Source organism: Haloferax sp. AB510, assembly GCF_024136985.1.
In the GTDB taxonomy this organism is placed as follows: Archaea; Halobacteriota; Halobacteria; order Halobacteriales; family Haloferacaceae; genus Haloferax.
In genome coordinates this window covers 1-41,144 of record NZ_JAMYJY010000024.1, presented here as the reverse complement: position 1 = coordinate 41,144, position 41,144 = coordinate 1, and the positions used below count along the sequence as shown (strand labels likewise).

Below are 41,144 nucleotides of genomic sequence, written 5' to 3'. Positions count from 1 at the left end.
ATACTCATACCTGATATGACCACTGGTGGCTAGTATATACTGTGCATTCAGATTGAGAAAACCACCATGGTTTGGTTAATCTGGCAGGTAGGTCTAACTGATTTTATCATTCCCAGAACGGTGCGGAACTACCAGACTGATTATGATGATTACCAGAAACAACCTGACAAAAACCGCTCAGATTGACTCTCATCGCCGTGGAAATTCGGACGAATACTGGGCAGCTAGTTTCGTCTTAAACCCCCGCAGATAGTGAAGGCAGTATGAACAGGAACTCATCTACTATCGGTGACCAAAAAGAGTCCAACCTACCGCTACCGAAGGTTGAAGTCTTGAACTATCGTGAGGAAGAATCATGAGCGATCATTCGGGGATGATGCATTTTGAGTCTGCAGTAGCAGTTCAGGAATTCGTGAATGAGCACCTAGCTGACTATCGTGTTGTCGCTGAAAAGTACGACACCTATGAAGCCGCGACTGCCCTCCAGAGTGACTTCAATCTGTGTCCATGGAGTATCGCTAATCAGTTCGAATCGCCTGTTCCATTTGACGAATTGGCTGGCCCCGATCCAGTTGATATGGTCAATCATCTGTCCGTTCTGTGTCTTGAAGAGATCATTGATGAATTATTGGCTCAAGATGGTTGATTGTCCAAGGTTGAACTAGTTTGGCTCACTTCGCGTAGACATTTTTTCTCGCCTCCAAGGGTGGAGGCGCACTAGTGATCAACCAGAAGACGATACGTTGCAGTAAGCGAACAGCACTACCTGAACAACCAGACTCACGTACGAGGGCGGTGAAATGACTCCTTCAAGCGGTACTCTGGATGCCGTTTCTGTGTTTTCCCTTCTCGGGAATCAACGACGTCTACTCGTTATCCGCTATCTATCATTGTTCGATTGTGAAACGACAGTTACTGTTCGGCATGTTGCACGAGTTGTCCGTGGTGTTGAAATTGGTACACCACCTAATCATGTAACGACTAGTGAGTACGAATCGGCATACAATAGCTTGATTCAGAACCATCTTCCAAAGATGGACGAGTACGGACTGATCAACTATAACGAGCAGAGAAAGTCGATTGTGGTATCTCCAGTACTCAGCCAATACGCGTGTCTTGCGTCTGCGACCGAAGTCATCACCTGGTACACTCAGTAGCTTTGCTCATCGGTATTTTCGTGAGATAGGCCGTTCTATCCCTTAATGGGATTCGTTCCATCTCAAATGGGCTTATTCATATCGTTTGACAAGCAGGAGAAAGGAAAGAGACATACTAAGATGAGATGGATGTATAGGTAACAAGGTGATTTGATCTGTGCGATTCTACGTTCCAGAATGGGACGATGCCGTCGATGCTCATTATGATTTCGAGCACGACGAACTCTCTTCAGTTAACCGCTCTGAGCGTGAGCTAAGCTATATTTGGGATATCTTTGAGTACGACACGACACCTATTGACGGCGTTCTAATCTCGCGCGAACAGGTTGAGACAACGACCCGAAAATCTGACCGGTTGCGCCGGCACGGAGTCTACGATGACCCTATCCTCGCAATCCCTGATTGGCTCCCGACGATCAGCGACTGTGGTGCGTGGGGCTACAAATCGCTCCCGTTTCCTCCCTACGATAACACGGAGATGTTGGATTTCTATGAAACCCTTGACGTCTCTGTTGGTGTCACGATTGACCATCTCGTGTTAGGTTCTGGGAAGGATAAAGGCCGCCTCTATCTCGACGAGCGTGCGTTCACCGATGGGTTCTCGAAGTCTGATATCCCGGACTGGATAACTGATGTTGTCGATTTGATGGTTGATGAATGGCCAACCGAATGGCCAAGTTATGTCGATGAGTACGAACCGAGTATTCGGACACGTGAATCTATCAGTCCCTTCACCCGAGCTGACTTCGAAGGCGAGGTTGATACTGTGCTCTCTACATTAGCTTCGGACTCGCGTGCGGTATACCGGAGTGACGATGCCTCATTCCGATACGATTTGACTCTTGATAACGCCGAAGAGATGTATGAGCAGTACCAAGCTGGCGACTATTCGTTCCGACTGATGGTTGCCATCCAGGGGTGGGACCCCTCTTCGTATGTTGAGGCGCTCGAATCTGTCCTTTCGATTGGATACGACTACGTCGGCATCGGTGGTGTTGCTGGGAGTCCGATCCACGACGTCAGAAAAATTGTGAAGAGCGTCGGAAAGTCGGTCAAAGACTTCGAGCGCGAACACACCTGTCGGATCGATACTCACGTGTTCGGGTTTGCGAAGACCGAAGGGTTCGATGCAGTTGGGCGTTCAGGAATGACGAGTTTCGACAGCGCCAGCATGCTTCGTTCGGCATGGACTGGTGGCGACAACTATCGACTAACCAACGACGAACGGTATGACGCGATTCGTGTCCGGTATCCATCGAGCCGAGATTCACTACACGAGTCAGTCGAAAAGTCACTCCGTGGACGAGAACTGTTAGTTGCGCTGCGAGCGTACGACGCCAGGAGATCGATCTCTGCTGCCGTTGACACGTGGTGCGAAACGGCAGCGACGATTATCCCCGAGACGCGGGAGTACCTTCGAGAACACCGCCATGAAGACCAGTATGACCAGTCGCTGCTGCAAGATATCGAAGAGGCGTTCCGTGACGACTTCGAGTACGCCCGCGAGTTGCAGGCGAGTTTCAGCGACGCTCTCCGTGGAAAGCTTGTGAAACTGCTGCGCAAAGACAGCCCAGAAGACCCAGTTCCCTTCGCTGAGTATGACGAGCTATTAAATACTGCAGCGACTGCATTCTCAGACTTCCCGCGAATACCTGCGCTGATCGAGGATACCGAGCCGACACCGCTCGAGAGAATCTGGACTGCAGTTGAGGACTACGCTACGTGGATCGGTGATGATGACCTCCTCGAAGACTACCGTCGCACGCTTACGAACCGACCATGGGAGTCTTGTGAGTGCCCAATCTGTAGCGAACACGGTATTGAAGTCTGTATCTTCCGCGGGAACGACCGGAACCGACGGCGTGGATTCCACAACACACGCCGGTTCTACGACGAGTTTACTGACGCAATCCCGAAGATTCTCGTAGCAGTTCAAGGATCTGCAGGACTCAGTCGGTATGATACTATTGAAGACTATCTCCGAAATGAAGAGCCAGAGTTCTGGGAGGCGGTCCATGATCTGCCGGTCGCTGAGATCGGTGTGTTCGATGCAGCAGGTGTCCGCGAGTGGTGGACCGAAACGGGTCAAACCGTTTCCTTTGCACCAACACGGATGCGAGAGAACCTTCAAAAGCAGGCGAACCGCTATCAACATCTGTTCCTTGTTACACCAGACGGTGACGTCGATGATGAGATCGGTCAAGCAGTTGCAGCGAGTAATTGCGAGCTACAAACATTCTCCAACTCAACGGACCTCAGACGCGAGGTTCTGGAGGCGTGTGGTGAAGATTACGTTGTTGGTGATGATTTCGTCCCGCACGTTCCCCAAGTGGACCCTACTGATGGCCTGAACATTCTCGTCGTCGACCAATGCTCTGGGAGCAAGGAGTTCCCGGACGGTGCACCGGTATTCGATGCGGAGGAGACGCTTGAATATTCACGGGAGGAACTCCTTGAAAGAGATAACGTTCCCGAGATTGCCGCACGCGACCTGTATACCGGACGTCAACAAAAGTACGTTCGAGAGGCTGTTCGGACACTTCGCGATGACGGGCACGACGTTAGTCGGTATTTCATTAGTGCTGGCTTTGGACTCGTCTCGGAAACTGAATTGCTCCCACCATACGAAGTCACGTTCAGTTCGATGAACGTCGGCGAGATTCGTCATCGCTCGTCCGAGTTGAATATTCGCCCTGACTTGGAGGCCGTCCTCAAGCAGGGTGATTACGATGTAGTCTTCTTCACACTCGGAAGTGACTACTACACGAGCATTGATATTGACTCGCTCGTTCGCGATGTTCCTGCGGATCAGATCGGTGTTGTGTTTAATCGCGATCTAGTCAACGATCAATATGACAACATTGTGTCGGTTGGTGCGCGGACCGAAGACGCGAAAAATCACGGCACAATCGTTGTTGGTCTGAAGGGAGTATACCTCAAAAACTTCGCCCGCCGCGTTGGGACTGTTGACTCACTTGATCCAGATCTCGTTGAAACACTTTGCCGCGAAGTCGTAGACGGGCCAACACAAGCGGCACTTGAGCAGTATTAAATAGAATCTCGATCTTACCTTCCAACCTTCTGTCTATTAGACTATTATCTAAGTAGACTAACAGCCTATCCGAGCGGGAGGCATGTTATACAGACGACGAACACTCAGACTCTCACACGGAGAACTAGAGACTCCAGTTCTCTTTCCCGTTCGCAATGTTGGGAAGCGGTCAAGTGATAACACTCCACCGTATGTCGGGTCAATTCCGGACTTACCAGTGGCAATGATCAATACACGAGCGATCCGGAACCGGGAACCGATGTGGAAGCGGTTAACAAATGGAGTTTCACTTCGGGAAGAGATGGGTGTTCCGGACGAGACAATTGTATTTGCAGACAGTGGTGGTTTCGATTTTAGTTCAGAAGAAGTCGACACTACCCCAGCAAAAACCCTTGAAGCACAGCAACAATTGGGTGCAGATATTTACGGAACTGTCGATATTCCACTCTCCCGTGAGAATCGAGCAGCAGAGAACCAGCGCCGAGTGAACCAGAGTGTCGAATATGCACTAGAGGCGAGTGACGAACATTCTGGAGACGCAGTACTTCTCGCAAGTGTACATGGATATGACCCCGAGACTGTTCGGAACTCCATCGCACACCTCGAAAAATACGGTAACTTTGATGGCTACGCTCTCGGGAGTATGGTTCCAATCCGAACAGATTACAAAAAAGTAACTAAATTGATATTAGCAGCGCGAACTGCGACAAATAAACATCTCCACGTCTACGGGCTTGGCGGGCTTGTATACCAACCACTACTATTGTATCTGGGTGTTGATAGCTTTGATTCGTCAGCGTTCATTCGAAGTGCCGGGAATCGGAACTATCTGATCCCCGGGTTTGGTGGCGAAGAATTGCGGAACATCGAAGCGTTAGAGCGGTTGCCGTGTCCGTGTCCAGTCTGTGGTCCACGGACACTCGCGGAGATCCGTGAGGACCGGTCTGCGCTCGTGCAACACAATCTGTGGGCGTTAGCGACCGAGTTGCGTCGGTTCCAGTACGTTGCTGAATCTGGACGAGACATCGAAGAGTATCTCGATCTCAGATTCAACGGAAACGAGGTCACAAAGCGTGCATATGAGACTGCAAAGCAACAAGTCCGGAGGCTCACATGAGCGACGAACGGGCGACGATACGTCCGGTCACGTTGAGTCGTCTTGTAGAACTCACCGATAGTTGCGAAGATGGCTACAAGTCGACGGACGAACTTGCAGCAATCCTCGATGTGACCCGTCGCCGAGCCCGCGAAACGATTCTCGAAGCGATGCGGATCTCACTATTATCTGGAGAGGAAGATATTGATGGCACGATTTATACGACAACGAGTGTTGGTGAATCGTTCTTAACTGCAATTAAAGCTGAAGATTGGGAAAAGGTGAGCTCAATCCTTGCCGTCCGAAGTCCTCATTACGGTGCATTTCTCGAAGCACTCGCCACAGTTGAGAACGTTGGTCTCGATGGCCTCTTAGAGTTCCTTGAAGAGACTCATGAATACTCACCATACTCGTTCAATCAAACTGGAATAGAAATTGTCGGGGATTGGGCTGAACGCCTCGGAAGCGTACAGAGAAATGCGTTTACTGGGAACTACTACCTCTCGAATAACCCTAGAGTCCCGGACAACTTCCATTTTATTTTGCTAGATGTGTATGACGAGCTTGAACAGACTACTGGGATCAATCTACGACAGCGGTACCTGTCAATTCCACGTCTCAGAGAGGAAACCTGTGAGCGGATTGGTTGTCGGCGGCACGATTTCGACGACGCAGTCCTTGCGCTATGTCAGCAGAACGTCGGACTACTCGAACTTTCTGGAGCACCGATGGATACTGCCGCCAAAGATGCAGCACTTGGCATCAAACAGCTTGAACTCGCAGATGAGGGGTCACTAATTACTACATCACAATCAACGCAGCAGGTTATGTCGGGCCTCGAATTGCACGGAAAGAAATACTACTACTTTGCGGTTCATAACCGCAACATCACGTTTGAGCAGGAGACACACTAATGTCCAACAACTTCACCATCACCGATCAACAGCGAGACTACTCACAGTACGACCTTCGGGGAAACCCGTTCCCCTACAGTCCAGTTCCCGCTGAGAATCCCGAGATATTTTGTGGCCAAGACCACGTCTCAGAGAAAATCAGTTCGACTGTGTCTTCGGTCCTGTCGACTGGCAAGTCGAAGCATCTCGTCGTAACTGGAAAATACGGAAACGGAAAATCGCACACCCTAAAGTATACACGCTCACTTCTTCGTGACCGCGACGACGTCGTTGTCGGTTACGTTGCACAACCAGGTGAAGGATTCCTCGACATCTACCACGAGTTTGTCTATGATCTCGGGTTTACTCATCTCCAGAACTTGGCCTACGAATATCTCGCGTCAATCACTCGGCGTTGTTCAGAACTGTCTCCCAGTGGTGCAGCAGAGATGAAGTCGCTGATTGACGAGGGTGATGTCTTGCTTTCCGAGATTGTTCCTGAAGCAATCAAACAATTGAGTGACACAACGAAATTTGCTGACTTCGCTCGTGCGATCGTCCATATGATCTATGAAGATACCAATCTCTACGCTTGGCAATGGTTGACTGCTGAAGGGATTCGGTACGAACAGCGCAAAGAGATGGAGATTCACAGCGCGCTTGACGATGATACGATGGGCGTTCGAGCGTTTACAGCACTCAAGAATATGCTACTGGACCTCGGGTATACCGCTGTTTTCGTCTTTGTGGACGAGTTCGAAAGTATTGCTCGACTATCGCCAAAGAACGAACAAGCGACACTCAATAGCGTTCGTCATCTCATGGATCAGAACAGTTCTGGGCTGTGTTTGCTTTTTGGTTGTGCACCTGAGGTTTGGCAAGACGTTATGAGTGAATACCATGCGTTTAGTGAGCGTATCGGCCAAGAAGTGACTCTCAAACCACTAACTAGAGAGCATCTATATGATCTCATTGAAGACTACCTTTCTCTCGAACGTACGACAGAGCATGGGTACGTTGGGTTACAACCGTTCACCAAAGACAGTCTAAATCATATTCTTCAGCGGTCGCAGGGGAACGTCCGGCAAATCCTCGCGTTGTGTAGCCAACTTCTCGACGATGCTGTGGATGCTAACTATGACGCTATTTCTGCGGATGTACTGAGGAGGCCTTCCGACAGTAAATCGATGAAGAAATAGAATCTAGCTGTCAATAATCGACAAATCTCTTTCTATCTACTACCTATAGTCAGACAATGTTGGCCCTGAATACGGTTGGATAGTATTCCATTCATCAAGACAATCTGATTTAATCTGCTCAAATACACCCCTCCCAGCGACAGTCAACAGATATCGGTTTGATCGAATTTTCGCGAGACGAAGATGTGTCAGCCACTTATAATGAACTTTAGCACGTGGTATCCACGAGCTGTCGCTCTCAACGCTAGGATACAGATGACCAACTCGCTCAGCAAAGCTCTGTACTGCAGGCGAGTTCTGTGTTACTGGTACATACTCCGTTGACAGTTGTTGCAGTACCGCTGTCATTGGTAACTGGTGATTGTGGTAAATAACTAGCCAAAAGAGCAACCGTTCAGTACCTGATAGAGACGATTTCACGCCAATTCCTAATTGTGAGTTAACATGGCTTTGCTGAGCAGGTGATTGGTAAGATTTTGCGAGCCATCGTCCACCATCAGTTACCCCATCCTCATCCAGGAGTTCAAGCAGTTTCAACAGACGGATTGTGTGTTGAACTTTTCTCGACCCGACATCTCCCCTACGCAGAGCCAATGTCTGCAAATCACTATTTGGCTCACGATACTGTAGTGTGAGTAGCTCACATGCTAATGGCAAGTCATCCCAATCAGGTTGGATTGTGGTCAAATGCTTGGTTGACGACGTTGCCATTGTTCTCACATTCACTTAGGAACTGACAGATATGTATACTTCATTATTAATACAAATTTTTTCAATTCGGAATGAATTGGAGTAGTACTTAGTCGATTGAAATACGATAGATTTCGGCTGATTCGACAGGTAGCTCATCGCTGTTACTGCAGTCATTTTGTCTGCCCCCTTCGGGTGCGGGGCGACAACTCGCCCTACTGATTCAAATGTCACAGCCAGACACAGCCACGCAGACAGCGACGTTCAGCGACGCACCCACCCGAGCCGACGAGATGCACGACGCGCTCGACGACTGGAGTACAGACCTCCTCGCTGAGACGACCACCGCACGCGCAAGCGATGCGTTCCAGCGGTGGCTCGACATCCAAAGTCGGTTCCACGACTACTCGGCGCGGAACGCCCTCCTGATTTCGTTGCAATGTCCGGGCGCGACACACGTCGCGGGCTACCGGACGTGGCAAACCGAGTTCGACAGACAGGTGTCGGAAGGTGAGTCGGCGATTTGGATCTGGGCTCCGATCATGGCCAAAGTGTGTCCGGCCTGTGGCGAACCGAAGTCCAGCCACGACGACGACTGTGAGAGCGACGGTGTGCCGTACTCCGAGTGGTCGAGTCAACTGCGTTCGTTCAAGCCGGTCCCCGTGTTCGACGTATCGCAGACGACGGGCGAGCCGCTGCCGTCGTTGGAGACCGCCACGTACGGTGACGCGAGCGACCTCGTCCCCAGGCTCTGTGCCGCGGCGGAGTCGCTCGGCGTGGACGTTGCGCTCGTGTCTCCGAGTGAGTGGTCCCACGGCGCGGCGCGCGGTGTGTGTGAATTCCCGCAGGGCCAGCGCCCGAGCGTCGCAGTCAGGCAGCGGCCGAACGAGGCGGACATGGCGACGACGCTCGTTCACGAGTTCGCTCATGGGCTGTTGCATGCGGACCGGACGAGCCTGCCAGAGCGCTCGCTGCGCGAAGTCGAAGCGGAAGCGGTCGCGTATCTCGTCGGTCGGCAGTTCGGGTTGGATGTCAGTAACTCAGCGTTCTATCTCGCTGCGTGGGCGGGCGAGGAGGTAGAGTCGGTGCTTGAACGGCTCAACCGGATTCGGTCGGTGACGGCGTCGATACTCGGGGCGGTTGACGATACAGTCGGGGGCAGCCAACGAGTACGGTAGTGTGGAGACGCGGGTACGCTCCCGAAGAACCACACAGGTTCCAGTTTCACTCTGTACCAGACGCCTATACGCACGCCCACCAACCACAGCGACATGATTCGGGACGCTGAGGTGTTGGACGAAGGCTTTGTGCCGAACGACCTCCAGCACCGTGATGCCGAACTCACGCACCTCGAGTCCGTCCTGCGACCGTTTGCGGACGGTGCACCTGGCCAGTCGGTCATCATCACCGGGCCGACCGGTGCTGGAAAGACGGTGACGGCCAAATACGTCATCGAACAGCTCACAGACGCCGCGCCAGCAGTACAGTCGATTCACCTGAACTGCTGGCGGAGTCACACGCAGTTCCGCGCGTTCTATCGGATTCTCGACGAACTCGGGTTGGCGACGGACATTCACCGCGGGTCGACGCCACACGACGAACTCATCTCACGACTCGAAGCGTACGACGGCAATCCAGTCGTCGTCGTCCTCGACGAGGCAGATCAACTCGATTCGACGGACATCTTCTATGACCTCCACTCGCTGCCGAAATTCGCCCAACTTATCGTCGCGAACGACCGCGACCAACTCTTCGGTCGGCTGAATTCGCGACTCCAGAGTCGCCTGCAGAGTGGCGAACACGTCACGATGTCCCGGTATCCGCCCGACGAACTCGTGTCGATTCTATCGGTCCGTGTCCGATGGGGTCTGGAAACCGGTGCGGTCTCACAAGATATCCTCGAACGGATTGCGGATGCCGCTGCCGGTGACGCTCGCGTCGCGCTTGGGATGTTGCGTCGGGCGGCCAACTACGCCGTCCGTGAGCACCGAGACGAGATCACGTTCGAGGTACTCGAAGCAGCGATGCCAGATGCACGGGCACAGATCCGCCAGCGAAACGTCGATGCGCTCAACGACCACCAACGAGCCGTCTTGGATACCGTCCGTGCCTATGGCCCGTTGAGCCCGCAGGAGATTTACGACCACTACGAACAGCAGATGGACGACCCAAACCAGCTTCGCACGGTGAAATCGTATCTCTCAAAACTGACCGAATACCGACTCATCGACGCTGAGGGGTCGACCAGAGACCGGGTGTATCGGCCGGTGCAGTCGACCTAGTTGAGCTGTTGGATATACTCGAAGGCGTGGAGTGGTGTGCGAGAGACATCAGTTGTAATTGGAGATAGTGAACTAGATTTGTGGTTCCCTCGTCACCGAGGTCACTAAGCAACGGACCCTGGTTTGAGAATTATAGGACATTCTAGTTGACTAGTGATTAATTTCTTTACCTTCAATTTCACAATACTGTATTGTATACTAACATGAAGCGGAGAGAGTACATCACGGCGTTCGGCACAACGATGATTGGACTCACAACGGCTTCGGGGCCTGTTGCGGCAGACACAGCAAATGGTTCGCTCGAACTCGTCAGTTCGCCGAATCAAGACGAGTATTCAGATGGCGAAGAAGTAAGTGTCACAGTTGAGGTCACGAACGACGGTGGAAGCTCAAACACGATGTACGTCGGCTATTCCGTTGTTGATCCGAGCGGGGCAATGCTCGATAACGGTAAAACAACCGACAAAGACACAGACTACCTCTCCCCAGGGGAAACTCAGGAAGTAGAGGTCACGTGGGAAGTCACAAGTGAGGCGTCGCCCGGTAACTACGGGTATCTCGTCAAACTCTGGGACGACAGACAAAACAATGGCGCACCTGACGAAGGGTTGTACAACGAATTAGACGCGATTGACCACTCCAACGACAACGTCTTCGAAGTAGTGTGAATCATCACTCGTAGGGCTCTTCTCCCCGATTTTTGTCAGTTTGGTTAACCTACTGGCGACAAAATTTCACGAAATCATATCTCTGGCTACTGACGAGGTCGTTGTGGTCCACGCCGCCGATTGAGTACATTCCCAACTGATTCGTGCAGGTCACGAATTGCACGAAACACGGGTCACCGCAGTCGTGCGATTTCGACGGTGACTATCGGGGTTTCGTGAACTCGTGTACCGACCCGAGTTCGCTTATCGGACTCCTGAGCGAACAGGTGTGTATGCGACCAGAGTTCCAACAGCGTCGTCGCACGTCGGCGACTGAGACGGCGCAGGCAACCCGCGACGCATCCCCACCCGAACTACCGACACTCGATGGCGGCTGCCACCGACTCGTCGTCGAAGACGAGCCGCGACCCGTGCAGATTCTACAGGCGCTCGTCTTGGACCACGCTCTCACCACCGGAGGCGACGTACTGTGGCTCGACGCCGCCACCCACGCGAACGCCGCGTCGCTGACGCGACTCTCGCCGAGTCGCCGACTGCTCGACCGAATCCACGTCGCCCGGGCGTTCACGCCGTACCAACACGCGGAATTGGCGACGACGCTCCAGTCGACGGTTGCCGAGGAAGACATCAACCCATCACTCGTCGTCTGTCCCGGACTCGATGCGCTCTACGATACGGACGAGGTTTCCAATTCGGTCGGGAAACAGCTCCTGTCGCGATCGCTCGCGGCGATTAAGCGAGTCGCGCGGGAGGTAGACGCGAGTCTGCTCGCGACGTACCTCGGCCGGCCTGAAACGAATCCGTACGCAGAAATCGTTGCCAGGGCCGTGCCATCGACGCTCTACTGCGAGCAGACGCAGTTCGGCCCGCGGTTCCGTGGGACCGACTTCGAGACGCTCGTGTATCCCGATGCGACGGGCATGCAGACGACGCTCGCGTTCTGGCGGACCGTCTTGGCGCACCGAGCAACCGCATCGGACATGGCCGTCGAACCAGCGACGCCGAGTGGGGTGATGGTCGATGGGACGCAGTAGTCCGACCTATCGCGACCTGCTGCGGCGACTCGAACACGACTGGGACGACTTCGAGCGCGCGCTTCGACGCCAGGATACGGGTCCGTACAGTCGATTGTGGGGGAATGCAACCCGATACGCGGACGCGGCGGGCTATCAGAATCCGCAGGAGCCGATGGACGCGGTGTTTCTGTCGATGCTCTTGGCGCACCAGCGGGCGCTCGAAGACCTCTACGACGAACTGGATGTGGCTGACCAGGCGGCGTGGTCGCCCCCCACCGACCGGAAGTGACGATGTGCTACACCTTCGACTTCATCGACGGCGACGTGTATCGCTGGACACCCGCAGGTGACGACGGAACCGCGACGTACGACATCGATTCGACGTATCGCCCGCGGTTCTACGTTCGTGGGGCACGCGAGACGCGAGCGGCGTACGAACGCGCACTCGAATCGCATCCATCGGTCGCCGCCGTGAAGACGGTCGAACGGCGGCCGGGATTTGGCGAGCCACCCGAGCCGGTGACGATGGTCGAAGCCACCGCAGTCGATGCGGTGCCGATGCTCGCCCACCAAACCAATCAGGTCGCACTCCCGGGCGAGCTCCGGTGCTACAACGTCGATTTCTCCCCGGAGTTCCGGTACTGCCTCGAAACCGACACCGACCCGACACCGAACACGCGACTCACGACGGTCGAGATTCACCTGCCGAGAGCGCGCGCGACCGACGACGAACTGTCGAAGGTGACTGTCGACGGCGAGACGGTCCGCGGGTCGCAGGCGGCGGTGGTCGACGCGGTGGCGACCCGGGTCGCCGAGCGCGACCCGGACGTACTGTTCGTCAATTCGGCCGCGGTGGTTCCGCGACTGTTCGCGGCGGCACGTGCGGAAGGGCGTACGCTCGAACTCGGCCGTGGCCCGCACGCAGCGACGTATCAGACACTCGCTGGCGAGTCGACGTATCACTCCTACGGACAGGTCGGCCACTCGCCAGCGCGCTACAACGTCCCAGGTCGCGTCGTCATCAATCGATCGGCCTCCTTTTTCCTGCGAGAGACGAATCTGGCTGGCTGTCTCGACCTCGTCGAGCGGTCGCGGAAACCGCTCCAAGAACAGGCGTGGGCCTCTATCGGAAACGTCCTGACTGCGATCCAGATTCGCGAAGCACAGCGTCGGGACGTGCTCGTCCAATGGCGGGCGTGGCGACCCGAATCGTGGAAGACGATGGGGTCGTTGTACACCGCCGACCGGGGTGGATTCACCTTCACCCCGGACGTTGGCGTCCACACGGACGTTCACGAAGTCGACTTTTCGAGTCTATACCCGAACATCATCATCACTCGGAACATCAGCCCGGAGACGATTCGATGTGACTGCTGTTCGACGCGCGACGTGCCCGAGCTTGGGTATTCGATCTGTGACCGTGCCGGTTATCTGCCTGACGTACTCGACCCACTTGTCTCGGACCGCGATGCGATCAAAGACCAACTCGAAGGAACAACCAACCCAACAGAGCGTGCGCGCCTCGAGGGGCAGTCGGCCGCGCTCAAATGGATTCTCGTCTCGTGTTTTGGGTATCAGGGCTTTTCGAACGCGAAGTTCGGGCGTATCGAGTGCCACGAGGCGATCAACGCGTTCGCGCGGTCGATTCTGCTCGACGCCAAAGACCAGTTAGAGCAGACCGGCTGGGATGTCGTCCACGGCCTCGTTGATAGCCTCTGGGTGACGCCTTCTCCCGAGTGCGACCAGCGGCCGCTTACGGCGGTCTGCCAGGACATCACCGATGACGTCGGCATTCGCCTAGAATACGAAGGAGCGTTCGACTGGGTCGCGTTCGTCCCGAAGCGCGACTCCGCGGAGGGCGCGCTGACGAAGTACTTCGGCAAATACGCGGACCCGACAGCCGATGGGTCAACGTACAAATACCGCGGTATCGAGTGTCGCCAGCGGAGCACACCAGCCTTCGTCGCGTCCGTCCAGAAGGAGCTCATTCGGACGTTCGACCAGTACCGCGACCCCGGCCCAGTCATCGACAACCTGGCGGCGCATCTCGAGGCGCTGCACGCGGGTCGCGTCGACCCCGCGGACCTCGCGATTAGACAGCGAACGTCGAAACCACTCACCGAGTACGACCAAGAGACACAGACGGTTGCGGCGCTGCAGCGAGCCGACGGACTATATGACGACGACCCGCCTGCTGGCGGGACGGTCGCGTACGTCGTCGTCGACGACGACAAGCGCGGCCGTGAGCGCGTTGCGCTCCGCGAAGAAGCGCCGTCGACGTACGATGCGGGGTTCTACGAGACGGCGTTGATTCGGGCGGCGACAAGCGTGCTGGCTCCGTGTGGCTGGACCCAGGCACGAATCGAACGAGCGCTCGCGGAGACGACCGAGACGTCGCTTGGCCGGTGGGCATAAGCGACCGCCGAGCAATTTTATCGCCCCCACACAGGGTGCGGGGGCTCATCACGAGCGCTCGCCGTGCCAATGACTACGACCCGATCACCTACCAGACAAGTCGCAGCGTCAACCACCCACCGCAGCCACGACCTCGTCCGTGTGACCGAGTGGCTGCCAGGAAGCAAGCCAACTGACTACGATATCGAACTGTCCGACGGCGACGGCTACCGAACGCGGTTTTGGCGCTGTCGGAACTGCGGTCACGAGCGAAATCGGCGCGACGAGTTCCGCGAGTCGTGTCGGGCGACACCCGGCCGCCCGCTCGTGAGCGACGGCGGCTACGCAGTCGAAGACTCGCGGACGTGGAAAGCACTCACCGAAGCGATGACCGTCCGATTCGGGACCGTCGGCCCGCGGTACGACGTCGAGTCGTCGAGCGGGAACACCTACGAGGTCGACCTCGCGGCGGGCACGTGTTCCTGCCCGGACCACCAGCAACGCGGTGTCGAATGCAAGCACCTCAGACGAGTGTTGTTCGAACTTCGGGCGCGCATCCTGCCCCAGCCGGACGGACGCTTCGCGCGGTGTGCGGCGGAGTCGCGTCGAGAGACGAAGGCGGTCCGTCAATCGCGGTGAATTGTATCTCCCCCAGAGGGGTGCGGGGGAACTTCCCTCGTACTTCCAATGGCAACGAATCATACCAAACACGACAGCGGCATCGCTGAGCGAACACCGACCGGACACGAGATTCTCGTCGTCACCGAGTGGGACGACGACGGAGCACCGTCGCTCGAAACACTCGCGCAGTTCGACCAGGGGCGGCGGCGCGTCTGGCGCTGTGTGAACTGCGGCGAAGAACAGCACGCGCCGTCGGGGTTCGAACAGGACTGCCCGAACCAGCCGGTGTAGGGCGCGATCGGCGCGACGACACGCGACGACCCGGGACGCACCGCCTGCCAATTTTGTTCCCCCCTGAGGGGTGCGGGGTGGCGAATCAGGCCACCTCACGACCGACAACCATGTCTCTGAGAGAAATCTACGACCGAACCTTCGACGAATCGTGCGGGAAATCCATCGACGCCAGCGAATGTCCCGAATGTGACGGCCGACTCACAACAGACGGCGGTGAAACGGCCTGCGAGGGGTGTGGGCTCATCGTCGACCAGTACTATTTCGACCACACGTATGGCCCGCGTGTGTTCGACGAGGACCCCCACTCAGTTCCGCGAACGGGTGGGCAGCTCACTCCGGCACGGCACGACAGAGGCGTCTCCGCGGAAATCGGCTACAACCGAGATGCGAACGGGCGGACGGTCTCGAGTAAGAAGCGACGCCAACTCTCCCGGCTTCGGCGCGAGCATCGGCGGGCACGCTTCGAGTCGAAAGCGGAGCGGAACCTCGCGACGGCGCTCGGTGAAATCAGCCGGATGGGGAGTGCCCTCGATCTCCCGTGGAATCTCATCGAAGAGGCGAGTCAGCTCTACCGGCGTGCCCAGGATGCAGACCTCATTCGGGGGCGGTCAGTCGAGATGATCGCCGCGGGGAGCCTGTATGCGACGTGTCGTCGGCGTGGTCTGCCACGCCCACGTGATGAAATCGCGAGCGTCGCACGCTGTTCGTGTGCTCAGGTGCAGACGGGCTATCGAGCACTCAACAGCGAGTTAGGAATCGATGCGCAGGTCGTCACCGCACGGACGTACGTCACTCGGCTCGGGTCGGACAGCGGCCTCTCCTCGCAGGTGCAGTCGCGGGCGTACGAACTCGCAACGAATGCCGACGAGGGCGGGATTACAAACGGGCGGAATCCGGCTGGCGTCGCCGCAGCGTGTCTCTATCTCGCGGGAACGGAACTCGATGTCGCCCCGACACAAACCGACCTCGCCGCACTCGCGGACGTGTCGGTCCCAACGCTCAGAGCGCGGTATGTCGAACTCACCGAACTGGCGTGAGAACCGGCGGCGACAGTCGGCTCCGGTCTGCTCAGGTGTCGTCGTCCGAATCGGAAGCGGCCGGCGGGCGGCGCGAGAGTCGGTCGAAGCGTGACTGAGCGGCCTCGGTTCGCGCCTCGGTCTCGTCGGGTTCGTACTGGCCACCGTCGTATGCGCCGTCAGCGACGGTAATCGTCAAGACCGCGTTTTGGGTTCTCGCTCGCCACGGCAGTTCGTCGCGGTCGACGACGAGTTGGTCGATATCCCGACCGTCGGCTTCGACGAGCAACACCGCGTGGTCGTCCTCGAATCGGTCGACTGTCGCCGTGTATGTCCCGTCTGGAATCATGCGTACGTCTCTTCGAGTACGACCGCACCGGTATTATCGGTCACGGTGATGGTGTCACCGCCGTTGTTCCAGATGGCCGAGCCGGAGCCCCAGTAGTAGTCTGTGGACGTATCGGTCCCCGTTCCGGTGTGGAGGGTGAGGGTCTCGCCTGCGGCGAGTGTCGTGTCCGACGGGAAGGTGTAGGTCCGGCCTGCGGCATCGGCAACTGTCCAGCCGGAGATATCGAGGGCGTCACTCCCGGTGTTCTCGAAGACGATGTACTCGTCGTTCAGGTTGTCCGTGTCGTCTCCCGCGGCGTCGGCGTGGACGTCCGCGACTGCGAGCGATGCGGCCGGGGTCTCGGTTTCGGTCCCGCCGTCAGTTGCGACCGGCGTGAGCGTCGCGACCGTTCCGTTGGTCGTGATGGTCGTCCGGGCGGTCACCTCCCCGGTCGTCCCCGGTTCAATCGCCGTCCCCTCGCGGAGTTGTGTCGGGTCAGTCGGTGCATCTCGTTGGGTGCCCACGGTGACGTGCTGGCCATCGCTTTCGAAGACAATCGTGCCGTGGGTTGCCGTCCAGTACGTCGGCACGGACTGCGCTGCCAACCGGGACAGCGTCTCTTCGTTCGGGTGGCCGTATTGGGAGTCGTACGCGCTCGAGACGACGGCGACCTTCGGCTGGACCGCTTCGAGGAACGGGGCCGTCGTACTGCCGGCCGAGCCGTGGTGGCCCGTTTTGAGCACCGTCGCGTGCAGCTGTGAGCCGTACGTCTCGACGAGATACTCTTCGGCTTCGTGTTCTGCGTCCCCGGTAAACAGGAAGCGACTCGACCCGAACTGGGTCATGAGGACGATACTGTTCTCGTTGCGGTCTTCGTTGGCGAGGTAGCCCTCGGGTGGCGACAGGACTTGGGAGGTCACCGTTCCCAGCTGGATTTCGTCGCCGGCCTGCGTGCGGTAGAGCGGCACGTCGTGTTGTTCGATGGCGTCGAGATACGCCTCGTACGTCTGGGAGGTGGAGGTGATGCCGGGGTCGTACACCGCACCGATACCGTCTGCCTGCGTTTCGAAGTAGTCAATAACGGCCGCGTTCCCACCGATGTGGTCCGCATCGGAATGTGAGGTCACGAGATAGTCGATGCGGTCGATATCGTGTGCTTGGAGGTACGAAAGCACGTGTTCGCCATCGTCTCGGAAATCACCGGTGTCGATGAGCATCGTCTCTCCGTTCGGTGCGACGAGGAGCGTGCTGACCGACTGGCCGACGTTGATGAAATGAACCTCAAGTGTTCCGTTGACCGACGTGACAGTCTGGGATGATTGTGTCGTCGCCGTTGGCGTCGACGTGGTCGTTGCTGTCGGCGACGCAGTTGTTCCTGTGTCGGGTGCGGGGCCACCGGCACCAGTACAGCCGGCGATGAAGACGAGGAGGACGACCGCAATCGTCCGAACCTGGAGAGCCATACGACGTCATCGCCGGCAGGTGGTTTATGTTTTCGTGGCCCTGCGAAATCCGTGGCAGTTGCTACATACACGGAGTGCTGAATACAGCGCTGTCTGTGTAGGGTATGTATTTCGGTCCATAGGCTTATTCCTATGGAGGTAATAACATAGGGCGACGGATGGCGTCCTACATCACGATTGCAGATTGGAAGGCTGTCAAAGACGAATACGTCGTCAATGTAACCATCCGCCAAACGGAGGATAATAAGTATCCTAGTGGGTGGGACTACAGTCTCCATCTCGGCAGCCTCGGTGGGGACACCATCCTCCGGTACGACAACGCCCACGAACGGACGAAGGGTCACGAGCGACACACCGGGTCTGAAGTCGAGATAATCGACTTCCCTGGGATGCTGACGCTCTATGACCGATTCAAAGAAGAGGCCGAGGAGATGTCATCCGTCTCTTGGGACTGGGAAACGTGAGAAATCGCGACAGGTGATCACGACATGACGAAGCTCAAAGTAACGGTTGGAGAGGGGAACGACCTCGACGAAAGCACGAGACAGCGACTCAAGGCGGCACAGGCAGGCGAGGAACTCGAAGACGTTCAGCCGGTTCTGAACTTCGACTCGTTCGCAGAACTCAGTCGGCTGCTCAGTCCGAAGAACCTCGAACTGTTAGAGGCGATCTCTGAGGATGAGCCGGACAGCATCCGCGAAGCCGCAGAATTGGTTGACCGTGATTACAAGCAGGTTCACCGGAATCTGACTGAACTGGCTGACATCGGTGTGATCGACTTCGAAGGCGGTGGCCCCGGACTCCCGAAGAAACCCGTACTAGCCTACGACGGTCTCGAAATTGACCTACCGTTCAACAACTCGAACAACAACGTTGGTGCCGCCGCGCCGTAGCCTGCGAGGACCACGGCTCGACGAGCCGATACCGGGTCCCTCGCGTCGCGCCTTCTTGTTCGATAAGTCGTAGATTAGTCGTCAGCGAGGGGACGGTCCGAACGGCCGTGTGCGCCGGGGTCGTAATCGATGACCTCGGTCTCGTCGGGCATCGCCCGCACCTCAATCCCGCGCCACTCGCCATCGAGGCCGACGAGCGCCTGTGAGTACCCCAGTCGGTCAGACCCGGGGACGGCGTCTTGGACGAATCGCATCTGTGCGTAGTTGAGCCCGAACTCGTTCGCCCACGTCTCGTCCATCCCGTCGAGATGGTGGAATTGCTTGATAGCACATTGGTCGAGAATCGCTTCCGACTCCGGATGTTGGAAGAATTCGTCGACGGTCTGGGTGACGAGGCGAATCGAGAGGTCGTGGTGACGATGGTGGCGGAACACCGTCTCGAGGAACGACAGGCTCTCTGTGTCCTGCATGATGTAGCGGGCTTCATCGATGACGAAGACGACCTCGTTGTCGGTCTCTTTGGCCCGCTCGTAGACGGCGGCGATGAGCAACTGCATGAGCAGGCTCGTACTGCCGCCGACGGTGCCTTCCTGTTGGCCGAGGTCGAGATAGATGAGCTTCTCGTCGCGAATCTCGAACTCGGTCTCCCGGCCGAGATTCTCGTATCGCCCGCCGGCCGCGAAGGGCCGCAGCTGGTCGATGAGCCACGCCGCGTCGGCTTCGAGCTTCGCCGTCTCGACAGAGCTGCGAATGACGAAGTCGTCGGGCGTCTCGGACATCGTCGTCAGCACGTCGAGAACGTCACGCATCGTCGGGCTCTCGTTGTCGTGGGTCGCCACGTCGTCTGTGATGCCCTGTTCGTGATACGCTTCGGTGATGGCCAGTTCGAGCGTCGTGCGGTGGTCACCGAGGTGGATGCCACGGAGCGAAAAGAAGTTGGTCAGGAAGCTCAGCACGCTATCGATTTTCTCGTTGAACGGACTGGCGTCGTCGCCGAGTGTTCGCTGGACGCGCGGCGGAGTCGGCTTGATTTCGAGTGGGTTGAGTCCCATCTTCCCACCAACCGTAATCCGGTGGGCGTTGAGGGCTTCGGCAACGCCGGCCCAGTTGTTGAGCGGTTCGAGAATGATGCCGATGCGGTCTTTCGAGTTCGCAATCGAGCGGATGAAGTTCTGCTTTGCGCCGAACGACTTTCCGGAGCCGGGGTCGCCGACGGTGAACATCGCATACCCGTTTTCGCGGGCGAACGCATCGATAACGACCGGGCTGTCGTTGTGTCGGTGAATCCCGACTTCGACGCCGTCGGGTTCGAGAATCGTCGGGTTGTGTGGTGACGCAAGCAACGCTCCCACGGCCCCGCCGAGGGCAACCACGTCTTCGTCGAACGGATTCGGACCGAGGGGGGCGGCTGCTTGGAGCCCGCGGTCCTGTGCACACGTCGCCGTCTTCGGCGTGAGATTTGCGGGGTGGTCGCGAAGGCGTCGCTTGACGGTTCGAACCGCCTCGCGGAGTTCGCTGCGGGTGTCACCACGAACGGTCAGAAACATCGCCTGCGAGAAGACGTGTTGGCCCTCTTCGACGGCGGTGTAGGTCGCCGTTGCTTCGTCAGCCCGCGTCTGGAGATACGAGCCACGGACGGTCTGTTCGAGCTTCGCGTCGACTTGGAGGTTATCGGCGAGCGTCTGCAGTTGGTCGCGAGCACGAGCTTGGTTTTTCGGCTGTAAGCGAACCGTGCAGTCGAACTCGATATCGGTGAGATTGAACAGCTCGTTCAGATAGCCGTCTTTGGGATAGTCCGGGTAGGACGCCAGATACAGCGTCGTCGTCCATTGGTCGCCGACACGTGCGGCGCGGGTGTCCCACTCGATTGCAGCGGGCGCGGCCATCGATGCGTGTGCAGTATCGATTGCCTCCAGAATCGAGCGGTCGGCGGCCGCCTGCTCCAACACCGACTCATCGAAGACGGCAGTCGGGTCGAACGCCTCGGTCGTGTGGGTCAGGCGTCGCCAGCCGACGGTGAGCGCGACGCCAGCGAGAAACGCGAGCCCACTCCCAAGGACGGCCCACAGAACTGGTTCCGGTGGTGACGCGAGCGCCGATTGGAGCAGCAGTTGCTCAACCATCGGCATCCTCCCGTTGGCTGTGTCCGAGCGCTGGTGCCGTTCGGAGACTCGCCTCCGGGTCGCCGTACTCGTGGACGGCTCCGTTCCAGAATTCAACCGAAAGCAGGAACTGCTCGGTCGTCGAGAGCCGGCGGGCTGCCCAGCCGCGTTGTTTCCCGATGAGTTCCGTTTCGAGCGTCCGACAGCGTGTGTCGACGGCGTCGAACAGGCGAGCGCGGACCTCCGCCTCGGTGAGTTTCTCACGCCGCGTCACGAACGGCGTCAACAACACCCCCACGAGCGGCAGCGCGGTCAGTCGCTGCAGCGGTGTCTCCTCTTCGTTGAGATCGCTGTAGACCTCGAACGGGTCGACTTCGACGCCGAGGTAGTAGCAGATTTCCTGTGTCCCAGCCATCTCTTCGGGCCGCGTGTCGCGATACTCGGAGAGGAGTCGCTCGAACGCCGGGCTTTCGGCCACGTCTTCGTCGGTGAGTCGGTCATCGATGCGGTCGATGAGTCGGTCGACGGGGAACGGTCGCGTCGTCGCGTGGAGGACGAGCGGAAAGTCGAGTTCGTTGTTCGCGAACGTCTCGGCGACGTGCTGTCGTTGGGCCCAGTCACCGGACATCGCGAAATCCATGTTCGACGGGTTGAGTTCGACCATCCCGACCATCGTCCCATCACTCCGTTCGAGTGCGCCTGCACCAGGCCACGCCGCGGCGATGTTGGTGAGGTCTTGTGTCTCCTCGGCGGGGACGAAGGGGTTGTAATCGCCAAGCGTCTGTGCGTCACGCCCGGTCGCGTCGGTGTCGGCGTACGCCGTCGTGAGTGACGGCCGGCCGAGATAGTAGTGGACGAGGTCGCCGAGCCAGGCGGTCGTCGTTCGGTGTGACGGCGTCGCGTAGACGGTAAGGAGGCCGCAACACAGTCCCCCAAGGCCGAGCGGCCAGAGGAGTGAATCGATACCGGTCAGTCCAGCGATGAAGACCCCCACGATTGGGAAGCCAACGAGCGGGTAGAGGTCGCCTTCCTCGATGTTCAGAATCGGGATGCGAACCGCTTCACCGAGCGTTTTCAACAGTCGTCGTTCAGCAGGTGTCTCTTGTGACATTCAGTAGTAGCCAGGGTCGTTCTCAGTTCGGCGATACGTGGGGACGCCGCGCTGGCCGTTCGCATCGGCGGCGACGTGGTCGTGTTGCGTTGCCGTTTCTGGGGGAGCGGAGGGTTCGAGTGTGGTTTCAACCGCGTTGACCGCCGCAGACCGCGCACCGAGTTTCGCGACCGAGGCGGCACCAGCAGGCCCGCTGACGGCACCCGCAGCGACAACCGTGCCAGCGGTGGCTGTGAGTCGCCCGGTCCGCTGGACTGCCCGCGTCGTTCGTGGGATGACGTCACGAAAGAGTCGCCATGCGATGTAGACCGACACGAGCGGGAGCGAGGTCGCAAGGAGGTAGCGGGCGAACGCACTCCCTGGCACGAGGTCGAACGTAACGAGCGGCGCGAGCACGAGGTCGTATGCACCAAACAGCAGGGCAATCGGAAGTGGGACAATCAAAAGCGGGATGAACCGCCGGCACAGCGACGCCGTGAGTCGCGAGACGACAGGGAGATTGGCGTACGTGACTGCGAGCCCGAACGGCATCGCGAAGAGGTAGCCAAACAACAGCAGGTCGCGAACGACAAACAGCGCCTGGAGGCCCCACATACCGAGTGCCCCGAGCGCGCCGAGTCCGAACGCGAGAATCGGATTCGTAATCGTCACGACCAGCAGGTCGGACAGGAGCGTGCCGACACTCGTCACCGGCGGCAACAACAGAAGCGTGACCGCATCGACGAGTGTGAGCGACGCCGCGGCAATCCAATACCAGCAGACGATGAGGACACCGCCCGTCCAAGCAGACCGCGATGTCGCTCTCGCAATCAACGGGTTTCCGAGATTGAAGACGCGAATCGTGTTCCTCGCTTGGACGGCCATCACGAGCAGCAACAGCGCGAGGAAGGTGGTTTCGCCAGCGACGAGCGTCTCGTGAAGCGACTGCCACGGTTCGTTCGTCGGGACGCCGATGCCGAGGACGCTCCCCGTCTCTGGGGTTGGCGTTCCGAAGGCGGCCGCGCTCAACTGCTCGTAGCCATCGGTGATACCGCGCTGAAACCAGCCGGTGACGGCCGCGAGAATGTCGGCGAACCACTTGCTGCCGAGTTCAGATAGCGTCGAGTCAGCCATGCCGCCTCCGGGTTCGGGGTCGTGGTCGATGCAACTGTGAAACGGATCGTGTACTGCGTCGTATCATGGGTTTGGAGTACTGAGTCGGCCAAGTTGGTGTAGTGCGTACACCACGGCCCCAACGGCGAGCAGGAGTTTGAGAAGTTCCCAGAACGCGTCGGTCAGGCCGTGGGTCGTCGTGAGCGGGTGCCAGGTGGCAGTCGCTTCGGTCGCGACGTAGGCAGGCTGTCCCGGTCGCCACGTCGCCGGCCGGTACGTCGCCCGGTAGCTGCCGGGTTCAGAAACGACGACCGTCGCTTGGCCGGTTTCGTTGAGTGACACCGGCGTCCCAGCGACGGTGACCACGCCACCGGTGTGGTTCGTTCCGGGTGCCCCGGTCGACAGCGGTGCGCCCGTCGTGTCGTCGGTGAGGGTGACGCGAAGCGTCGCGTCCGTCAGCGAGCGCGACACGGTCGTGAGTGTGAGCGTTGCGTTCCGAGCGCGTTGTGGCGTTGCTGGGAGCGAACGTGTCGTCGGTGGTCCGGCAACGAGCCCGTGAAGCGTCACCGACGATGCCGCCGGCTGTCGGAGGCGGAGCCTGTCGACGTGCTGGTACGCCGTCGGTGTAGTCGTGAGATTCGAGTCATCGAACTGTGGGCGTGCGTGCTGCGCACCCGTTCGTTCTTCAATCTGTAGTGGCCCCCACGGCCGGTCCGGCTCCGGACGCGGGCGCGTTGGAACGGCATGAACGACGAGCGGTCGTGCTGTCGGGTGAACCACCGCCGTTGTCGTCGCAGTCGTCTTGTCGAGCGTCTGCCACGCTGGCTCTGCGGCGGTGTAGAACCGCCAGACGTTCTGGACTGCATGGTCGGGTGTCCCCGCAAGTGAGTAGCGACTCCATGGCGTCAGATTCGAGACGATAACACGTCGGGTGCCGTCGTGGTTTGCGAGGACAGCCGTGTCTGCACTTGGTCGTGTGACGACGACAGCCTGTGTCTGGGTGACGGTGACGTTCGCCGTGACGAGTTCGGTCGTCGCCTCGCGCGTCCCGTTTGCGGTGACTGTGGCCGTCCGTTCGAATGCGGCGGTGACGGTTGCCGTGAGTCGGAACTGTGTTCGCCCGGTCGGGAGCTGCCGATAGGTGAACGTTGGTTGCTGTGTGTTCGAGTCGGTCGCGACGATTCCTCGGTCGGTGGCAAACGAGACTGCTTCGACACGATGGGACTGCAGTCGCCAGGTGACGGTTGTATTCGCTGTCGTGACCGGTGTCGTGTCGACTCGATAATCGACGTAGCCATGGACGGTCCCCGTCGGCCGGACGAATCGCGTCGTCGTCGCGTTCTCGTGGACGAGCGTCGATGGTGAGACCGTCAGCAGCGATACCCGAACGTCTCGGAGTTGGCCATCGGAGCCGACAGGGGCCGACGATGGACCGAGCGACGTGGTTTCGTCACCCGGCGTCATCGACTGCCGAAGACGGTCGTTCGCCGCCGTCACGTTGGGCGGTGTCTCGTACGTGAAGTCCGTACACGTTGCCAGCAATTCGGCTGGTTGCGGGTCGCGTCCGTACTGCTCGCGGTAGCCGTCTGCTGTGAGACAGGCGTCCGCGTCGTCCGACCAGCGCGTCGCATTTGTGTGGGGGGCCGGTTGCGACGCGTTTCCGGGTGCTGCTGCTCCAACGCCAACCAGAGCGACGAGCGCCACGGCGGCGAGTATGCAGGTCACACGGCGGAGCGAAGCTGTAGAACCGCTCGGAGTGTGAGACCTCACGCGACCACTAGATCGGGACGAGGTCGATACACGTCGCGAGCGGGAGGCCCATCGTACTTCCAGCGACGGTGTAGAGCGGGCCGAGTAAGACGAGCGTGAGCGTCGATTTGAGTGCGGTTCGCTTGTGTCGCTTGATCTTCTCTCGTTGGTCTGGGCTGAGCGTGAAAATCTCAGACAGCGAGTTCCCCTGCCAGACGACGACGAGGCCGATGAGTCCAACCGTCGTCGTGAGTTGGAAGAATCCAGAGATCATCGTCGGGATTCTGTCTGTTTGACAGATGACGCTCTCTTGGGCGAGTGCCGGGTCAACAGCAATGAGACTGAGCAAGACGAACCCAATCAGCCCGTGTCGAGCGAGATATCTAACCGTCGGTACAGCGTTCGTGTGGGTCGAAGAGCGAGCGTGTGCTGCTGCTCGTCGGACCCGAGCGAATGGGCGAGTCATACTTCTTGGGTAGACGGGCTTTCACCGCGTTCGAATGGCGAGTGCCACCAAACTGTCACCGATTGGGTAGGAGTCGGAGACTATCGCTCGTTGTTCTCGATAGCTAGCAATAAATTTGACGCAGTATTATCTGATTTGATATTAGGCTCGAACTCATTAGAGCAAGAGACGATGAATACGATGCTATTCACTCAAATTATCAGAATTGGTTCGTTTCAGTTGGCAGAATTTATAATCATGGTTATTGTATAATTGATAAGTGAAATCAATCGACAATTAGGAAATTGTCCTAGTCTCTAATCGTGATAGTGTGATGGATCCTAATTAGGGGAAATACATATCATTCTGAATGGTTATTATTGTAACACCACCAACAGACCATGTCTATTATTGCTGTAACTGGTGCATTACTCACCGCTTCGATCTCGTCCGTGTCTATACTAGTCTTGGTTTATCTCAGACATCAAGATAAAATTGACTCAATGAAAAAGGCAGGAAACTGGAAGACGGAGCCATCTGACATTCCTGAATACCAATTAGCTATAGCTCTTAAGTACGCAATATATGCCGGATTTGCGGCGTCCGTAACCTGTGTCATTTCGCTGTTTTTGGCATTAGACGTCCACTTATCAACGAATTTTGAGTTGAATATTACTCTATCCGGGATTGCTGGTATACTACTTATTGGTGAAACGATTGCTATCGTGATAGGTATTATATACTTTGATGAAAAAGATCCATGAACGATGTTATCTGGTGGTGCGGGAGTGATTAAGCAAATCGTTGGGATTACACCAGACCACTTAGAAAACCGCGACCCAACAATAACAGTAAATGAGCGCGCAGATCATCTGCAACCAAGTGCGAAAGAGTTCATTAGTAACTTAGAAGAGAACCCGGTAGATGAAGCATTAACCCATCGAGAAATTATTTTACAAAGCTTTTATACTCTGTGTGATAGTGGTGGTTTTGAAGAAAAAGAGATCCTATCTTGGTCGTTCTTTGAAGAAATCTGCGAAAATGACGAATTGCTCATTGAGGCAATGAATGACTACTCAAAATGGGGCTCAAAAAAAGACGGAGATCAGCCAATGTCAGTCTATACGATGGGCCAACTATTAGCGAAAGAGATCATCTTACTTGAAAGATCGGAAGGTGTGGATTATTTCTCAAAATATTCTGAAGAGATAGCTCGGAACTGCGATGACGAAACCGCACAGGCAGCAATCGCAATTCGGCGTATTGCCAACGGTAACTAGATATACCGAAGTCGATCCCCGAGGTAGATCTTCAGATGCTCCTGCCGTAAACGGTCTACATCTTTATTATCGTCCTTACTGAGTCGTTCATAAAATACTTCTTTCTCAGACAAAAACGACGCGACATCGTTACGGAGTTCTTCCCAAGTGAATTTGCTGCTGTCCTCTGGTGGTTCTACCGGGACTTCTTTCGCAAAACTACGGAGAACTCTTTCAATGGCCTTCTGATCGCTTGGTGGTACAACTGGTACCACTCCGAGTAGTGAACGAACTTCTTTGACTTGAAGGTCGTTTGAATAGGAAAATTGCCTCGCTAACTCGATCCCATACGTGCGAAGACTGTTTCTGTGTTTCTGGTATGGGTGCTGTGCTTCTAAAAGCTGTAATACCGAATCTACGGCCTCATTCATCTCCGGCTCCACCTTTTCTTTTTGCAGAAGGCCAAGCGCACCTTCCGATCCGTTTGTCAAGCGCTGTTGTTTCTCTTCGCGTGCAATCTTGGTCCATTTAGTCTTCTCCGGCTTTTGACCCCTGAGATAGCACTTCTCAGCTTTTGAGTCTTTAAAATGAAGAATCGCCCCGGAAGTTTCGACATACATTACTCCTGTTCCTGGCTCAATCCGTTCTCCTGTGAAATCACATATACGCGCTTCAACCATTGTAGCAGCAATCTCTCATTTCGAGATTGTCAGGCTGGTTATTTGGACTTCCCTGGGGGAAAACGAGACAATGGTGATCTCTCTCATTATACATATTAGTAACAATTACACAGAGTGTCATAAATTTATCGTGTGTCAATTGTCATAAAACTCAGACTGTAGTAAATATTGGACAGACGCTTGTGCTATCGAGTTAAATCTGAAGCTGGGTTGGTATCTGGTTGAAGATTCTGCACGTGTTCCACTACAAACGTTCACTCCTCCCGCAACGCCGGAAGCCGAAGCACCACTTCGGTCCCGCCCTCCTCGCGGGGATGGAAGGCGACGGTACCGCCGAGTTGGTCGACGCCCCACTTGACCAGCCAGAGACCGAGGCCGCTGGCGTGTCTGAGTTGCGTCTCGCCGTGGGCGTCGATGGCGGCGAGTTCGCTCGCGTTGATGCCGGGGCCGTCGTCCTCGACGCGAATCACGAGTTCGTCGGTCTCGTGGCTCGCGGTCACCGTGACGACCGGCGTCGCCGCTGGGTTGTGTTGGACGCCGTTTTCGACGAGTTCGCGGACGATGGGTTCGAGCGTGGGCGCACAGACGAAGTCGTGGGCGGGAAGCTCGTGGAGTCGGATATTCCCACAGGGGAACTCGGTGCGGACGGTGTCCGCGGCGGCCCGTATCTGAACGGCTACGGGGAGGAGACGGATGTCGTCGTCGCCCTCGCGGGTCGCGCCGAGTTTGCGCGCCTTCTGGCTGATGTTGACGAGCGTCGACGCGTGGTCGTGGAGGGTTTGGGCGTGGTCCCGCGCGTCGTCGAGTTCGCCGCCGTCGATGTCGTCCAAGACGAGGTTCGCGTAGCCTTCGAGGAGGTTCGCCTCGGTCCGGAGGTTGTGTCGAAGGACGCGGTTCATCACCTCGAGTTGCTGGAGGTTCAGCCGGCGGTCGGTCACGTCGCGGAAGACGAGCGCGTGGCCGATATCGCGGCCGTGGTGGTCAGTAAAGGCGCTCGTCCGGAGTTCGAAGTAGCGCTGTCCCGACCCGAGTCTGACCGTGAGGTGGTCCGTGTCCCGCTGGTCGGGCGAGAACGCCTCGATAACGTCGCTGACGGGGTTGCCTTTGAGCTCGGCGGCGGTGTCGCCGAGAATCCGCGCGGCCGCTTGGTTCACGTCGGTGACGCGCCACTTCGTGTCGGTGACGATGACCGCGTCGGTCATCGTCTCGACCACGCGTTCGCGGGCGACCCACCGGGGGACCGGTCGGGCTTCGAGGAGTTCGAACCGACTGACGGCGACGGTACACGCGAGGCCGGCGAACGCGAACGCCGCGGGGGTCATGTCAACCGCCGCGCCGTACAGTTCGAGGAGCGTCGTGGCGGCGTTTCCGAGCACGGGCATCAGCGCCCCGAGAACGAGCGTCGCGGCCTGAAGCCGGTAGATCGTCGGCATGTCGAACGCCGTCCGGAGGATGACGACCGTGCCGGCGAGCCACAGCAGGTAGCTGTATCCCAACAGGACCCAGTACAGCGGTCCCCACTCGGTCTGGAGGACGGTAATCGTCCGACCGATGGCGGGGACGACGGTGACCGAACTCCACATCAGGTGGTGTGCGGGGTTGGTCCAGACGGCGACGAAGCCGACCACGGGGAGAAACGAGAGGACGAGAAGCGACCCCGACGCGGTGAATCGGTCCCGACCGGCGTAGGCGAACGCGAAGAGGAACCAAGCGATGGGGGCCACGAGAACGCCGGCCCACTGGAGGTTCGCAAGGACGAGTTTGAGCGTCAGGTCCGCGACGAGGAGTTCCAACAGGTAGCCCGCCGACCACCAGCCGCTGGCGAGGCCGAACACGATGAGCCCGGTCGCGCCGGGCGTCGAGCGCCGTCGCCACGCGAACAGGGCGACGTAGCCGCTTACGACGCCGGTGATAACCATCAGGCCGACGACGACGACGATGAGTGAGACCGGCTGTATCAGCAGGCGTGCGCTGACGTCGCTTCCGAACACCAACTGTTCGAAGGGGACCCACTCGATGCTCGGGAACACTAACTGAATAGTCATTCACCAGGTGACAAAAACGTATTCGAGAATCTGAGCGGGGAGTTTCACCCCGATGCCGCCTCCGAACTCGTCTCAGCGGCGTTGTATCAGCGGTTGACGCGTCACGCGAGCGTCCCGCCGGTTCCGACAGCCGCGGCGACGACCGCGACACCGACGGCCATCAGCACGCCCTCGCCGTCGCGGAGCGTACAGAGTCGCTCGACCGACCGGGAGGACCCGGTGAGCGCGTGGGTAATCCACGTCGAATAGGCGACCGAAGGAAGGAGTGCGACCGGAGCCCACGCGGGGACGACGCCGACCCACGCCGCACCCGAGACGAGTCCGAGCGAGACGAGTTCTAACCCGTAGAGGCTCAGTTGCGTGCGGCGGACGCCGACGACCGTCGGCAGGGTCTCGACGCCGTTCCGGGCGTCGCCCGTCACGTCGCGGACGTTGTGGACTTCGACCGAGATGGCCGAACGGAGGAAGAACCAGCCCGCCGCGACGGCCGCGCCGGCGGCGTAGTCGGGTGCGGTCGCGGCGACCGCGAGCGGGATGAACGCCACGGGGACCGCCCACGCGAGCGACACCGTCGCGGTGTTGACGAGAAAGACGTCCTTGAGGCGGTCGACAGACGAGAACGGGACGAGCGGGACGGTGTAGAACGCGGCGACGACGCCCGGAAACAGCGTCAGCCCGAGGGCGTAGACGCCGCCGTACCGGACGGCGAGCCAGAGCGCGACGGCGACGACGACCACCGAGCAGGCGGCGTACAGCCGCGGGTGAGACGCCACGAAGGCGGTCCGTTCCGCGTAGTTCTCCGCGTCGGCGTCGAGGTCGGCGAGCTTGTCGAAGTTGTAGATGCCGATGGTGATGAGGAAGCCGACGACGAGGGCGGCGTTCGGCGTGATTCCGGCGAGCGCAGACGCGACGAACACCTCGGCGATGGTCGACGCGCCGAGGAACACCGAGCTGTGGACGACCGCACCGTACAGGCGAGTTGGAACGATTCGCATGGCACCTTCGTGTCGTGGCGCGAGCAGATTAGTTGTGAGCCAGGCAACAGTTTTCCCCGGGAATCCGGTTTTCGCTTGCGGTCGAACGTGTTCGGGACCTCGCTCATTCGGCTTCGGCGCGTAGTGGGACGTATGGAGACAGGGACAGCCGAGCGGAAAGCGCCGAACGCGACGGGTGCGGCGGATGCGACAGAGGACGCGACAGACGCGGCGTCGGAGACGGCGGACTCGCCAGAGACGACAGTCGAGGTCAAACTGACCGGACATGTCAGGACGGCCGCGGGCACCCATCAGATGGAGTTCACCTTCGAGGGCGAGACGCTCCGGGCGTTCCTCGACGCGTTCTTCGAAGCCTACAACGTGCGCGACCTCGTCATCGCAGAGCGCGAGGCGGACGCGACGACGCGGGGGTGGGCGCGGGTGGAGCGACCGCCGGGCACGTGGCGGAAGAACCCCGAAGGAGAGCAGACGCAGCCCTACGCTCGCGTCCTCGTCAATGGCGTGTTCAACGAGAACCTCGACGGCTTCGACACGCGACTCGAAGACGGCGACCGCGTCGCGCTGATGAAGCCGTTTCTGTACTGTGTGTGAGCGGGTTCTGCCGAAATGCAGGCGCGACTCCCGTCCTCACGGAGCGACGCAGACCGAACGCCGAGTAGCGTTACCGAGCGGGTTGCCTTCGTTCGCACGGCAAAGTCAATCGGCTCGGAGCGTGACAGATTTCGCTTCGTAGTCTTCGAGAATCGCGTTCTGTCCGCCGACGCTCACCGCACCCTCGTCGGTCTCGAGCGTTAGACTCGTCTGCAACGTGTATTCGTTCGTCGGTGGGTTGACGAGCGCTTGGCTAATGTTGCTGACCCGTCCGGAGACCGTCTCTCCGTCCTCTGTCTCGATGTCTGCCCAGATAGCTGTCCCATCCTTCTCGTGGAGTATCGCTTGGAAGACTGCTTGTCGGAACCAGTCGTACGTCTTCGGGAGTGGGTCCGGGTCGGTGATGAACACCTCAGTTCCGGCCGGCCAGTAGGCACTGAAGAACATCCCGTGAATCGAACCTGCAAGGTGTTTCTCAGAGACCGCCACACCGTCTCCAACGTCGTGTGTTCCGGATAGTAAGAGCGCGTCGCCAACTAAGGCCGACTGGTGGACCGACGGATTCGTCGACTGCGTATCCGTCGCGAACATGAACAAGATGTTCTCGCTCCAACAGCGAACGACGTCCGCAACACCGCTGAAACGCTCCCGTGCCGTCGAGGGGTCGTCAACACCTTGCACTAACAGGAATACGAGCACGTCCCGCTCTCTGGCAGCCTGTAGCTCGCGTTCGATATCCGGATAGACGCGCTCCGGAATCGCAACGATGACCTCGCGTTGAGCTTGTGAAATCGCCTCTCGAAGCCGTTTGAGAGCCGTCTCGTGGGACTTCACCATCTTGAGCTCCGGCGTCTGTGGCTTCGTGTCGTTGAACCGGGTATCCAGCACCGGTGTAATCGAGTCGATTCGACTCGATAACGCAGCCATCGACTCTTTTGGGGGAACTGCACGAATCGTCTTCGGCGAGGCGTGGTCGTTGACACGGACCAGACCACGGTCTTCGAGTCGGTCAGTAATGGTGTAGACCGCCTGTTGCGAGACGTCCGCCGCTTCCGAAATCGCACTTGTCGTCGCTTCGCCTAAGGACAACAACGCGAGGTAGACATCGATCTCTTTGTCCGAGAATCCGAAATCGCCCAGTTCCGCTCTGAGCATCGCGTCGTTTTCCTCACCGCGCTGAGACATGATAGTGGTAGGTAGGGGTCATCGATTTAATTGATTGTTCATCTGTCAAGGTCCGAAGAGATTGTCGTGGCTGTCTGTCTCGTCGATTCAGAGGAGCTGTTTCTCGTGTTCGTCGAGTTCCTGTTCGCCCCCTTCAGTCCGCATCGAACGCCACCCACGAAGCATCTGGCGAAACTTCGGAACGTACGTCCGTCGACAGTCGCGGAAGAACGCGTAGATGCCGTAGGCCCAGAAGAAAAACAGCACCGTAACCGCGCTGACGTACACGATAGTGAGTGTCTCGAGCATTGTCAGTCCTCGACGGTGGTACGCTGTTCGCTCGTCGCTGTGCTGCGGGAACTCACGAGACCGTGACAGTGGGCGTCGCCTGACTGCTGGTCGAACAGATGGAGATTCGCACGGTCGAAGCGAACTGTGACTGGTTCTTCCTCTGAGAGTTCGACGTCGGGGTCGACGCTCATCAGCAACTGGTCTCCCTTCCGTTGCGCTTCGTCCATGGTCGTGGTCCCACGGGAGCCGTGGGTGAGGTAGACGAAGATTTCGTTACCCATCGGCTCGATGACGTCAGTAACCGTGTCGACTGGTTTCGTCGGGTGCGCGATGCTACCGGCTTCGTCGGTGAGATGGACGTCTTCTGGTCGAACGCCGAGCGTTACCGGGTCACCGACGGAGACATCGAACTCAGTCGGGTCGAATTCGACGGAAATGAACTCCGACTCGAAGCCGTCGTGGCCGACTTCACCCTCGATGAAATTCATCGATGGTGACCCGATGAATCCGGCGACAAAGCGGTTCGCTGGTTCGTTGTAACAGGTTAGCGGTGGCGCGATTTGCTGCAGTTGACCGTTGTTGAGGACCGCAATACGGTCGGACATCGTCATGGCCTCCGCCTGGTCGTGTGTCACGTAGATGATGGTCGTGTCCAGTTCCTTGTGCAGGCGCTGGAGTTCGGTTCGCATGTGAACGCGAAGCTTCGCGTCGAGGTTTGCGAGCGGTTCGTCCATGAGGAACGCCTCTGGCTCGCGGACGATCGCCCGGCCGATGGCGACGCGTTGGCGCTGACCACCGGACAGTTCTGCGGGTTGCCGGTCCAACAGCTCGCCGATCTGGAGGATATCCGCTGCTCGTTCGACCCGGCGGTCGATCTCCTCCGTCTCGAAGTCGCGGAGTCGCAACCCGAAGCTCACGTTGTCGTAGACGTCCATGTGCGGGAACAGCGCGATGTTCTGGAAGACCATCGCGATGCCCCGGTCTTTCGGCGGGAGCTTCGTGACCTCCTTTCCAGCGATCGTAATCTCGCCCTCCGTCGGGAGCGTGAGACCAGCAATCGTCTCCATCGTCGTCGATTTCCCACAGCCCGATGGCCCAACGAGACAGACGAATTCGCCGTCTTGGATGTCCAAATTCATGTCGTTGACTGCCGTTACGTCGTCGTACTGCTTCGTCACGTGTTCAAGTGTAACATTTCCCATAGTGAATCACTCCTTGACTGCGCCGGCGGTGAGACCGCTGACAATTTTCTCTTGTGCGACGACCACGATGAGCGCGACCGGGAGAATCCCGATGAGGCTCGCAGCCGCCATGTAGTTGTACAGGCTGGTGTATTGGCTCTGGAAGGCCAGAATGCCCCACACGAGTGGGGCACCGTTCTCAGGCTGCCCTGTCGTCATCAGGAACGAGAAGAAGAACTCGTTGTAGACGGCGATAAACGTCAGAATCCCGGCAGTCGATAAGCCGGGTGCCGAGAGCGGCATGATGACTCTGAATAGTGCGCCGATTCGCGTCGTCCCTTCCACGCGTGCTGCGTCCTCGAGTCCGTCCGGAATCTGGCTGTAGAACGTCGTCAGGATGAAGACTGACAACGGCAGGAAGAGCCCGCTGAACGGAACGATGATCGCGCCGACCGTGTTGAACAGGTCCGGGCTGTGAAGCCCGAAGAGCACCACGTTCCCGGTGAAGAGCTTGAACAAGGGGAGGATGAACGCCGCTGGTGGGAAAAACGAGATTACCAACAGCAACAGCAGTAACCCGCCCTTCCCACGGAAGTCGAGCCGTCCGAACGCGTATCCCGCCAGACTCGAGACGAGCAGGACGTATGCCGTCGTCGTGATGGCAATCACGAAGCTATTGAACATATACTGGTGGAGGGGAACCGTCTCCCACATGTCGACGAAGACGGAGATGTTGAATCCGCGTGGAATCGGACCCATGTTCACGATGAGGTCATTCGGCGTGAGTGACAACACCACGAGCCAGTAAATCGGGAAGAGCGTCGTGAACATGAAGAAGATGAGCGCGACGTAGAACATCGCTTTGTGTACCTTCCCGGGGTTCTCGATCGCGCTTTTGACCCAGTTGGTGAAGGGCCCCCCACCGTCTTCGGCGTCGGTGTTCTGTGCGGTCGTCATCTATGCACTCCCTCCAATTCCTCTGAGGCTATCCACGAATTTTAACAGGTACACGAGAATGAACGCGCTGATTATCAGTGCAGTAAGGAAGGCCAGCGTCGCTGACGTCCCGTAGCGGTTCGACCGGAACGCCGAGATGACGAGACAGGTCATCGACGGAACTGTGCGACACCCCGACAGCACCTCGATGACGCCGTACACTTTCAGCGCACCCAGCGTGCGGAAGAGCATCCCGACCAGCACGGCCGGGAGCACCAACGGGAACGTGATCAGCTTGAATCGTTGCCAGGCGGTTGCCCCGGCGACTTTGCTGACGTCGTAGAGACTCCGGTCGATGCTCTGCATCCCGGCGAGGATGATGAGCGCCATGAACGCGGAGGTCTTCCACGCGTCAGTGATCGTGATTAAGATGAGCGAATCTTGCGTGTTCGACAGCGGTGTCGACGAGAAGAGGCCAATCTCCTGCAACGGAGCGACCAGAAACCCGATGCTCGGTTCGAACAGGAGGTAGAACATCATCCCCTGAACGACGACGGGGACTGCCCACGGGAGGATAATCGCCATCCGGACCCAGGCACGGCCACGAAACTCTTGGTCGAGGACTAACGCTTGCGCGAGTCCAACGACTGTCTCGAGCGTGACGCTCCCGATTGTGAAGGCGACCGTGAGGCCCACGGCGTACCAGAAGGACCCCGGTAGCACCGCGTTGCGCTGGCCGGTCAGCACGTCCACGTAGTTCTGCATGCCGATGAAATCACCGACGGAAACGCCAGTGAGGGCGTCTGCGTGAAGTGACATGGTGAACGTGTCTACCAGCGGCCAGAGTGCAACCGCACCCACCATGAAGAACGCCGGCACCAGCAGGAGGTACGCGTACAGCTCTTCGGGGAGGCCCTCGAGTTTGTTGGTGATGACGTAATCCGGGCGTGGAAAGCCGCTCGACTGCTTGTTTTCAGTTGCCATAGGCGATCAGACCGACTGCTCCTCGATTTCTGTCAGCTTGCCCGCGAGCTTGTCCATCGCTTGTTGTGGTGACTCGCCGCTGCCCTTCTGTAGTGCCTTGTTGACGGCGCTGGCAATCGCACCAGACTGGTCTGGCCAGGCGGTGGTCACCGGCCGTGGGATCGCATTGCTGCCCGCAGTTTGCAAGGCGTCCATGTAGCGTCCCATGACGTCGACATTCCGTGCTTCGTCGGAGTTGAACACCTCCGGTTTCGGCGGTAAGAAGCCGAGTGTCTCGAACTGCCACAGCGTGAACTCTTTGGACATCTTCGCTTTCAGCACTTCCACCACCGCGTCTTTCTTCTGTGAGTTCGGGTTCACAACGGAGTTCCACCCGCCAAGCGCGGATGCGGTTCCGCCAGTCCCGTTGTACTCGGCCTCGCTCTCTTTGACACCGTACGGCAGCGGCATCACGCCTAGCTTGTCACCGAGCGCATCTTCTGCCCCGCTTATCGCAATCGCGTATGGCCAGTTGCGGTGCATGACCGCGTTGCCGTTGGTGAACGGTTTGCGGGACGTTTCTTCGGTCCACCCGAGTGTCGCGGCTGGAGCGATGTTCCCGGGAATGTCCATCCCGTGTTTGTCGTCTGTGCCGTGGATGAACGACCGAACCATCTTGATCGCGTCCACGGCTCCTTTTTTGTTGACCGTGACCGGGCGTTCGTTTACCGGTCCGAATAGATTCTCGGACCCACCGAAGTAGGCTCCACCCCACGTCGTCATCCATTCGTTGAAGTCACAACAGGCCAGTCCCCCGTAACTGTCCGCTTGGAACGTGTAGCCGTACTTGATGTCGTTCTGCGCTTTGATGTCAGCAGTAATCTCGGCAAACCGCTGCCAGCTCATCGGTTCGGTTTGCCAGCCATCGGTGTCGTATCCCGCGTCCTCGACGAGGTCCTTCCGGTACTGTATCGTCGGGAAATCCGGGAACTCCGGCACCCCGTACAGGGTCCCGTCAGGAGCACTTGCGGACGCGACGCTCGCCTCGAAAAAGTCGTTCTTGACGGTGCTGACCGTGCTGCTGTCCAACAGTTCTTCCAGACTCTGTACTTGCCCCCGCTGTATGAACGGAATCGTCCATCCGGAGTCCATCGTGAAGATGTCCGGTTCTTCTCGGCCTGCGGAGAGCCACGTGCGGTACTGACTGAGCAACTGGTCTGTTGTCGACGGGCCGTCCACGATTTCAACGTAGATATCTTCCGAGAGCCCCGCGTTCCACAGCGCCTCGCGAAGTTGGTCCTTGACCGCTGGTGATTCGTTGGAACCCACGCCAGCGTACTGGCGAACGACTGTCTGGTCCGAATCCGCCTTCTCAGGCTTGTCTCCACTTCCTCCGCCGAGACACCCCGCGAGCCCCGTCACGCCGCTCGCCGCTCCGACCGCTTTGACGAATCGGCGGCGCGAAACCGGCGACTGTGCTGAGTTCTCGTTGCTATTGGTTCCCATGGTGCATCTACGATTGTGATAGATGGCACAATAAAGATTCTGAATCAAGCAGTTGATTAAGATTCTAGCTAGGATTAAGTGGTCGCCTCTCTTCGGCTTTGACGAACGGGAGCGTCGCTCCTCGACCGATTACCCGATCATGAGACGACAATACCGACTCCGACAGCCGCAGACAGCATCGACGACGCAGTTCGCATGGAACTCGCCGCGAACAGACCAGCCCGACGGTTCTGCATCCGAGTCGTCGATTGACGCGGGTGAGGTCCAATGAACGGGGCCGCAGTCGTCGAACACAGCACTCAATCGTGGTGGAAAGAAGCAGTCGTCTATCAGATATACCCGCGCAGTTTCAACGACTCAAACGGCGATGGAATCGGCGACATCCCCGGCATCACCGAGAAGGTCGAGTACCTCAACGACCTCGGGGTGGATGTCGTCTGGCTCTGTCCGGTGTACGACTCGCCGAACCACGACAACGGGTACGACATCCGCGACTACCGCTCCATCATGGACGAGTTCGGGACGATGGCCGACTGGGAGGATCTGCTGGAAGAACTCCACGAACGAGACATGCGACTCATTATGGACCTCGTGGTCAACCACACCTCCAGCGAACACGAGTGGTTCCAGCGCTCCCGACGGCGCGAGGGGAAGTACGAGGAGTACTACTACTGGCGCGACGGCTCACCGGACGAACCACCGAACAACTGGGAGTCAATCTTCGGCGGTCCGGCATGGTCCTACGACGACGACCGCGAACAGTGGTATCTCCATCTGTTCGACGAGAATCAGCCCGACCTGAACTGGCGCAACCCCGATGTCCGCGAAGACGTCAAAGAGATGATCACGTGGTGGCTGGAGAAGGGAATCGATGGCTTCCGCATGGACGCGATCAACTTCATCTCGAAACCCGAGGGACTTCCGGACGGCGATCCTGATTCACGACTCGTCGGTCACGAACACTACGCTCACGGCCCACACATCCACGAATACCTTCAAGCGGTGTACGACGATACCCTCGCGAACTACGACACCATGACCGTCGGCGAGATGGGCGGGACGAGTATCGACAAAATCGCCGAGTACCTCGGTGAGGGAAACAGTGGGTTGGACATGATGTTCCAGTTCAACCACCTAGCCGTCGACGATGGACCGAACGGACCATGGAGTCTCGATGGGTGGGGAGAGTGGGAACTCACGGATTTCAAAGAAATCGTCACCCGCGCACAAGACGAACTCGCCGCAGAATTCTGGGAGGCACTGTTCCTTGGGAACCACGATGTTCCCCGAATCGTCTCTCGCTTTGGCGATGACGAAGAGTATCACGAGGAGAGCGCAGCACTCATCGCTACCTTCCTGCTGACGCTGCGTGGAACGCCATACATCTACCAAGGCGAGGAGATCGGGATGACGAACGCCGAATTCGACACGCTCGACGAACTCGACGACGTGATGACTATCGGGAAGGTCGAAGAACTCATCGACGCGGGTGCTATCGACTCGTTCGAGGAGGTACGTGGCCTGGTCAACTACCTGAGCCGCGACCACGCACGGACACCGATGCAGTGGTCCGACGACCCTCACGCAGGGTTCACCGACGGTGAGCCGTGGTTTGGCGTCAACGACAACTACTGCGACATCAACGTCGATGCGGCACTCGCCGATGAGAACTCCATCTGGCGCCACTATCAGTCGCTCATTTCACTCAGACACGAGCTGGACACGCTCGTTTATGGCGAGTACGAACTCTTACTGCCCGACCACGAGCAACTCTTCGCCTACACGCGAACGCTCGGTGACGAGGAAGTACTGGTCGTTCTCAACTGGTCGGACGAACCGGCGACGTTCGACGCTGCGGACATCGACCCCAGTCGTGCTGAGATACTGCGTTCTAACTACGAACAATCACCGGAGAACCCACGCGAACGGGAGTTCCGGCCGTACGAAGCAGTTCTCTATCGGCTGTAACGGAGTCACTCGACAGGTCGGCGTCCCAGTCTGGCGGGTGATGCGGCGCCGGGTCCTCGGTGTTCGACCGTGTCGTCCCACCCCGCTGTCCGACCGCCGCAGGACTAACGTCCTCGGCCGACAGAAGACAGGTATGTCATCGCCCTCTACGGACGACTCGACTCGTGAGCGCGGCCCGGACGAGGCGTTCTGCCGCGACTGCGGCGCGGTCATCGACGCGCGCGCCGAAATTTGCCCCGAATGCGGGGTCCGCCAGCGCGACCCGCCGAAGTCGTCGGTCGACTCGGCGCTCGACGACCTGTTCGAAGGTGGCAACCCCTTCGTCGCGGCGGTGCTGTCCGCGATTTTCCCCGGTCTCGGACAGCTGTACAACCGCGAGCTCGAACGCGGCCTCGTCTTCGCGGTCGGCTTCATCGTCGCCTCCGTCTCGGTGATGGTCTTCATCGGCTTCCTCCTCGCGCCCGCCGTGTGGCTCTACGCGGTGTACGACGCCTACACGCGTGCCGAACTCCGGGCCGAGGAGCTACGGCGGGAGGCCGAGCGGGGACAGGAGACGGAGATTTCGGTCAGCGAGGCGGACGGCGAGGAACGCGAGGAATAGACGCGAAGGTTTTGGAAAACCGAGTTCGATGAGTTTTGTCGGCTACGCCGGTGGCCGCTCTGGAGTCCTCGGTAACCGAGACTAATCAGACAACGTGGCTCTGTTGAAACCATCTGGTGCTGATAGTTTTCTGAAGGTGTGCTGAATACAGAGCGCGAGTCGGTCAGCGGATGTACTATGGCAGGATGAACCAGGTGTGTGTTCCTGCGTTCGATTGTACTTTGTTCTCTCAATCGGGATCTCGGGAGTACGCTGCTGATCGCAAGAATACCGAGAAAACGGAACGAGACTCACGAACAGACAGCGAGTAGAGTGATTTTGCTCGTCCGTTAGTCGGCTTTGGTCTCTTCGAGGAACTGTCTCACTTCATCGAGTTCTGGACATCCACCGAACTGATTGTCACAGATATAGAGAAAGACGCCTCCGTTGGAAAGTTCTTCAGCATGTCCAGCGGGAATCGACAGCAACCGTTCACGACCAATCTGGTCTGTGAGGTTAGCATTGTAGAATGTTATTGCCTGCACAGGACGATCGAGTAACTTTTCGTCATCTGTCGGGACCACGGGATTATTTTCGTTCGTATACGTTCCATAGACGAACCCCATTCGTTCGAATAGTTCTTTTGCAGCCTCGACGAATGCGTCGTGCGATTCACTATCTGGAACAGAGTTCCGATGTGTCCGCAATTCGACCCTGCATCTATCTTCGGCCACCGGGCGGATAATTAGTTTGAATGGGAAACCACGACTCGGGGTGAAGTCGAGTGACACTATGAGAGCAGTCGTCTCTGGGTCAAGCTTCTGATACTCTTCGAGAATCTCTCCAATACGTTCAGTACACTCAAACTGAGCAGGTTCGTTCACATAGTCTGATTCACTGGTCACTCTGTTAGACACCATATAGTTCCCCGGTGCGGCACTCGTGTTATACCGTGCCCCCCGTGACACGAGAAAGAATAGCACTCGGCTAGCGAGTGTTGAGTCGGGCGCATCAGTATGCACGAACGTGAGATTCCACTCCATAGTCTCACTCGTCTTCGACGGCCTTCAGGTCGAGCCGCGGAGCAAACGACTCGTACGTCTCGTCGCTCGAAACGATCGTGTCGCCATCTGATTCGACGAGATGGAGCGCGTCGAAGGGCGTGAACCCGTGGTCTTCGACGTAGGTCGCAGCTGTGACAACGGTGTCCACGTCACCACGTACTTCCAACAGAGCAGCGGCATTTGTGACAACTCGCTCTGTATCTCGTTCTTCACGATATGCAACCATGAAGAGTTCGATGAGTGTGAACTGAGACGTCCATAGTTCGTCCCGGTGGTCGCGATATACTTCCTCTGCGGCGTCACCAAGCCAGTCTTCGCCCTTGATGAGTGCCAGCAGGAAATCCGTCTCCGCGTACATTC

39 protein-coding genes are annotated in these 41,144 nt (G+C 58.1%); 21 read left to right on the top strand and 18 right to left on the bottom strand.

Annotated features, from left to right (window positions below):
- Nucleotides 1–355: 355 nt before the first annotated feature.
- The 14 genes from NKF06_RS06790 to NKF06_RS06725 all read left to right on the top strand — a co-directional run bounded on the left by NKF06_RS06790 (nucleotide 356) and on the right by NKF06_RS06725 (nucleotide 16,399).
- Nucleotides 356–646, top strand: a complete 291-nt coding sequence (locus NKF06_RS06790; RefSeq protein ID WP_253244919.1) for a hypothetical protein — start codon at nucleotides 356–358, stop codon at nucleotides 644–646.
- Nucleotides 647–1,314: 668 nt separating this feature from the next.
- The gene (locus tag NKF06_RS06785; RefSeq protein WP_253244918.1) at nucleotides 1,315–4,209 is read left to right on the top strand and encodes a queuine tRNA-ribosyltransferase tRNA-guanine transglycosylase; all 2,895 of its coding nucleotides are present in this window, start codon (nucleotides 1,315–1,317) and stop codon (nucleotides 4,207–4,209) included.
- Between the two features lie 82 nt (nucleotides 4,210–4,291).
- On the top strand, nucleotides 4,292–5,326 hold the full coding sequence (locus NKF06_RS06780; protein WP_253244917.1) for a tRNA-guanine transglycosylase: 1,035 nt from the start codon (nucleotides 4,292–4,294) through the stop codon (nucleotides 5,324–5,326).
- Nucleotides 5,323–6,219, top strand: coding sequence for a hypothetical protein (locus tag NKF06_RS06775; RefSeq protein WP_253244916.1), 897 nt, complete (start codon nucleotides 5,323–5,325; stop codon nucleotides 6,217–6,219). The genes NKF06_RS06780 and NKF06_RS06775 overlap by 4 nt, the downstream gene beginning before the upstream one ends.
- Nucleotides 6,219–7,397, top strand: coding sequence for a BREX system ATP-binding domain-containing protein (locus tag NKF06_RS06770; RefSeq protein WP_253244915.1), 1,179 nt, complete (start codon nucleotides 6,219–6,221; stop codon nucleotides 7,395–7,397). Before NKF06_RS06775 ends, NKF06_RS06770 begins: the two co-directional genes overlap by 1 nt.
- Nucleotides 7,398–8,380: 983 nt before the next feature.
- Nucleotides 8,381–9,265, top strand: a complete 885-nt coding sequence (locus tag NKF06_RS06765) for an ImmA/IrrE family metallo-endopeptidase (RefSeq protein WP_253244914.1) — start codon at nucleotides 8,381–8,383, stop codon at nucleotides 9,263–9,265.
- A gap of 93 nt (nucleotides 9,266–9,358) precedes the next feature.
- Nucleotides 9,359–10,369 carry a Cdc6/Cdc18 family protein gene (locus tag NKF06_RS06760; protein ID WP_115804552.1) on the top strand — a complete coding sequence of 337 codons (1,011 nt, stop codon included), beginning with the start codon at nucleotides 9,359–9,361 and terminating at the stop codon, nucleotides 10,367–10,369.
- A 203-nt stretch (nucleotides 10,370–10,572) separates the two neighbouring features.
- Nucleotides 10,573–11,037: a hypothetical protein gene (locus tag NKF06_RS06755; RefSeq protein ID WP_253244913.1), complete on the top strand. Its 465-nt coding sequence runs from the start codon at nucleotides 10,573–10,575 to the stop codon at nucleotides 11,035–11,037.
- A gap of 272 nt (nucleotides 11,038–11,309) precedes the next feature.
- Nucleotides 11,310–12,071 (top strand): hypothetical protein, encoded by a 762-nt coding sequence (locus NKF06_RS06750; RefSeq protein ID WP_253244912.1) that lies wholly within the window; start codon nucleotides 11,310–11,312, stop codon nucleotides 12,069–12,071.
- Nucleotides 12,058–12,342 (top strand): hypothetical protein, encoded by a 285-nt coding sequence (locus tag NKF06_RS06745; protein WP_253244911.1) that lies wholly within the window; start codon nucleotides 12,058–12,060, stop codon nucleotides 12,340–12,342. Before NKF06_RS06750 ends, NKF06_RS06745 begins: the two co-directional genes overlap by 14 nt.
- Nucleotides 12,315–14,468, top strand: a complete 2,154-nt coding sequence (locus tag NKF06_RS06740; protein WP_309142115.1) for a type B DNA-directed DNA polymerase — start codon at nucleotides 12,315–12,317, stop codon at nucleotides 14,466–14,468. Before NKF06_RS06745 ends, NKF06_RS06740 begins: the two co-directional genes overlap by 28 nt.
- 141 nt (nucleotides 14,469–14,609) lie before the next feature.
- Nucleotides 14,610–15,086, top strand: a complete 477-nt coding sequence (locus NKF06_RS06735) for an SWIM zinc finger family protein (protein ID WP_253244910.1) — start codon at nucleotides 14,610–14,612, stop codon at nucleotides 15,084–15,086.
- Nucleotides 15,087–15,134: 48 nt separating this feature from the next.
- The gene (locus NKF06_RS06730; RefSeq protein WP_253244909.1) at nucleotides 15,135–15,359 is read left to right on the top strand and encodes a hypothetical protein; all 225 of its coding nucleotides are present in this window, start codon (nucleotides 15,135–15,137) and stop codon (nucleotides 15,357–15,359) included.
- A gap of 110 nt (nucleotides 15,360–15,469) precedes the next feature.
- Nucleotides 15,470–16,399, top strand: coding sequence for a transcription initiation factor IIB family protein (locus NKF06_RS06725; RefSeq protein WP_253244908.1), 930 nt, complete (start codon nucleotides 15,470–15,472; stop codon nucleotides 16,397–16,399).
- A gap of 31 nt (nucleotides 16,400–16,430) precedes the next feature.
- Here the strand turns inward: NKF06_RS06725 and NKF06_RS06720 are convergent, their stop codons facing one another.
- Nucleotides 16,431–16,727, bottom strand: a complete 297-nt coding sequence (locus tag NKF06_RS06720; protein ID WP_058825769.1) for a DUF3006 domain-containing protein — start codon at nucleotides 16,725–16,727, stop codon at nucleotides 16,431–16,433.
- The gene (locus NKF06_RS06715; RefSeq protein WP_253244907.1) at nucleotides 16,724–18,169 is read right to left on the bottom strand and encodes a lamin tail domain-containing protein; all 1,446 of its coding nucleotides are present in this window, start codon (nucleotides 18,167–18,169) and stop codon (nucleotides 16,724–16,726) included. The genes NKF06_RS06720 and NKF06_RS06715 overlap by 4 nt, the downstream gene beginning before the upstream one ends.
- Nucleotides 18,170–18,327: 158 nt before the next feature.
- Here NKF06_RS06715 and NKF06_RS06710 point away from each other — a divergent pair, with 158 nt between their 5' ends.
- Both NKF06_RS06710 and NKF06_RS06705 read left to right on the top strand, forming a co-directional pair.
- The gene (locus NKF06_RS06710) at nucleotides 18,328–18,633 is read left to right on the top strand and encodes a DUF6516 family protein (protein WP_253244906.1); all 306 of its coding nucleotides are present in this window, start codon (nucleotides 18,328–18,330) and stop codon (nucleotides 18,631–18,633) included.
- A gap of 24 nt (nucleotides 18,634–18,657) precedes the next feature.
- Nucleotides 18,658–19,062, top strand: a complete 405-nt coding sequence (locus tag NKF06_RS06705) for a transcriptional regulator (RefSeq protein WP_253244905.1) — start codon at nucleotides 18,658–18,660, stop codon at nucleotides 19,060–19,062.
- Between the two features lie 74 nt (nucleotides 19,063–19,136).
- Here the strand turns inward: NKF06_RS06705 and NKF06_RS06700 are convergent, their stop codons facing one another.
- The 5 genes from NKF06_RS06700 to NKF06_RS06680 all read right to left on the bottom strand — a co-directional run bounded on the left by NKF06_RS06700 (nucleotide 19,137) and on the right by NKF06_RS06680 (nucleotide 25,390).
- Nucleotides 19,137–21,191: a transferase gene (locus NKF06_RS06700; RefSeq protein WP_253244904.1), complete on the bottom strand. Its 2,055-nt coding sequence runs from the start codon at nucleotides 21,189–21,191 to the stop codon at nucleotides 19,137–19,139.
- The gene (locus tag NKF06_RS06695) at nucleotides 21,178–22,275 is read right to left on the bottom strand and encodes a hypothetical protein (protein WP_058825772.1); all 1,098 of its coding nucleotides are present in this window, start codon (nucleotides 22,273–22,275) and stop codon (nucleotides 21,178–21,180) included. The genes NKF06_RS06700 and NKF06_RS06695 overlap by 14 nt, the downstream gene beginning before the upstream one ends.
- The gene (locus NKF06_RS06690; protein WP_253244903.1) at nucleotides 22,276–23,388 is read right to left on the bottom strand and encodes a hypothetical protein; all 1,113 of its coding nucleotides are present in this window, start codon (nucleotides 23,386–23,388) and stop codon (nucleotides 22,276–22,278) included.
- Nucleotides 23,389–23,451: 63 nt separating this feature from the next.
- Nucleotides 23,452–25,092 (bottom strand): hypothetical protein, encoded by a 1,641-nt coding sequence (locus NKF06_RS06685; protein ID WP_253244902.1) that lies wholly within the window; start codon nucleotides 25,090–25,092, stop codon nucleotides 23,452–23,454.
- Nucleotides 25,093–25,144: 52 nt separating this feature from the next.
- Complete coding sequence (locus NKF06_RS06680) at nucleotides 25,145–25,390, bottom strand: hypothetical protein (RefSeq protein WP_082677623.1); 246 nt, start codon at nucleotides 25,388–25,390, stop codon at nucleotides 25,145–25,147.
- 674 nt (nucleotides 25,391–26,064) lie between these two features.
- Here NKF06_RS06680 and NKF06_RS06675 point away from each other — a divergent pair.
- Nucleotides 26,065–26,325, top strand: coding sequence for a hypothetical protein (locus tag NKF06_RS06675; RefSeq protein ID WP_253244901.1), 261 nt, complete (start codon nucleotides 26,065–26,067; stop codon nucleotides 26,323–26,325).
- Between the two features lie 3 nt (nucleotides 26,326–26,328).
- Nucleotides 26,329–26,841 (top strand): hypothetical protein, encoded by a 513-nt coding sequence (locus NKF06_RS06670; RefSeq protein ID WP_253244900.1) that lies wholly within the window; start codon nucleotides 26,329–26,331, stop codon nucleotides 26,839–26,841.
- Here NKF06_RS06670 and NKF06_RS20990 read toward each other — a convergent pair.
- The 3 genes from NKF06_RS20990 to NKF06_RS06655 form a co-directional block, all read right to left on the bottom strand.
- Entirely contained in the window at nucleotides 26,838–27,500 is a 663-nt protein-coding gene (locus tag NKF06_RS20990; RefSeq protein ID WP_256477245.1) for a hypothetical protein, read from the bottom strand. The genes NKF06_RS06670 and NKF06_RS20990 overlap by 4 nt on opposite strands.
- 254 nt (nucleotides 27,501–27,754) lie before the next feature.
- Nucleotides 27,755–29,530 (bottom strand): histidine kinase N-terminal 7TM domain-containing protein, encoded by a 1,776-nt coding sequence (locus tag NKF06_RS06660; protein WP_253244921.1) that lies wholly within the window; start codon nucleotides 29,528–29,530, stop codon nucleotides 27,755–27,757.
- 116 nt (nucleotides 29,531–29,646) lie between these two features.
- A complete protein-coding gene (locus NKF06_RS06655; RefSeq protein WP_253244899.1) occupies nucleotides 29,647–30,540 on the bottom strand; it encodes a UbiA family prenyltransferase in 894 nt (297 codons plus the stop codon).
- Nucleotides 30,541–30,672: 132 nt separating this feature from the next.
- Here NKF06_RS06655 and NKF06_RS06650 point away from each other — a divergent pair, with 132 nt between their 5' ends.
- Nucleotides 30,673–31,131, top strand: coding sequence for a MoaD/ThiS family protein (locus NKF06_RS06650; protein ID WP_253244898.1), 459 nt, complete (start codon nucleotides 30,673–30,675; stop codon nucleotides 31,129–31,131).
- A gap of 105 nt (nucleotides 31,132–31,236) precedes the next feature.
- On the opposite strand, the gene NKF06_RS06645 is transcribed toward NKF06_RS06650, so the two are convergent.
- The 6 genes from NKF06_RS06645 to NKF06_RS06620 all read right to left on the bottom strand — a co-directional run bounded on the left by NKF06_RS06645 (nucleotide 31,237) and on the right by NKF06_RS06620 (nucleotide 37,172).
- Nucleotides 31,237–32,316, bottom strand: coding sequence for a TrmB family transcriptional regulator (locus tag NKF06_RS06645; protein ID WP_253244897.1), 1,080 nt, complete (start codon nucleotides 32,314–32,316; stop codon nucleotides 31,237–31,239).
- Between the two features lie 87 nt (nucleotides 32,317–32,403).
- Nucleotides 32,404–32,604: a hypothetical protein gene (locus tag NKF06_RS06640; RefSeq protein WP_253244896.1), complete on the bottom strand. Its 201-nt coding sequence runs from the start codon at nucleotides 32,602–32,604 to the stop codon at nucleotides 32,404–32,406.
- Between the two features lie 2 nt (nucleotides 32,605–32,606).
- Nucleotides 32,607–33,788, bottom strand: coding sequence for an ABC transporter ATP-binding protein (locus NKF06_RS06635; protein WP_253244895.1), 1,182 nt, complete (start codon nucleotides 33,786–33,788; stop codon nucleotides 32,607–32,609).
- 6 nt (nucleotides 33,789–33,794) lie between these two features.
- Nucleotides 33,795–34,724, bottom strand: a complete 930-nt coding sequence (locus NKF06_RS06630) for a carbohydrate ABC transporter permease (RefSeq protein WP_253244894.1) — start codon at nucleotides 34,722–34,724, stop codon at nucleotides 33,795–33,797.
- Nucleotides 34,725–35,567: a sugar ABC transporter permease gene (locus NKF06_RS06625; RefSeq protein ID WP_253244920.1), complete on the bottom strand. Its 843-nt coding sequence runs from the start codon at nucleotides 35,565–35,567 to the stop codon at nucleotides 34,725–34,727.
- 126 nt (nucleotides 35,568–35,693) lie between these two features.
- Complete coding sequence (locus NKF06_RS06620) at nucleotides 35,694–37,172, bottom strand: extracellular solute-binding protein (protein ID WP_253244893.1); 1,479 nt, start codon at nucleotides 37,170–37,172, stop codon at nucleotides 35,694–35,696.
- Between the two features lie 267 nt (nucleotides 37,173–37,439).
- Between NKF06_RS06620 and NKF06_RS06615 the strand changes: the two genes are divergently transcribed.
- Both NKF06_RS06615 and NKF06_RS06610 read left to right on the top strand, forming a co-directional pair.
- Nucleotides 37,440–39,140, top strand: a complete 1,701-nt coding sequence (locus NKF06_RS06615) for an alpha-glucosidase (RefSeq protein ID WP_253244892.1) — start codon at nucleotides 37,440–37,442, stop codon at nucleotides 39,138–39,140.
- A 133-nt stretch (nucleotides 39,141–39,273) separates the two neighbouring features.
- A complete protein-coding gene (locus tag NKF06_RS06610; RefSeq protein ID WP_253244891.1) occupies nucleotides 39,274–39,741 on the top strand; it encodes a zinc ribbon domain-containing protein in 468 nt (155 codons plus the stop codon).
- A gap of 329 nt (nucleotides 39,742–40,070) precedes the next feature.
- Here the strand turns inward: NKF06_RS06610 and NKF06_RS06605 are convergent, their stop codons facing one another.
- Together NKF06_RS06605 and NKF06_RS06600 are read right to left on the bottom strand one after the other, a co-directional pair.
- Nucleotides 40,071–40,625 carry a hypothetical protein gene (locus NKF06_RS06605; protein ID WP_253244890.1) on the bottom strand — a complete coding sequence of 185 codons (555 nt, stop codon included), beginning with the start codon at nucleotides 40,623–40,625 and terminating at the stop codon, nucleotides 40,071–40,073.
- A gap of 142 nt (nucleotides 40,626–40,767) precedes the next feature.
- Nucleotides 40,768–41,142 (bottom strand): PIN domain-containing protein, encoded by a 375-nt coding sequence (locus NKF06_RS06600; protein ID WP_253244889.1) that lies wholly within the window; start codon nucleotides 41,140–41,142, stop codon nucleotides 40,768–40,770.
- Between the last annotated feature and the right edge of the window lie 2 nt (nucleotides 41,143–41,144).

What these genes read in the sequence shown, in the direction of transcription:
- NKF06_RS20990 (WP_256477245.1), bottom strand. Translation starts at nt 27,500, where the DNA reads ATGGTTGAAGCGCGTATATGTGATTTCACAGGAGAACGGATTGAGCCA.
- NKF06_RS06710 (WP_253244906.1), top strand. Translation starts at nt 18,328, where the DNA reads ATGGCGTCCTACATCACGATTGCAGATTGGAAGGCTGTCAAAGACGAA.
- NKF06_RS06675 (WP_253244901.1), top strand. Translation starts at nt 26,065, where the DNA reads ATGAAAAAGGCAGGAAACTGGAAGACGGAGCCATCTGACATTCCTGAA.
- NKF06_RS06760 (WP_115804552.1), top strand. Translation starts at nt 9,359, where the DNA reads ATGATTCGGGACGCTGAGGTGTTGGACGAAGGCTTTGTGCCGAACGAC.
- NKF06_RS06625 (WP_253244920.1), bottom strand. Translation starts at nt 35,567, where the DNA reads ATGGTGGGTGCGGTTGCACTCTGGCCGCTGGTAGACACGTTCACCATG.
- NKF06_RS06745 (WP_253244911.1), top strand. Translation starts at nt 12,058, where the DNA reads ATGGGACGCAGTAGTCCGACCTATCGCGACCTGCTGCGGCGACTCGAA.
- NKF06_RS06765 (WP_253244914.1), top strand. Translation starts at nt 8,381, where the DNA reads ATGCACGACGCGCTCGACGACTGGAGTACAGACCTCCTCGCTGAGACG.
- NKF06_RS06715 (WP_253244907.1), bottom strand. Translation starts at nt 18,169, where the DNA reads ATGGCTCTCCAGGTTCGGACGATTGCGGTCGTCCTCCTCGTCTTCATC.
- NKF06_RS06630 (WP_253244894.1), bottom strand. Translation starts at nt 34,724, where the DNA reads ATGACGACCGCACAGAACACCGACGCCGAAGACGGTGGGGGGCCCTTC.
- NKF06_RS06700 (WP_253244904.1), bottom strand. Translation starts at nt 21,191, where the DNA reads ATGCCGATGGTTGAGCAACTGCTGCTCCAATCGGCGCTCGCGTCACCA.
- NKF06_RS06705 (WP_253244905.1), top strand. Translation starts at nt 18,658, where the DNA reads ATGACGAAGCTCAAAGTAACGGTTGGAGAGGGGAACGACCTCGACGAA.
- NKF06_RS06610 (WP_253244891.1), top strand. Translation starts at nt 39,274, where the DNA reads ATGTCATCGCCCTCTACGGACGACTCGACTCGTGAGCGCGGCCCGGAC.
- NKF06_RS06730 (WP_253244909.1), top strand. Translation starts at nt 15,135, where the DNA reads ATGGCAACGAATCATACCAAACACGACAGCGGCATCGCTGAGCGAACA.
- NKF06_RS06620 (WP_253244893.1), bottom strand. Translation starts at nt 37,172, where the DNA reads ATGGGAACCAATAGCAACGAGAACTCAGCACAGTCGCCGGTTTCGCGC.
- NKF06_RS06615 (WP_253244892.1), top strand. Translation starts at nt 37,440, where the DNA reads ATGAACGGGGCCGCAGTCGTCGAACACAGCACTCAATCGTGGTGGAAA.
- NKF06_RS06780 (WP_253244917.1), top strand. Translation starts at nt 4,292, where the DNA reads ATGTTATACAGACGACGAACACTCAGACTCTCACACGGAGAACTAGAG.
- NKF06_RS06600 (WP_253244889.1), bottom strand. Translation starts at nt 41,142, where the DNA reads ATGTACGCGGAGACGGATTTCCTGCTGGCACTCATCAAGGGCGAAGAC.
- NKF06_RS06790 (WP_253244919.1), top strand. Translation starts at nt 356, where the DNA reads ATGAGCGATCATTCGGGGATGATGCATTTTGAGTCTGCAGTAGCAGTT.
- NKF06_RS06775 (WP_253244916.1), top strand. Translation starts at nt 5,323, where the DNA reads ATGAGCGACGAACGGGCGACGATACGTCCGGTCACGTTGAGTCGTCTT.
- NKF06_RS06725 (WP_253244908.1), top strand. Translation starts at nt 15,470, where the DNA reads ATGTCTCTGAGAGAAATCTACGACCGAACCTTCGACGAATCGTGCGGG.
- NKF06_RS06695 (WP_058825772.1), bottom strand. Translation starts at nt 22,275, where the DNA reads ATGTCACAAGAGACACCTGCTGAACGACGACTGTTGAAAACGCTCGGT.
- NKF06_RS06640 (WP_253244896.1), bottom strand. Translation starts at nt 32,604, where the DNA reads ATGCTCGAGACACTCACTATCGTGTACGTCAGCGCGGTTACGGTGCTG.
- NKF06_RS06645 (WP_253244897.1), bottom strand. Translation starts at nt 32,316, where the DNA reads ATGTCTCAGCGCGGTGAGGAAAACGACGCGATGCTCAGAGCGGAACTG.
- NKF06_RS06690 (WP_253244903.1), bottom strand. Translation starts at nt 23,388, where the DNA reads ATGGCTGACTCGACGCTATCTGAACTCGGCAGCAAGTGGTTCGCCGAC.
- NKF06_RS06680 (WP_082677623.1), bottom strand. Translation starts at nt 25,390, where the DNA reads ATGATCTCTGGATTCTTCCAACTCACGACGACGGTTGGACTCATCGGC.
- NKF06_RS06655 (WP_253244899.1), bottom strand. Translation starts at nt 30,540, where the DNA reads ATGCGAATCGTTCCAACTCGCCTGTACGGTGCGGTCGTCCACAGCTCG.
- NKF06_RS06750 (WP_253244912.1), top strand. Translation starts at nt 11,310, where the DNA reads ATGCGACCAGAGTTCCAACAGCGTCGTCGCACGTCGGCGACTGAGACG.
- NKF06_RS06720 (WP_058825769.1), bottom strand. Translation starts at nt 16,727, where the DNA reads ATGATTCCAGACGGGACATACACGGCGACAGTCGACCGATTCGAGGAC.
- NKF06_RS06650 (WP_253244898.1), top strand. Translation starts at nt 30,673, where the DNA reads ATGGAGACAGGGACAGCCGAGCGGAAAGCGCCGAACGCGACGGGTGCG.
- NKF06_RS06770 (WP_253244915.1), top strand. Translation starts at nt 6,219, where the DNA reads ATGTCCAACAACTTCACCATCACCGATCAACAGCGAGACTACTCACAG.
- NKF06_RS06635 (WP_253244895.1), bottom strand. Translation starts at nt 33,788, where the DNA reads ATGGGAAATGTTACACTTGAACACGTGACGAAGCAGTACGACGACGTA.
- NKF06_RS06670 (WP_253244900.1), top strand. Translation starts at nt 26,329, where the DNA reads ATGTTATCTGGTGGTGCGGGAGTGATTAAGCAAATCGTTGGGATTACA.
- NKF06_RS06755 (WP_253244913.1), top strand. Translation starts at nt 10,573, where the DNA reads ATGAAGCGGAGAGAGTACATCACGGCGTTCGGCACAACGATGATTGGA.